Genomic DNA, 57,671 nt, shown 5'->3' with positions numbered 1-57,671 from the left:
CACCGTCACGTCGTGGTCCGGCCGGTGCACGATCTCCACCCGGTCGCCCGCCCGGATCTCGCCCGGCTCGATCACCCGGAGGTAGGCACCCGGCGCACCCTTCCGCGTGAACCGCTTCACCCACCCCCGCTCGCCCAGATGCGCCTGGAAGGTGCGGCAGGGAATGCGTCCGCAGGTCACCTCCAGCACTAGCGCCGGGCCGATCCGCCAGCGCTCGCCGATCAGGGCGCCGGACACGTCCAGGCCCTCGGTCGTGAGGTTCTCCCCGAAGGCGCCGTCGGCGAGCGTGCGCCCCAGCTCCCGCTCCCAGTCGTCGAGGTCCTCGCGCGCGAACGCGTACACCGCCTGGTCGTTGCCGCCGTGGTGGCGCAGGTCGCACACCGAGTCCCCGGCCAGCCCGCTCCCGGCCGTGCCCTTGGGGCCGGGTGCCGTCACCCGCACCGGCCCGTCGACGGGCCGCTTGTCGATGCCGGTCAGGCCCTCGGGCTGGTCCGTGTACTCCACTGCCCGCGCGCGGCCCAGGTTCACCGAGAGAAGCCTCATGTCCCCACGGTAAGGGAGCGGACCTCAAAGCGTCGACGCATTATCGGGCGGCATACCCAAGGGTGACTTATGATCGGAGGGTGATCGAGGCCCGTCATCTCCGCGTCCTGCGCGCCGTCGCCGCCACCGGCTCCTTCTCGGCGGCGGGGCGCGAGCTCGGCTGCACCCAGCCCGCCGTCAGCCAGCAGATGAAGGCCCTGGAGGCCTCGGTCGGCACTCCGCTGCTGGTCCGCAGCGGCCGCGAGATGCGGCTGACCCAGGCGGGCGAGGCACTCGTGCGGCATGCCTCCGGGATCCTCGCCGGGCTCACGGCGGCCGAGGAGGAGGTCGCCGCGATCGCCGGCCTGCGCGCGGGCCGGGTGCGGCTGGTCTCCTTCCCCAGCGGCAGCTCCACCCTCGTACCCACCGCCCTCGCCGCCCTGCGCGCCGCGCACCCCGGCACCCGGGTCTCCCTGGAGGAGGCCGAGCCCCCCAAGTCCGTGGAACTGCTGCGCGAGGGCGACTGCGACGTGGCGCTGGCCTTCCGGTACGAGGGCGCGGCGGGCGCCGAGGAGTGGGACGACCTCGTCGTACGGCCGCTGCTGACTGACCGGCTGGTCGGCCTGGTGCCCGAACGGCACCGCCTCGCGCGCGCGGAGTCCGTCGCGATCGGTGAACTCGCCGGGGAGCCCTGGATCGCCGGCTGTCCGCGCTGCCGCGGTCAGTTGGTGGAGGTCTGCGAGGGCGCGGGCTTCACGCCTCGTATCGACTTCGCCACCGACGACTACCCGGCGGTGGTCGGCCTGGTGGGCGCGGGTCTCGGCGTCGCCGTCCTGCCTCAGCTCGCGATCGAGTCCGTACGTCCCAGGGGCGCGCGCACGGTGGCGCTGGAACCGGCGGTGCGGCGGGAGATCGTCGCCCTCACGCTGCCCGATCTGGCCCAGGTGCCGGCGGTCGCGGCGACGCTGGAGCAGCTGGCGGGGGCGGCCCGCAGACAGTGAAAACGCGGGCACGCGTGCGCGGGCCCCGGTGCGGTGATGTGTCGCTCTATGAAGAAACGTTCCTTCAGTCGTGCGAGGCGGCGTCCCCGTTGGACGTGGAAGCCGACACCAGCCGGTTCCTTGCCCGCCCCATGAGCTCTTCGCGCTCGTCCTCGGTCAGGCCGCCCCACACGCCGTACGGCTCGCGCACGGCCAACGCGTGCGCCGCGCACTCCGCGCGGACCGGGCACCTCATGCAGACCTCCTTCGCCGAGTTCTCTCGAGCGCTCCGAGCCGCCCCGCGCTCACCTTCCGGATGGAAGAAGAGCGAACTGTCGACCCCACGGCAGGCAGCCAGGAGCTGCCAGTCCCACAGGTCCGCGTTCGGTCCGGGAAGGCGGGAGAAATCTGCCATTACGTGACCCCTTGTAGCCGTTCTGGGCGGATACGGTGCCAACGACCGTACATCTCCGGTCTAAGGAGATGAAAATATGACTCATTGCGAATCTAGCCCTAGACACCGTGAAACGGGAAAAAAATGGGCTAAACGGGGCATAGGTTGTGATGAAAAGTTGAGGGTCTGTCGGGCATGTCTGCACCGTGTCCGCCCCCTCACGTAGAGTGCCGAAGATGACAGGCAGCCCCGTAACTCTTTCGAGTGACCGTCGTTGAGAGTGCGGAGGCGGTTGAAAACACAAGAGCTCGGGCAGGCGTCCGAGACGGTCGACCGCACAGGTGACGATTCCGTACCAGCCTGGAGGCACAAGGTGACGCGCATCAGCTGCGGAGGGCGGCCATGACATCCGTCCTCGTCTGCGACGACTCCCCGCTTGCCCGAGAGGCGCTCCGCCGCGCGGTCGCGACCGTGCCCGGCGTCGAGCGCGTGACGACGGCGGCCAACGGCGAGGAAGTCCTCCGCCGCTGGGGCGCCGACCGCTCGGACCTGATTCTGATGGACGTACGCATGCCCGGACTGGGCGGCGTCGAGACCGTGCGCCGGCTGCTGTCCGCCGACCCCGGCGCGCGCATCATCATGCTCACCGTCGCCGAGGACCTCGACGGCGTGGCCCTCGCGGTCGCCGCCGGCGCCCGGGGCTATCTGCACAAGGACGCCTCACGCGCCGAACTGCGCGCCACGGTGACGCAGGCCCTCGCCGACCCGACCTGGCGGCTCGCGCCGCGCCGGCTGCGCTCGGCCGAGATGGGCGCCGCGCCCACCCTCACCGCGCGCGAGATCCAGGTGCTGGAGGGCATGAGCCACGGCCGCTCCAACGCCGAGATCGGCCGGGAGCTGTTCCTCTCCGAGGACACGGTGAAGACCCACGCCCGACGCCTGTTCAAGAAGCTCGGCGCCTCGGACCGTGCGCACGCGGTGGCGCTCGGTTTCCGGTGGGGACTGGTCCGGTAGGAGAGTGAACCGTAGCGGGGGTGCGGACGGTCCGGGGTTCCCCGCCTGCCGTGTGGCGGGCGGGGCCGACCGGGCGCCCGCTGCTCGTTTCGCCGCGGATGCCGCATCCTTGAGGTGTGGAGTCTCTCGGGGACGAGTCGTTCGAGCGGAAGGGGAGGGCGCAGGGGATGAGTTCCGGCGCACCTGCTCATAACGCTTCAGTGCACAACCACGGGCACGATGCGACGGACCGGACGGCCGCAAGGCACCATGGACCGATGCGCGACGACGAGGCGGGCACGGCCCACGGGGTGATCGGTGCCCTGGTGCATCGCGCCGTCGACGGGGACGAGCAGGCCACGCACGACCTGCTCGCCCATGTCCACCCCCTGGCCCTGCGCTACTGCCGCACCCGGCTGTCCCGGCTTCCCGGCGACGCCCGGCACTTCGTCGAGGACCTCGCGCAGGAAGTCTGCGTCGCGGTCCTGCTCGCCCTGCCCCGCTACCGGGACACGGGCCGCCCCTTCGAGGCGTTCGTCTTCGCCATCGCCTCGCACAAGGTCGCCGACCTGCAGCGCGCCGCGATGCGCCACCCCGGTTCCACGGCCATTCCCTCGGACGAGATGCCGGAGCGCCCGGACGACTCGCTGGGTCCCGAGGAGCGCGCGCTGCTCAGCAGCGATGCCGAGTGGGCCAAGAAACTGCTGGCCAACCTTCCGGAGAACCAGCGCGAACTGCTGCTGCTGAGGATCGCCGTGGGGTTGACCGCTGAGGAGACGGGTCAGATGTTGGGAATGTCACCCGGAGCGGTACGGGTGGCCCAGCACCGGGCGCTGAGCAGACTGCGGGCGCTTGCCGAGCAGTAACCCCTGTGCAGTAAGCGCCTTCTTTGAACAGGCGGGCCGTCCGTTCCGTACGAATATACGAAGCCCGAAGTCACTCAGAACCGTGGAATGAGTGAGCCACGCTTCCCGTTAGCATGGACATCCGCACCGATCAAGGCCATTTGGGGAAGGTGTCATGACTGCCAACGTCGACGGAGTGCCCGGAAAATTCGCGACACTCGGGCTGACCTACGACGACGTGCTGCTGCTGCCGGGCCCGTCGGACATGGCACCCGACGAGATCGACACCGCCTCGTACGTCTCCAAGAACGTGCGGGTCAACATCCCGCTCCTGTCCGCCGCCATGGACAAGGTCACCGAGTCGCGCATGGCGATCGCGATGGCCCGCCAGGGCGGCGTCGGCGTACTGCACCGCAACCTGTCCATCGAGGACCAGGCCAACCAGGTCGACCTGGTGAAGCGCTCCGAGTCCGGGATGGTGGCCGACCCGATCACGGTGCACCCCGACGCCACGCTCGCCGAGGCCGACGCCCTGTGCGCGAAGTTCCGCATCAGCGGTGTCCCGGTGACGGACGGCAACAAGAAGCTCCTCGGCATCGTCACCAACCGTGACATGGCCTTCGAGTCGGACCGCAGCCAGAAGGTCCGCGACGTCATGACGCCGATGCCGCTGGTCACCGGCAAGGTCGGCATCTCCGGCGCCGAGGCCATCGAACTGCTGCGCAAGCACAAGATCGAGAAGCTGCCGCTGGTCGACGACGACGGCATCCTCAAGGGCCTGATCACGGTCAAGGACTTCGTCAAGGCCGAGCAGTACCCGAACGCCGCCAAGGACTCCGAGGGCCGCCTGCTGGTCGGCGCCGCGGTCGGTGTCGCCGGTGACTCCTTCGAGCGCGCCCAGGCCCTGATCGAGGTCGGCGTCGACTTCATCGTCGTCGACACCGCGCACGGCCACTCCCGCCTGGTCGGCGACATGATCGCCAAGATCAAGTCCAACTCCTCCGGCGTCGACGTCATCGGCGGCAACGTCGCCACCCGCGACGGCGCCCAGTCCCTGGTCGACGCGGGCGCCGACGGCATCAAGGTCGGCGTCGGACCCGGCTCCATCTGCACGACCCGGGTCGTCGCCGGCATCGGTGTCCCGCAGGTCACCGCGATCTACGAGGCGTCCCTCGCCGCAAAGGAGGCCGGTGTCCCGGTCATCGGCGACGGCGGTCTGCAGTACTCCGGCGACATCGCCAAGGCCCTGGTCGCGGGCGCCGACACGGTGATGCTGGGCTCGCTGCTCGCGGGCTGCGAGGAGTCGCCGGGCGAGCTGCTGTTCATCAACGGCAAGCAGTTCAAGTCGTACCGCGGCATGGGCTCGCTGGGCGCCATGCAGTCCCGTGGCGACCGCAAGTCGTTCTCCAAGGACCGCTACTTCCAGGAGGGCGTCGCCTCCGACGAGCAGCTGATCCCCGAGGGCATCGAGGGCCAGGTGCCCTACCGCGGCCCGCTGTCCTCCGTCGTCCACCAGCTGATCGGCGGTCTGCGCCAGTCGATGTTCTACGTCGGCGGCAGGACCGTGCCGGAGCTCCAGACCAACGGCCGGTTCGTGCGGATCACCTCCGCGGGTCTGAAGGAGAGCCACCCGCACGACATCCAGATGACGGTCGAGGCGCCGAACTACACGCGGAAGTGACGCACGCGCGCGTGGAGCGGATTTTCCACGGCTGAGATGCCGACGAGGGCGGCTCCGGAGCATTCGGGGCCGCCCTCGTCGTACCTGCGCGAGAGCGGTGCCGTACCCGTCGGCGATACTGGAAGACGCTGAAACGCATCAGGGAAAGGCCACAATCGTGACTGAGATCGAGATCGGGCGCGGCAAGCGCGGCCGCCGGGCGTATGCCTTCGACGACATCGCCGTCGTCCCCAGCCGCCGTACGCGGGACCCGAAGGAGGTCTCGATCGCCTGGCAGATCGACGCCTACCGCTTCGAGCTGCCCTTCCTGGCCGCCCCCATGGACTCGGTCGTCTCCCCGGCCACCGCGATCCGCATCGGCGAGCTCGGCGGCCTGGGCGTCCTCAACCTCGAAGGCCTCTGGACCCGGCACGAGGACCCGCAGCCGCTGCTCGACGAGATCACCGAGCTGCCGGCCGAGGCGGCCACCCGACGCCTCCAGGAGATCTACTCCGCCCCCATCAAGGAGGAGCTGATCGGCGCGCGCATCAAGGAGGTGCGCGACTCCGGCGTGGTCACGGCGGCCGCGCTCTCCCCGCAGCGCACGGCGCAGTTCTCCAAGGCGGTCGTGGACGCGGGCGTCGACATCTTCGTCATCCGCGGTACGACGGTCTCCGCGGAGCACGTCTCGTCCTCGCACGAGCCGCTGAACCTGAAGCAGTTCATCTACGAGCTCGACGTCCCGGTGATCGTGGGCGGCTGCGCCACCTACACCGCGGCCCTGCACCTGATGCGCACCGGCGCGGCCGGCGTCCTGGTGGGCTTCGGCGGCGGCGCCGCGCACACCACGCGCAACGTGCTGGGCATCCAGGTCCCGATGGCCACCGCCGTCGCCGATGTGGCCGCGGCCCGCCGCGACTACATGGACGAGTCCGGCGGCCGCTATGTGCATGTGATCGCGGACGGCGGCGTCGGCTGGTCCGGCGACCTCCCGAAGGCGATCGCCTGCGGCGCAGACTCGGTCATGATGGGCTCCCCGCTGGCCCGCGCCACGGACGCGCCCGGCAAGGGCCACCACTGGGGCATGGAGGCGGTCAACGAGGAACTGCCGCGCGGCAAGAAGGTCGACCTGGGCACGGTCGGCACCATCGAGGAGATCCTCACCGGCCCGTCCCACACCCCCGACGGCTCGATGAACTTCTTCGGCGCCCTGCGCCGCGCCATGGCCACCACCGGCTACAGCGAGCTGAAGGAGTTCCAGCGGGTCGAGGTGACGGTGGCGGACTCGCAGCACAAGCGGTAGTCCGTACGACGTGACGGGGGCCGGTCGCCTGGCGAGGCGACCGGCCCTTTCGCATGCCCGAGTGCGCCTGTGGGGGCGCGTGGGGTGGTGCGGGGGCGTGCGGCCTCCTTCGGGGCGAATACGGGCTGGTGAGCAGGGCCGAGGGCGATGACGTCCGTGTCGGCGCCCCAGGTTCCTGGAGCGCCCCCTTCCAAGGACTTGGTTCCGGGCCCCAGCTCCTCGGGGCCCGGCCCGATTTCCGACGGACCGTCCACCGGGCTACTGGGCGGTGTCGTGGAAGGGGGCGCCCATGGGTCGTCACCGCAAGCCCACCCGCTGGGACCGGATCCGTCTGTGGACGGTCAAGTGCCGGAGGAGGTGGATCTTGCGGATTTTCGGATGGTGAGCGGCCGCCCCCACAGAACCTAGGGGCGGACACTCCGCGCTCCATCCCGGAGCCTGCCGCAGTGCCCCCTGCGGTGGGCTCCACTTTGTGCGTTGGACAGTGAGCAACGGCCGCCCCCATGGAGTCTAGGGGCGGACACTCCGCGCTCCATCCCGGAGCCTGCCGCAGTAGCCGCTGCGGTGGGCTCCACCTGCCCCCAAGGTACCGGCGCGTGATCCCCCACGCCAGCAACCCGGTGGCTCCGCACCTCACGCGCCCCGGTGCACAACCCGTGCGCCGGTCAGGCCGCGGCCTTCTTGGCGCCGGAGAACGCGGCCCATGCGGCGATCGCGAAGAACACGAAGGTCAGCGGGTCGGCGTCGGCCTTCCAGGCCTCCTGGACGACGTCGAAGTGCTGGAAGAAGATCTCGTTGAAGCTCCTGTTGACGGCGTCGGCGCCGATCATGGCCTCGCCGACCAACTGGCCGATGTAGACGGAGCCCAGCGCGAGGATGGGGCTGACGACGGCCAGCGCGGGGTTGCGGCCGCCGAGCTTGCCGGCCGCCACGCCGATGACGAAGCCGACACCGACCGCCGCCCAGCCGATCTCGTGCTTGGTGAGACCGATGACGACGCCGTAGATCGCGGCGGCGACCACTGCGGCGCCGAGGGCCCCGACCAGGCCGAGCGCGATGTTGTCCTTGCGCGGCGCGGGCGGCGCCATGGGCGGTGGTACGGCGCCCGGCTGCTGGGCGTACGGGTTGCCGTCGACCGGGCCGGGCTGCGGCTGAGGCGGCGGAGCTGACTGGCTCATGACGGAGATCCCCCCACGGGACACGAAAGACCGACCGGGCGCGCCGGTTGGAAAACTGGATGGCAAAGCGGTAGTGCGCACGCACACGTGTGCGGCGAACGTGGTGGAGATTAACAGGCCCCACCGACAACTCCCCCGGAGTTTTCCCGTTCAGAGCCGGTGCGCGGCCCCCGTAGGCGTGGCCCCCCGGGTGTCCAGGAGTAGCTGGGCCTTTACCGTCAGGCCCTGGAGGTCGTACGTGCGGTGCTGCTGGAGCAGGATCGTCAGGTCGGCGTCGGCCGCGGCCTCGTAGAGGGAGTCCGCGCGCGGGACCGGGCGGTCCAGGACTTTCCAGGACGGCACGAGGGGGTCGTGGTAGCTGACGGACGCGCCCAGTTCCATCAGCCGGACGGCGATCTCATGGGCGGGTGTGCCCTGCTGGTCGGCGAGGTCGGCCTTGTAGGTGATGCCGAGCAGCAGCACGCGCGCGCCGCGGGCCGACTTCCCGTGCTCGTTCAGGAGGGCCGCGGCGCGCTGGACGACGTACCGGGGCATCCGGCTGTTGACCTGCTGGGCCAGCTCCACCATGCGCAGCGTGCGCCCCGCGTGACCCGTCAGGTCCTGCGGGACGCCGTGGCCGCCGACGCCCGGGCCCGGCCGGAAGGCCTGGAAACCGAACGGCTTGGTCTCCGCGCAGCGGATGACGTCCCACAGATCGACACCCAAGTCGTGGCACAGGACGGCCATTTCATTCACGAGCGCGATGTTGACGTGCCGGAAGTTGCTCTCCAGGAGCTGCACCGTCTCCGCCTCACGCGGTCCACGCGCGCGTACGACCTTGTCGGTGAGCCGTGTGTAGAAGGCGGCCGCCGACTCCGTGCAGGCGGGGGTGAGGCCCCCGATGACCTTGGGGGTGTTGGCCGGGGCGAAGTCGCGGTTGCCGGGGTCGACACGGCTCGGCGCGTAGGCGAGGTGGAAGTCCCGGCCCGCGCGCAGCCCCGAGCCCTCCTCCAGCAGGGGCCGCAGGAATTCCTCGGTCGTGCCCGGACACACGGGCGACTCCAGGATCACGGTGGTGTGCGGACGCAGCCGCTCGGCCAGGGTGCGGGCTGCCGCCTCCACCTGGCCCAGGTCGAGCCCGCCGTCCGCACCGCGCGGGGTCGGCGCGCAGATCACCGCGGTGCGCACCCGGCCCAGCCCCGCCGGGTCACTGGCCTGCCGGAAGCCCCCCGCGAGCATCCGGCGCAGTTCGGCGGGGCTGAGCGGGCCGGCCTCGGGCCCGGTGGCGTATCCGAGGGTGGGGATTCCGGCCGCCACCGCGGCCTGGGCGAGGGGCAGGCCGTAGGGACCGAGTCCGATGACGGCGAGGTCTGCGGGCATGGGGGTGGGCCGTCCTTCCCAGTAACCGATGCGGGACAGGTGCGCAAGCCCGGTGGACAGGACGGGCGAGCGCAATGTCAGACTAGGAGTAAATATGACCCTTATGCGGGATTGTTCCCCTGTGTCTTCCGGGGGTTCCGCGTCTGTTGTCCACAGGCTGGGGGCGAGTGGTGGCTGAAGTCGGGCATCCCGGTCAGAATTTGGGCAGGAGGAGACGGGCCGGGCTTCGCCCACCGGGTGCGGCCGACGCGATTCGATGTGATCGACAGCGGGAGGCAGCGGTGAGGACAGCGACACTGGGGCCGGCACAGCGCGCCGAGTCACTGGCGGCCATGGCCGAGCGTGAGCTGGACGTACTGGTCGTGGGTGGTGGAGTCGTAGGCTCCGGCACCGCGCTGGACGCGGTGACCCGCGGTCTGTCCACGGGACTGGTCGAGGCGCGTGACTGGGCGTCGGGCACGTCCAGCAGATCCAGCAAGCTGATCCACGGCGGCCTGCGCTATCTGGAGATGCTCGACTTCGCCCTGGTCCGCGAGGCCCTGAAGGAGCGCGGACTGCTGCTGGAGCGGCTCGCTCCCCACCTGGTCAAGCCCGTGCCGTTCCTGTACCCGCTCCAGCACAAGGGCTGGGAGCGTCTGTACGCCGGGTCGGGTGTCGCGCTCTACGACACCATGTCGATGGCCCGCGGCCACGGCCGCGGCCTGCCGGTGCACCGCCACCTGAGCCGCCGTCACGCCCTGCGCGTCGCCCCCGCCCTGCGCAAGGACGCCCTGGTCGGCGCGCTGCAGTACTACGACGCGCAGATGGACGACGCCCGCTATGTGGCGACACTGGTGCGCACGGCGGTGTCGTACGGCGCGAAGGCCGCCAACCGCGCGCGCGTGACCGGCTTCCTGCGCGAGGGCGAGCGGGTCGTCGGCGCCCGGGTGCAGGACGTGGAGGGCGGCGGCGAGTACGAGGTCCGCGCCAAGCAGGTCGTCAACGCCACCGGTGTGTGGACCGACGACACCCAGGCGATGGTGGGCGAGCGGGGACAGTTCCACGTCCGCGCCTCCAAGGGCATCCACCTGGTCGTGCCCAAGGACCGCATCCACTCCACGTCCGGTCTGATCCTGCGTACCGAGAAGTCCGTCCTGTTCGTCATCCCGTGGGGCCGCCACTGGATCGTCGGTACGACCGACACCGACTGGGACCTCGACAAGGCCCACCCCGCCGCGTCCAGCGCCGACATCGACTACCTGCTGGAGCACGTCAACTCGGTCCTCGCGGTGCCGCTCTCGCGCGACGACGTCCAGGGTGTGTACGCGGGACTGCGCCCGCTGCTGGCCGGCGAGTCCGACGCCACCAGCAAGTTGTCGCGCGAGCACACCGTGGCGCATCCGGCGCCGGGGCTGGTGGTCGTCGCGGGCGGCAAGTACACGACCTACCGGGTCATGGCCAAGGACGCGGTCGACGAGGCGGTGCACGGTCTCGACATGCGGGTCGCCGAATGCGTCACCGAGGACATTCCGCTGCTGGGCGCCGAGGGCTACCGGGCGCTGTGGAACGCGCGGGCGCGGATCGCCGCGCGGACCGGGCTGCACGTCGTACGGGTGGAACACCTGCTGAACCGGTACGGCTCGATGGCGGAGGAGGTCCTCGACCTCATCGCCTCCGACCCCTCCCTGGGCGAACCGCTGCAGGCGGCGGACGACTATCTGCGCGCCGAGGTCGTCTATGCGGCGTCGCACGAGGGCGCCCGGCACCTGGACGACGTGCTGACCCGCCGTACTCGCATCTCCATCGAGACCTTCGACCGGGGCACCCGCAGCGCCCGCGAGGCCGCCGAGCTCATGGCGCCCGTCCTCGGCTGGGACAAGGACCAGATCGGGCGCGAGGTGGAGCACTACGAGAAGCGGGTGGAGGCCGAGCGGGAGTCGCAGCTCCAGCCGGACGACCAGACGGCGGACGCGGCGCGGCTGGGGGCGCCGGACATCGTGCCGCTGTGAGCCGGCCCGGGCGACTATCACCCGAACGAGTGTCATGAGGCGGGATCTTCGTTCGGAACCCGCTCGTTCTACTGGATGCGGGGGCAGAACTCGGCCGCGAGCAGCGCGGGTTCGAGGCTCGGGTCCCCCATCGTGTCCGTGTTCACGCGGAAGGTGAGGACACGGCGTCCGTCGACGGTGGCCGCGGTGCGCACATAGCTGCCGGAGATACGGCCGTTGTGTCCCCACACCGTGGTGCCGCACGGAAGCTTCGTCGGAAATATCCCCAAACCGTACGAGCCGTGTGCGGTGCGGGTGTTGAGCATCTCGCGCAGCAGGCGCGGGGGCAGCAGCTCGCCGTTCAGCAGGGACGCGTAGAAGCGGTCCAGGTCGTCGAGCGTGGTCACCAGCTCGCCCGCCGCGCCGGCCACGCGCGGGTCGAGATCGGTGACGTCGGACCCGTTCGCCGTGTGGGCGCGGCCGTGCGGGGAGGGAAGTGTGGTGCGGGATCCGGGAAAGGAGGTGCCCGTCAGACCCAGGGGAGCGATGATGCGCCGCTCGGCCTCGGCGGCGTAGGAGTGGCCGGTGACCTGTCGGACGACCATGCCGAGCAGGACGTAGTTGGTGCTGGAGTAGGAGAAGTGGCGGGGGCGGGCCGGAGGGAGGGTGAGCGCGATGGACACGGCCTGAAGCGGGGTCAGGGGAGTGGTGCCCCTGGTGACCGCGGTGAAGTCGGCGAGACCGCTGGTGTGGGTGAGCAGGGCACGCAGGGTGATGCGCCGCCCGTCGGCGTGTGCCGCGCGCACCACGCCCGGCAGATACCGCTCCACGGTGTCGGACAGGGACAGCCGGTGCTCGGCCGCGAGTTGCAGGACGACCGTGGCGATGAAGGTCTTGGTGATGCTGCCGGCGCGGAAGTGGTCCGCGCGGGCGATGTCCCGGCCCGCCTGCGCGTAGTGGGAGGCGGGCGTGTCGCCGAAGCCGTCCTCGTCGCGGGTCAGCAGGGCCGCGGCGGGTGCCCTGCCCCGGGTGACGAACAGCGGGAGGATCGCGTCGGTCGCCTCGGCCCGGGTTGCCGTACAGACCACGACCGGGCTGACGAGGAGGGCCAGGGACGCCGATATCGCCGACAGTGTCCGAAGTGGCGGCATCTCGTCTCCTCCCTTGCCGGGGCCATCATCCACCGGAACCGGAATGCTTGCCTCAGCGAGTCACCAGGCGCGCGGGCCCGCCGACGGGGCGACCGGCACCCTGGGGCATTGACCACTTGTCGGGTGAGGGACAATGGAGGCTCTGTCAGGGCGGGTTGCATGAGGGGACGCATGTCGGAGGCGGAGCAGGCGGGGACACCTCGCCAGGACACTCGTCAGGACAAGAGCGAGCGTCTTCTCGCCGGGCGGTACCGGCTGGGAGATGTGCTCGGCCGCGGCGGCATGGGCACGGTGTGGCGCGCCGAGGACGAGACCCTCGGCCGGACGGTCGCAGTCAAGGAGCTGCGGTTCCCGTCGAACATCGACGAGGAGGAGAAGCGGCGCCTGATCACGCGCACCCTGCGCGAGGCCAAGGCGATCGCCCGGATCCGCAACAACAGCGCGGTGACGGTCTTCGACGTGGTCGAGGAGGACGACCGGCCCTGGATCGTGATGGAGCTCGTCGAGGGCAAGTCCCTCGCCGAGGCCATCCGGGAGGACGGCCTCCTGGAGCCCAAGCGTGCGGCCGAGGTCGGGCTCGCGATCCTCGACGTGCTGCGTTCCGCGCACCGCGAGGGCATCCTGCACCGTGACGTGAAGCCGTCCAATGTGCTGATCGCCGAGGACGGCCGGGTCGTGCTCACCGACTTCGGCATCGCGCAGGTCGAGGGCGACCCGTCCATCACCTCCACCGGCATGCTCGTCGGCGCCCCCTCCTACATCTCCCCGGAGCGGGCCCGGGGGCACAAGCCCGGACCCGCGGCCGACCTGTGGTCGCTCGGCGGCCTGCTGTACGCGTCGGTCGAGGGCGTGCCGCCCTATGACAAGGGGTCGGCGATCGCGACGCTGACCGCGGTGATGACCGAGCCGCTGGAGGAGCCCAAGAACGCGGGCCCGCTCAGGGACGTCATCTACGGCCTGCTCACCAAGGACCCGGCCAAGCGTCTCGACGACGCGGGCGCGCGGGCCCTGCTCAACTCGGTGCTCCACACGCCCGAGCCGGAGCCGCTGGACGCGACGAGAGTCGTTCCGCTGCCGGCCCAGGCCTCGGGCTCCGAGGGCAAGCGGGGCGAGGAGGCCGGGGAGAAGCTGCGCGGGGCGCTGCGTTCGGTGCGCAAGGCGGCCGGGGCGGCCACGTCGGCGGCCGCGGCGCGGACGAAGAACAGCGGCGGGGGCGAAAGCGCGAACGCGTCGGGAGCCGCGGGGGCTTCGGCGCCCGGGAAGGCCGGGGGTACCGGTTCCGCGGCGGCGGGCAACAAGGGTGCGGGCGTCGCGGGTTCGGGCTCCGCGGGGTCGGCCTCGACGCCGGCCGCGGGGGCCGATGCCCGGGACCGGGGCGCGCAGGGCGCCAACCCCACTGGCGGTCAGCAGAGTTCGGGCTGGCCCGTGGTGCCGCCGCCGGACCTGCCGCCGCGGCCGGTGCCCAGGGCTCCGCTCACCGACGTGGTGCCGAAGCGCACGCTGGTGATCATCGCGGTGGTGGTCGCGCTCGCGATCATCGGCACCGTGCTGGCGCTCACGTTCCGCGACGGTGACGACGGCAGCGGCTCCAAGGGGGCCAAGAGCGGCGGGGGTTCCAAGGTCACGGCGAGTGCCGGTGCGAGCGCCGACACCAAGAAGGACAAGGACGACGGCACCCGCGCCGACGGCGACAGCTCCAGCTCCGCGACGGCCGGCTCGACGGCGGGGAACGCGACCGCGGCGACGCCGAGCGCCTCCGCCTCCTCCGGTTCCAAGGACGGCGGGAGCGCACCGGCCGTCTCCACCCGCAAGGGCGGCCAGGGGTACTCGATAGGGCTGCCCAAGGGGTGGTCGTACCGGACCACCGACAGCGCCGGTGACCGCTACACGGGGCCGGACGGACAGAAGCTGCTCATCGCTTGGACGACTACGCCCAAGAACGACCCGGTTGCGGACTGGAGGAACCAGGAGGGTGCCATGGTGCGCGCCCAGTACCAGAGGATCCGCATAGAGCAGGTCGACTACCGCGGCTGGAACACGGCCGACTGGGAGTTCACCTACGTCGACGGCGGCACGAAGTTCCGCACCATAGACCGCGGGTTCGTGGTCAACGGACACCTCGGCTATGCGCTGATGTACACCGCGAAGGCCTCGAAGTGGGGCGACGAGACACGCAAGGACACCTGGAAGACGCTGACGGGCTCCTTCCGGCCCAGGTCCTGAGCCGAGCGGCCCCGGGGGTTCGCGGCGGGAGAATCTCTCATCCCTCAATGTGAATTGCCAACGGCACGTATCGTGAGTGGTTGCGGACCGTACGCATTTAGCTGTGTGCGCGGAACGGGCCGCAAGGCGAGCGGATTTGACCAACCGGGCGGCCGGGGGAGGCAATGTGGACGACTATGCGGGTCGGGTGCTCGCCGACCGCTACCGCCTGCCGCTGCCGCCCTCCGACGAGTACGAACTCACCGAGACCCGGGCCTTCGACACCTACAGCGGGCAGGAAGTCCTCGTACGGCAGGTGCCGTTGCCGGAGGTCGTCGAGGCGGAGGTGCTCGACGCGGACGGACTGCCCGACGGATTCACCGCGCGTGACCGCGGGTCACGGCGGCCGCCGACCGCACGGACGGCCACGCGCCGGCCCACCGACCCGGCCGTGCGGCGCGCCCTGGAGGCCGCGCAGGCCGCGGCCGGCATCCCCGACCATCCGCGGCTCGACCAGGTATTCGACGTGTTCGCCGAGGGCGGTTCGCTGTGGATAGTCAGCGAGTTGGTGTCCGCGCGCCCGCTGGCCGCGCTGCTGACCGAGAAGCCGCTGACGCCGTATCGGGCGGCCGAGGTCGCCTCCGACGTCCTGATGGCGCTGCGGGTCCTGCACGCCCATGGCTGGGTGCACCGCAACATCACCGCCCGCACGGTCCTCGTCTGCGACGACGGCCGCGTGATGCTGACCGGCCTCGCGGTCGGCGCGGCGGAGGAGGCGTTGTGCGGGTACGACCCGGTGCCGGTCCAGGAGGGTTTCCCGGAGGGGCCGACGGGCGGCGCGGCGGCCGGAACTGCCGGGGGCGGCGGGCGTGGTGCCAGTGGTCCGGGTGGTTCCGCAGGTGCTCCCGGCCCCGGTGAGGTCGATCCCGAGGCGGCTCGGCGTGCCGCGATCCAGGCGCGGGTGGCCGGAGGGCTGCCCGGTGCCGGAGCGGACGGTTCCGGCGCGGGCGGAGCTTCCGGGGAGCCCGCACGCCGGGCGTTGGAGAGCGGCGGGGACATCCGCGCGGCGCGGGCCGGGGCGATCGCCGCGTATCGCGCGGGCGCGCGCGCTGCCGCCCGGGTGCAGGAGGCCCAGAACGGGCGGGCCGCGCTGCCCGGGGCGCGTCAGCTCGCCGAGGAGAACACCGGCACCGCCTCCCAGGCGGGCGGCCCGGCCCAGCCGCCGTACGCCGCCGGGCCGGGCGAGGAGCAGAACCACCGGACGCACACGACGTCTCCCGGCCAGATCGCCGACCCCTACGGCGTCCACGCCGCCCCCTGGCACGGCGCATCCCCCCGCACCGCCCCCGGCGACACACCCCCGGCGGTGGAGGGAGGCCGCCGGCCATCGGCCCTTCCTCCGGCCGAAACCGGCCCGGGAAGCACATCTGTCCCTGCGGCCGAACAGGGCCCCGCCCCGGCCCTGGACGCCGACGGACTGCTTCCCGCGCCCGCGCTGCCGCCGCAGCAGGGCCGTGTCCCCGGTTCCCGCGTCGGCGCAGGCGGGGGTGTCCCGGCGCCCGCCGCCGACCCGGACGGACCCTCCCTGCCGGCCCCCGCTCTCCCGCCGCACGCCACCGCCAACACCCCCCGCCCCCCTGCCCCCTGGGACGAACCGGCCGGTGCGGCCCCGCCCCGGCGCGGACCGGCCACCGCGCTCGCCGCCGAGCGGGCCCGGCAGGTGCGGATGACCGTCGTGGGGCCGGTCACCGAGCGATGGGCGCCGGAGCAGGCCGGGCCCGTGCACGAGAACTGGCAGCTGGCGGCGCCGATCGGGCCCGCGACCGACCTGTGGGCGCTCGGGGCGCTGCTCTTCCGGGCCGTACAGGGGCATGCGCCGTATCCGGAGGAGTCGACGGCCGAGCTGGTGCAGCTGGTGTGCGCGGAGCCGCCCGCCTTCGCGGAGGAGTGCGGGCCGCTCAGGCCGGTCGTCGAGTCGCTGCTGCGACAGGACCCCACCGAGCGGCTGGACTTCGAAGAACTGCGCGGCTGGCTGCGGTCCCTGGTGCGGTCCGCGCCCGAGCCCGAGGCCGGCGCGCATGTCGTCGCCGCCCCGCCCGTCGACCCGAGCCGGCTGCCCATCGTGCGGCGGCGCGGCGAGCTGGTGCGCAGGCGGCGCGCCGGGCTGCCCGCGACCAGCCCGCACGGGCGGCACAAGCGGGCCAAGCAGGAGTCCGGGTCCCCACGCCGACTGGGCCGCACGCTCCTCCTGCTGATCCTGCTCCTGCTGGCCGGCGCGGTTGCCTACGCCATGCTCTTCATGCCGAAGGCGGACAGCAGCGGCGCGGCGAGCGGCGACCGCACGGGATCCGCGGGCCAGGCGAGCCAGGCGCCCGCGCCCAGCGACAAGCCGACGAACGGGCCGAGCACAGGGGCGCCGAGCAGCCCGTCCGCCTCCGAGTCGGCCCCCTCCACCGAGACCCAGACCACCACCGACCCGGACGTCGCCGACGGCTTCACCCTGCGCAAGGACCCCGAGGGCTTCCAGGTCGCCGTGGCCAAGGGCTGGGACCGCACGCCCAAGAACGGGCTCGGACAGGTGGTGTACGCGCACGGGGACTTCGAGCTCATCGTCGTACCGGGGCGGGACCGGGCGGCCAAGTACGGCAGTGATCCGATGACCTACCAGCGGGACAAGGAGAACGAGCTCCAGCCCTACCGCGACTCCAGCTGGGCCACGGCCACCGGCCTCAGGACCATTCAGGTGGGCGACCGGACCATGGCGGAGGGGCAGTTCACCTGGACCGACGACCAGGGGCGCGACCTGTTCGTCCGCAACATCGCCATTCTCGTCGGCGGCCGCTACCACGTGGTGCAGGTCCGTGGCCCGGAGGCGGAACGGGACGAGGTGACGCGGCTGTACGAGCAGGCTTCGGCGACGTACAAGTACACCGGCTGAACCATCCTGCGCTTTGGTTCCCTCATTTCACCAGAAGCGAAAACCGTCACAGTGCGGTTTCCTTGGGACCCCGCTTGTTCCATGCGGACAGGCCGGTCCTTAGTCTGACCCTGTCAAGAGCATTGCGGGGCAACGTGAATCAGATGCAGGGCCTGCTCATCGCGGGCCGCTACCGGCTTGCCGACTCCATCGGCAGCGGCGGCATGGGCCGGGTGTGGCGCGCCCACGACGAGGTGCTGCACAGGGCGGTCGCCATCAAGGAGTTGACCGCCGCGCTCTACGTCTCGGAGAGTGACCAGGCCGTTCTGCTCGCCCGCACCCGGGCCGAGGCCCGCGCGGCCGCGCGCATCAACCACTCCGCCGTCGTCACCGTGCACGACGTTCTCGAACACGACGGCCGCCCGTGGATCGTGATGGAGCTGGTCGAGGGCAACTCGCTGGCCGACGCGGTCAAGGAGCAGGGGCGGCTGGAGCCGCGCGAGGCCGCGCGCATCGGACTGTGGGTACTGCGGGCGCTGCGCGCCGCGCACTCCGCCGGCGTTCTGCACCGCGACGTCAAGCCCGGCAATGTGCTGCTCGGCCAGGACGGCCGGGTCCTGCTCACCGACTTCGGCATCGCCCAGATCGAGGGCGACACCACGATCACCCGTACGGGAGAGGTCGTCGGCTCGGTCGACTACCTCGCCCCGGAGCGGGTACGCGGCCACGACCCGGGCCCGTCCTCCGACCTGTGGGCGCTGGGCGCCACGCTGTACACGGCGGTGGAGGGCCGCTCGCCGTTCCGTCGCACCTCGCCGCTGAGTACGATGCAGGCGGTCGTCGAGGAGGAGGCCGCCGACCTCCAGTACGGCGGCCCGCTCGGGCCCGTCATCACCGCCCTGCTCCGCAAGGATCCGGCCGAGCGGCCGGGCGCGGCGGAGACGGAGCAGATGCTCGCCGAGGCGGCGGAGGGTCGGCGGCCCAGCTCGGCGCAGGTGTATGTGCCGACGCAGCACGACGGCTCGCGTCCCGGCTCATGGGGCGAGCACGGATCCGGCACGGGGGCCCAACACGCCTCCGGCTCCGGGACCGGACCGCAGTACGCCTCGGGAACCGGGGCGCCGTACGGATCGGGAGCCGGGCAGCCGCAGTACGCACCGGGAGCCGGATCGCGGTACGGGGCGGGCGCGGGATCGCCGTACGGGTCGCCCGGGACCGCCCCCCAGTACGGGCCGGGCGCGACCACTCCCGGCTTTCCGCCGACCGGACCGACGGCTGTCGACTCGGCTGCCACGGCCGCACCGGCCCCCGGCCGCCCCCGGCGCCGCCTGCGTACGCTCGCCCTCGTCGTCGCCTTCGCCGCCGTGCTGGGCGGCGGGGCCGCGGTGGCGTACCAAAAGCTCGGCTCGGGGCGGGACTCAGGTACCCACGCGCCCGAGACCACGCCGGCGCCGGCGGACACGGCCGCCGGCACCCCGGGCCCCGATGGCGCCATCTGGACGACGCGCAAGGACCCGTGGGGATTCGAGCTCTCCCTGCCCAAGAACTGGAAGCGCACGGTGTACCAGGTCCAGGGCGACCTCAGACAGGTCGACTACTCGCCCGACAACGGCCTGCACTTCCTCCGCATCGCCATCGACACCTCACCGGACTTCGCCGACCCGTACCGGCACCAGCAGGACCTGGAACAGCAGCTCCAGCGGCTGGTCGGCTACAAGCGAGTGACCCTGGAGGAGACCACCTACCGCGACCGCAAGGCCTCGCTGTGGGAGTACACCTGGGACGCGCTGAAGAAGGACCCGCCGCACGTCGCCGGGCCGCGCCGCGCGATCGACGAGGCGTACATCTCCCGCGAGGGAGTGGAGTACGCGATCTACATGTCCTCGCCGGCGGAGGGCTGGGACAAGGCGAGCAAGCAGTTCAAGTGGGTGCTGCAGAGCTGGCAGCCCGACGCGTCCTGACGGGCTTGGCCGGACGGCGACCCGGAGCGCAGCCGTCCGGTGCGGCATGATGGGGCCCATGGGGACCGAGGGGGACGACTTCCGTGTGATTGCGGGCCGTTACCGTCTGGAGGCCCGCATCGGGCGCGGCGGGATGGGTGTCGTATGGCGGGCGACCGACCAGCTGCTGGGCCGGCGGGTGGCGGTCAAGGAGCTCGCCCAGGACGACTCCCTCTCGGACGACGACGCCCGACGGCACCGTGACCGCACCCTTCGCGAGGCCCGCGCGGTGGCGCAGCTGCGCCACTCGCACATCATCGTGGTGCACGACGTCGTCGAGGACGACGAGCGGCCGTACATCGTGATGGAGCTGATCGACGGCGGATCGCTCGCCGACCGCGTCTCGGCGCGCGGTCCGGTCGATGCCGCCGAGGCCGCCCGTATCGGCATCGACCTGCTGAGCGCGCTGCGCACCGCGCACGCGGCCGGTGTGCTGCACCGGGACATCAAGCCCGCGAACGTCCTGGTCGAGGCCGGTACCGACCGGGTCGTCCTCACCGACTTCGGTATCGCGCAGGTCGCGGGCGCCACCACGCTCACCGAGACCGGTTCCTTCGTGGGCTCGCCCGAATACACCGCGCCCGAGCGGATGTCCGGGGTCAGGACCGGGCCGGAGTCCGACCTGTGGTCGCTCGGCGCGCTGCTGTGCGCGGTGCTGAGCGGCGAGTCACCGTTCCGGCGCGACTCGCTCGGCGGCATCCTGCACGCCGTCGTCGCCGGCGAGATCCGTCCGCCCGCGCAGGCCGAGCCGCTGCTGCCCGTCGTACGGGGGCTGCTGGAGCGCGATCCGGACCGGCGGCTGGACGCCGCGGAGGCGGAGCGGATGCTGCGGGCGTTCCTGGAGACGGGGCGTACGCCGGTGAGCACGTCCGGCAAGAGCCGTACGCCCGGGCCCGGCTCGGGCCGCACACCGAAACTGCAGGTCCCCTACACGCCGACGCAGCGCGATGTGCCCCGCCCGGAGCCGACGTCGCCCGGGGTGGATCCGCAGGCCAGGCAGTCCACGCGGGGCGTGCTGCTGGCGGCGCTGCTCGTCGCCGCGATGGCAGGGGCGGGCGTGTCTGCTGCGGCCCTGCTGATGAAGGGGGGCGGCGGGGACGGCGGCGGTGTGCCGACGAGTTCGGCGCCGCACACGTCCGCGACCGCCCCGACGCCTTCCGCGGTCACCCCCACGGTCACCGTGACCGGCTCCCCGTCCGGCAACGCCTCCCTGTCCCCCAGCGCGGCCAACACCCGTACGGCACCCTCGGGTTACCGCATCGCCGAGGACCCGGGCGGGTTCTCCGTCGCCGTACCCGAGGGGTTCACGCGCAAGCCGCAGGGCGAGCGCATCTTCTACATGTCGCCGGGGGAGGCCTTCCGCCTCGGCATCAAGGTGTCCGACCCCGAAACGGGCGGCCCGTCGGCCGTGATGCACCGGGCGGCCGCCGAGGGCCCGAGCACGAACCCCGGCTACCACGACGGCCGGGTCACCCGGACCACGCACAACGGACACCCCGCCGCGCTCTGGGAGTTCAGCTGGAACGGCTTCAGCGCGGCGGAGGGGCCCCGGCACACCTACGACGTGTGCTGGGAGGAGGCCGGGCAGTTGTACGACGTGTGGGTGTCGGCGCCGGTCGGCAAGGTGCGGGAGGCGCGGGAGTACTTCGACGTCGCGGTGGACACGTTCGTACGGTCCTGAAACGGCCGGGAACGGGAGATTCCCGGCATCCTGGGTCACGGGTCTGTGACCGGTCGGCGTCAGCTGTGGAAGCGTCGGCGCGTGGCGCGATATGGATGGACCCATGAGAGGCAACGGGGGAGCCCGCCAAGGGGCCGACGAGCCGACGAGTTTCGGTCTGCAACCGCCGAACCCGCCCGCGCACCTGCCCCACCCGGGCAATCCGTACGCGGAGCGGCTGATCGCCGGTCGCTACCGGCTGCTCGCCAAGCTGGGCCACGGCGGAATGGGCACGGTGTGGCGGGCCAAGGACGAGACGGTGGACCGCGAGGTCGCGGTGAAGGAGCCGCGCGTACCGGACCATCTTCCCGAGCGTGAACGTGCCAACGCCTACGAGCGAATGCGCCGCGAGGCCCGTGCGGCGGCCCGGCTCGACCATCCGGCGGTGGTGAACGTCCACGACGTGGCGATCGTGGACGGCAAGCCATGGATCGTCATGGAACTGGTTCACGGGCGGACGCTCGGCGACGCCCTCCAGGAGGGCACCCTCGACGCGCGCGAGGCGGCCCGGATCGGTCTTCAGGTGCTGGGCGCGCTGGAGGCGGCGCACGCGGCGGGCGTTCTGCACCGCGACGTCAAGCCGGACAACGTACTGCTCGGCCGGCACGACCGGGTCGTCCTCACCGACTTCGGCATCGCGCAGATCGAGGGCGAGACGAATCTGACGGACACGGGCGGCTTCGTGGGCTCGCCCGAGTACATCGCGCCGGAGCGGGTGCTGGGGCAGCGGCCCGGCCCGGCGAGCGATCTGTGGTCCCTGGGCGTGGTCCTGTACGCGGCCACGGAGGGGGTCTCGCCCTTCCGGCGCAGCAACACCCCGGCCACCCTCCAGTCGGTCCTCAACGCCACGCCCGCGCCGCCCGCCTCCGCGCGGGGACCGCTGGCCGAGGCCATCAACGGCCTCCTCCAGAAGGACCCGGCACACCGCCCGGACGCGGCCCGGGTCCGCGCCCTGCTGGAGACGGCCGCGAACCCGCCCGCCCCGGAGCCCACCCGGGTCGTGCAGGTCGCCGGGCCCGCCGCGCCTTCCCGCCGGCTCGGCCGCAAGGCATGGCTCGGCGTCGGCGCGCTGGTCGTCGCGGCGGTGGTGGCGGGGTACCTGGTGCTCGCCGACCCCTTCGCGGGGCCGCTCCCCGACGGCTGGAAGAAGGCGCCGAGCCCCCGGCTGGGCGCGACCGTGGCGTTCCCCGACACATACAGGCCGGGTCACCCGGCCAAGAACGACTCCGACAAGAACTGGGTCACCTACACCGACGAGAGCGGCGCCATCTGGATCGCCCTGAAACTGTCCAGGAAGTCCGACGACTCCCTCCACGAGATCAAGAACTCCGCGCCGGCCCAGATGTACGCCGACAACGAGAAGTTCAAGAGCGACGGCGATTACACCGTCGGCATGCCCAAGGGGCCGAGGACGCACGTCGACGGTGACGCCAGGTACCACGGCAGGCAGGCGGCGATGAACACCGTCGTCTACACGACCGACGACAGCCAGAACCCGCGCCTGCGCGAACTGCGGATCTTCTACTACCGGACCAAGGCCGGGGACATGTACAAGCTCACCATCAGCTACCCGGGCAGGGGCGACTTCACCGCCCGGGGCCGGGAGGTGGCGAAGGCGGCGATCGCGAACCTGGGCGTCGACCGGCCCTGACCGCGCCGGGGCCTCGGGGGGTGCTCGAACGGGCAGTGGACGAGCGGGAGTTGGCGAGTGCTCGAACCGGCGGCGGACGAGCGGGAGTTGGCGGTCCCCGTGCCGCCCGCTTCGACAAGAGCCCGGTATGCACGGTACTCATGAGGCATGAGCGAAGACGGCGAACATGCGCCCGACGGACGCGAATCCGGCGGGTTTCTGCTCGGCGGACGCTACCGGCTGACCGAGCGCATCGGCTCCGGCACGACGGGCACCGTGTGGCGGGCGCGCGACGAGGCGGGGGAGCGGGACGTCGCCGTCAAGGAACTCCGGCTCACCGGTGACCCGGAGGACGAGGACCACCGGCGGGGCGTCCACCGGCTGCACCACGAGGCGCGGGCCGCCTCCCGCGTCGACCACCCCGCCGCCCTCGCCATCCACGAGGTCGTGGTCGAGGACGGACTTCCCTGGATCGTCATGGAGTTCGTCCACGGGGAGTCGCTCCGCACGGCCCTCGAACGCGGGCCCCTCGACCCCGCCGAGGCCGCGCGCGTCGGGCTCGCCGTCCTCGGTGCCCTGCGCGCCGCGCACTGCGTCGGCATCGTGCACCGTGACGTCAAGCCGGAGAACGTCCTTCTGGAATCCGGCACCGACCGCGTGGTCCTCACCGACTTCGGCATCGGCCACGGCCCCGTCCCCGGCGAGACCCTCGGCTTCGTCGCCCCGGAGCAGCTGGCGGGGCGTGGCGCCGGGCCCGCCTCCGACCTCTGGTCCCTGGGCGCCCTGCTCCACGCCGCCGTGGACCATGAGCACGAGCAGGCCGGACCGCTCTCGGCGCTGCTCGCGCGGCTCCGGGCGGAGTTGCCGGAGCAGCGGCCGGGAGCGGAGGAGGTGGCGGCCGTACTGGAGGACATCGCCGGGGTGCCCTCGCCGCCGCCGGCACCCGAGCCCGTACCCGGGCCGGAGCCGCTGCGCATACCGGCCCCTGTACCCGCGCTCGAAATGACACCCCCGCCCCGGCGCCCCCTGCTCACCGCCCTCGGCCTGCTCCTCCCGAGAAAACCGGGAGTGGACTGAATCACCGGACGACCGTCGCCGCACAACCCCTGATCAGCGCATTTGCTGCCAGTGGTCACTGGCGGTGTGTGAGCAGTCCGTGAATCCCCGTTACCGGCGGGTACCCAAAGCTTCCGCTCCGGCATACCCTGCGCGTCATGACGGACTCGCAGGCCCCGGAACAGGCCACGGAAATCACTGGCACGAATCCCCTCGCCCCCGCCCCCGCGGGCGCCCGTACCGCCGCCGACGTGGTCACCCCGGAGCTGGTCGCCCAGCTCACCAAGGGCGTGGTCGGCTCCGGCCGTACCGCCAACCACACGCCCTTCACCGGCGAGAAGCTGGCCGATCTGCCCGAGTCCACCCCCGAGGACGTGGCCAAGGCCTTCGAGGCCGCCCGCGCCGCCCAGGCCGTCTGGGCCCAGCGGCCGGTACGCGAGCGCGCCGCCGTCCTCCTGCGCTTCCACGACCTGATCCTGGAGCGCCAGGCCGAGGTGCTCGACCTCATCCAGCTGGAGACCGGCAAGGCCCGCCTGCACGCCCACGAGGAGGTCCAGGCCGTCGTCGTCGCCTCCCGGCACTACGGCCGCAAGGCACCCGCCTACCTGGGGCCGAAGCGGCACGCCGGTGCCATGCCCACCCTGACGAAGGTGACCGAGCTGCGCCACCCGCGCGGTGTCGTCGGCCAGATCGCCCCCTGGAACTACCCCCTCGAACTCTCCGTCGGCGACGCCCTGCCCGCCTTCGTCGCGGGCAACGCCGTCGTCATGAAGCCCGACACCGAGACCTGTCTGACGGCCCTGTGGGCCCGGGACCTGCTGATCGAGGCCGGCCTGCCCGCCGATGTCTTCCAGGTCGTGCTCGGCGAGGGCCCGGTCGTCGGACCGGAGGTCGTCAAGCACGCCGACTACGTCTCCTTCACCGGCTCCACCCGCACCGGGCGCGAGGTCGCGCAAGGTGCGGCGGCCCGCCTGGTCGGCGTCTCCCTCGAACTCGGCGGCAAGAACGCCATGCTGGTCCTGGAGGACGCCGACATCGAGAAGGCGGCCGCCGGCGCGGTCCGCGCCTGCTTCTCCTCCGCGGGCCAGCTCTGCATCTCCATCGAGCGGCTGTACGTCCACGAGTCGATCGCCGACGCCTTCCTGGAGCGCTTCGCCGCCCGTACGAAGGCCATGCGCCTCGGCAGGTCGCTGGCCTACGGCGCCGACATGGGCTCGCTGGTCGGCGAGCGGCAGCTGGAGACCGTCAAGCGGCATGTCGAGGAGGCTGTCGCCAAGGGCGCCAGGCTGGTCGCCGGTGGCGTCGCCCGTCCCGACATCGGCCCGTACTTCTTCGAGCCGACCATCCTCGACGGCGTCGAGACCCCGATGGCCGTGTGCGCGGAGGAGACCTTCGGCCCGGTCGTCTCCCTCTACCGCTTCAAGAGCGACGACGAGGCGGTGGAGGCGGCCAACTCGACGCCGTACGGCCTCAATTCCTCGGTCTGGACGAAGGACGGCCGGCGCGGCCGCGATGTCGCCTCCCGGCTGCGCACCGGCACCGTGAACGTCAACGAGGGCTACGCCCCGGCCTACGGCAGCGTCCAGTCGCCGATGGGCGGCATGAAGGACTCCGGCCTCGGCCGCCGGCACGGCTCCGAGGGCATCCTCAAGTACACCGAGGCCCAGACCGTCGCCCAGCAGCGGCTGCTGCCGATGGCTCCGTCGCTGGGCATGGACGACGAGAAGTACGCGCGGTTCATGAGCCGGAGCCTCCGGCTGATGAAGGCGTTCCGCTTCCGCTAGACAGAACCCCGTTCTCAACGAGGAGAGCAGCACGTGTCGCAGGAGAAGTCTGTCCAGACCCGGGACGAGGACGGGTACGACTACGACGTCATCGTCGTGGGATCGGGGTTCGGCGGGTCCGTGACCGCGCTGCGCCTGACCGAGAAGGGCTACCGCGTCGGCGTCCTGGAGGCCGGCCGCCGCTTCACCCGCGACACCCTCCCGAAGAACTCGTGGGACCTGAAGAACTACCTCTGGGCCCCCAGGCTCGGCATGTACGGCATCCAGCGCATCCATCTGCTGGGCAATGTGATGGTGCTGGCCGGCGCCGGAGTGGGCGGCGGCTCGCTCAACTACGCCAACACCCTCTACGTACCGCCGAAGGCCTTCTTCGACGACCCGCAGTGGCGCGACATCACCGACTGGCAGGAGGAGCTGAAGCCGTACTACGACCAGGCGCGGCGCATGCTCGGCGTACGGCTCAACCCGACCATGACCCCCTCCGACGTGCACCTGAAGGCGGCGGCGCAGCGGATGGGGGTCGGCGACACCTTCCACATGGCGCCGGTCGGGGTGTTCTTCGGGGACGGCGACGACGCCGACGGAAAGTCGAGGACGCGGCCGGGTCAGGAGGTCGCCGACCCGTACTTCGGCGGGGTGGGCCCGTCCCGCAAGGCCTGCACCGAGTGCGGTGAGTGCATGACCGGCTGCCGGCACGGCGCGAAGAACACCCTCAACGAGAACTACCTCCACCTCGCCGAGAAGGCGGGCGCGGTGGTCCACCCCATGACGACGGTCGTGTCCGTCACGGACGACTCCCGGGGCGGATACGCCGTCGCGACCCTGCCGACGGACGAGAAGAAGAAGGGCAAGGGGCGCACCTTCACCGCGCGGCGGGTCGTCATCGCGGCCGGCACCTACGGCACCCAGACGCTGCTGCACCGCATGAAGGCGAACGGCCAGTTGCCCCACCTCTCCGGCCGGCTGGGCGATCTGACCCGCACCAACTCCGAGGCGCTGGTGGGCGCCCAGACCGACGACCGGCGCTACCGCAAGGCGCACGGCACGAAGGCCGACTTCACCCGGGGTGTGGCGATCACCTCCTCGATCCACCCGGACGAGGACACGCACATCGAGCCGGTCCGCTACGGCAAGGGCTCCAACGCGATGGGCGGCATGTCGATCCTCCAGGTCCCGTACGCCGAGGGCTCCTCGCGCGTGCTGGCCTGGCTGGCGAACGCGGCACGCCACCCGCTGCTGGTAGCTCGCTCTCTCTCCAACCGCCGCTGGTCGGAGCGGACCATCATCGGCCTGGTGATGCAGTCGCTGGACAACTCCCTGACGACGTATCTGAAGCCGAACGGCGTCGGCAAGGGCCTGCTCACCGCCCGCCAGGGTCATGGCGCGCCCAACCCGAAGCAGATCAGGGCGGCCTCGGAGGCGGCCTCCGCGCTGGCCTCGGAGATCAACGGCTTCGCGGGCAGCAACGTAGGCGAGCTGATGGGCACCCCGCTGACCGCGCACTTCCTCGGCGGCTGTCCGATCGGAGCCTCACCCGAGACCGGTGTGATCGACCCGTACCACCGGCTGTACGGCCACCCCGGAATATCGGTGGTCGACGGCGCGGCGGTGTCGGCGAACCTGGGCGTCAACCCGTCGCTGACGATCACCGCGCAGGCCGAGCGGGCGATGTCGTACTGGCCCAACAAGGGCGAGGCGGACCCGCGCCCGGCGCAGGGCGTGGCGTACGAACGCCTGAAGCCGGTGGAGCCGGCGAACCCGGTGGTCCCGGCGGACGCGTTCGGCGCACTGCGGCTGCCGTTCCTGGGGATGCCGGCGGTACCGCCGAAGGAGTAGCCCGCGACGGCCGACAGCACGGCAGAGAAAAAGGGACCTGCGCCCCCCCTCCGAGCGCAGGTCCCTCTCTTGTCTGTGCGTACCGGCTACGCGCCGGCCGCGGTCCTCCGGCGGCGCACCACGAACACCGCGCCCGCACCGGCGACGACGGCGACACCGCCGACGAGGCCGAGCACCGGCAGCGCGGAGCTGGAGCCGGTCTCGGCGAGGTTGCCGGTCGGCAGGTCGGAGACGTCACCCTGCGGCTTCTTCGGCGAGTCCTTGCTGCCGTTGTCGCTCGGGGTGGCGTCACCCGGCTCGGGGTTCGAGGAGCCGGCCTTCAGGACCTCGAAGTCGTACTGGGCCCAGCCCTCGGCGATGCAGTCCTGGCCCTTGACGTTGTCGAGGTAGGCGCCGGAGCCGAAGGAGTAGGCGTCGCCGGCGGGGGCCTTGGCGTCGATGCTGACGCGCAGGTCGATCGACTGGCTCGCGCCGGACTTCAGCTTCTCCACGTAGAAGAAGTAGTCGCCGGCCCAGTCGTCGCTGCCGATGCGGTCCCAGGAGCCGTCCTCGGGGTTCTTGAACTCCAGGTCGACGTACGGGCTCAGGTACTTCGACTCGTCGAGCTCGTAGTTCTCGACCTCGGCGTAGAAGGCGACGCCCTTGATGTCGGCCTTGGAGTCGTTGGTGACGACCAGCTTGAAGTTGTGGAAGCCGTCACCCGCGACGATCTTGCCCGGCAGGCCCTTGATGTCGGCGGACACCTTGGCGTCGCCGAAGTTCTCGTCGAGGTCCTCGCAGAACGGCACGTCGGGGTCCGACGGGTCCTCGCTCGGCTCGGCCGTCTCGGAGGGCTCGGGCTCGGTGGACGCGCTCGCGCTGCCGCTCGGGGTCACCGAGGCGGACGCGCTGCTGCCCGGCGTCTCGGTGGTGGGAGGAGGCGTCTCGGTCTCGGGTGCGGACGCGGAGGCCGTGTCGCTCGGAATCTCGGTGGGCGCCTCGGACGTCACGGTCTCGGTGGGAGTGGGCGACGTGGACTCGTCCGCGAAAGCGGCAGGCGCGGACAGGAGAGCGAGCGGGGCTATGACAGCCGTCGCGGCAGCTGCGGCCATGGCACGGCGAAGCTTCATGAAGACCTCGAGGAGTCCGGCGTGCCGCGGCGGGCGGCACGAAGTGGAGGCGGGCTCCGCGTGTGGGGCGCGGGTGTGACCCTTGGTTTCTGCTGTGTGACCGGCTCTTACCGGCTCTTACCGGTTTCTTTGATTCAGCGGGTTTGATCACTGAGGTGGGTGAAAGGTTGCACGCTCACTCACAGGATTCTTATGTGGCCTGGGTCACATGTGAGCTGAGAAAGGGCCGCACGAGATCGCGCGGGCACGAGATCGCGCGGGCACGAGATCGCGCGGGCACGAGAGCATGCGGGCATGCGGGCATGCGAAGGGCCCCGCGGGACGGAACCGCGGGGCCCTTCTCCGTCAGCACCGACGTCAGGGCAGCGTCGGTGCCCGGGGAGCGGCGCCGGGGGGTTGCGCCGCTTGCTCTCTGTTGCCCTATCTGCCCTGTGCGCCTCGGTCGGCGCCCCGGCGCATTCGGGGCGCGCGGATGGTCTCGACCTCTGGCGGTCGGGCAGCGCATTGCAATGCGGTTGTGTGTCCGGGGACTTGGGGGGCTTTCTACGCATCGTGCTGGATGGGCGCGGCCTCCGCAACCGTTTGACCCAGCCCTTGTGCATTTTTGCTTTTTCCGCCGGTCGGCCCCGGGCGTCCCCGGAGCCGACCGTTCTCTTGAATGACCGGGCTGCTGTCCCCTGCCGTCCGGTCACCTTCCTGGAGCGAGGTCCCACGACGCACGGCACGATCCGCACGTCTCATCGCTCCAGCGAGCCACGCGTGGTTCTTTCGGGCCCGCCCCTGGCTGGCACGGACACCGGGACCAACGAAGCGGTGCGCGGGCCGGTCACGCGCCGTACGGGTGAGTGCCGACTCGAACTCAGATACGACCACGGCACAGTTCGAGCAGGGTCATGGCGAGGGACGTACCCGGCTTGCCCAGCGCCTCCCGGTAGTGGCCGAGGACCTCCATCTCGCGGGAGAGGTTCACCCGGCGCCCGCCGGAGGTGATCCGGGCCTCCTGGATCACGGCGGACACCGCCATCCGTTCCTGGATCAGTCCGATGATCCGGTCGTCGAGCGTATCGATGCGTTCCCGCGCACCGGTGATCACATCGGCGGCCTCGGCGGTACGGGCGCCGGTCTTCTCTGCGGGGGTGACGGTCATGTCGGGGGCTCCTCATCGGTTCGGACGCGATGCCCCGGAACGGCAGGACCCGGAAAACGACAGGCGCCCCGGGCCTTGTCGGCCCGGGGCGCCTGGGAAGTCGCTCGGCGTTTCGCTCAAGCAGGACGACCATGGCAGCCGGCGGGCCGGTTGCCATAGGTAAAGAGGAAGGTCATCTGCGTGAGCATGGTGGTCAGTATGCCACGCCGCATTCCTGATCTGTCGGGGGTCCGGGGACGGCAGCCTTGGGACGAGGGCGAGGTCACCCACGCCCGCCCCGTTAGAATCGACAGCACAGACCCCCGCCCAAACCGCCGGAAGGCACCCCGTGTCATCAGCGACTTCCGCTGCCGCCACCCCCGACACCGTTCTGGTCGTCGACTTCGGCGCGCAGTACGCCCAGCTCATCGCCCGTCGCGTCCGCGAGGCGCGGGTCTACAGCGAGATCGTGCCGAGCACCATGCCGGTCGCGGAGATGCTCGCCAAGAAGCCCGCGGCGATCATCCTCTCCGGCGGCCCCTCGTCCGTGTACGAGCAGGGCGCCCCCGGCCTCGACCGCGCGCTCTTCGAGGCCGGCGTCCCCGTCTTCGGTATGTGCTACGGCTTCCAGCTGATGGCGCAGTCCCTCGGCGGCACGGTCGACAACTCCGGCGCCCGTGAGTACGGCCGTACGGACATGTACGTCTCCAGGACGTCCTCCACCCTCTTCGAGGGCACCCCGGCCGAGCAGCACGTGTGGATGTCCCACGGCGACGCCTGCTCCGCCGCCCCCGAGGGCTTCACCGTCACGGCGTCCACGGACGTCGTCCCGGTCGCCGCCTTCGAGAACGACGAGAAGAAGCTGTACGGCGTCCAGTACCACCCCGAGGTCATGCACTCCACGCACGGCCAGCAGGTTCTGGAGCACTTCCTCTACCGCGGCGCGGGTCTGTCCCCGAACTGGACCACGGGCAATGTGATCGACGAGCAGGTCGCCCTGATCCGTGAGCAGGTCGGCGACAAGCGCGCCATCTGCGGCCTGTCCGGCGGTGTGGACTCCGCCGTCGCCGCCGCCCTGGTCCAGAAGGCCATCGGCTCCCAGCTGACCTGCGTGTACGTCGACCACGGCCTGATGCGCAAGGGCGAGACCGAGCAGGTCGAGAAGGACTTCGTGGCCGCGACCGGCGTGCAGCTGAAGGTCGTGGACGCGGAGGAGCGGTTCCTCACCGCCCTCAAGGGGGTCTCGGACCCCGAGGAGAAGCGGAAGATCATCGGCCGCGAGTTCATCCGCGTCTTCGAGCAGGCGCAGGCCGAGATCATCGCCGACGAGGGCCCGGCCGTCGAGTTCCTCGTCCAGGGCACGCTCTACCCCGACGTGGTCGAGTCCGGTGGCGGCACCGGCACCGCCAACATCAAGTCCCACCACAACGTCGGCGGCCTCCCCGAGGACCTGGAGTTCAAGCTCGTCGAGCCGCTCCGCAAGCTCTTCAAGGACGAGGTCCGGATGGTCGGCCAGGAGCTCGGCCTGCCCGAGGAGATCGTCCAGCGCCAGCCCTTCCCGGGCCCCGGCCTCGGCATCCGCATCGTCGGTGAGGTCACCAAGGAGCGCCTGGACCTGCTGCGCGAGGCCGACGCCATCGCCCGCGAGGAGCTGACCGCGGCCGGCCTCGACCGCGACATCTGGCAGTGCCCGGTGGTCCTGCTCGCGGACGTCCGCAGCGTCGGCGTCCAGGGCGACGGCCGCACCTACGGCCACCCGATCGTCCTGCGCCCGGTCTCCTCCGAGGACGCGATGACCGCCGACTGGTCGCGCCTGCCGTACGAGGTCCTCGCGCGCATCTCGACCCGCATCACCAACGAGGTCCGCGACGTCAACCGCGTCGTCCTCGACGTGACCTCGAAGCCGCCGGGCACCATCGAGTGGGAGTAGCCCTCCCGGCTCCGAAGGTCACGTCCGCTTGAGGGTGCGCACCGGCTCTCCGGGCTTCCAGACCTGGGCGACGAGGTACTTGTCGTCCTCGACACAGGTCCGTACGACCTCCGTCAGCTCGGTGCGGAAGAGGTGGAACGGCTGCGGCGGTTCCACCTCTTCCATGTACGCCCCCTTCACCTCCGGGTCCTCGACCTCGACCGCCCGCCCGGCGATCCGGATGTCCCCGCCGCCCATCGCGGTGCCCGGCCCCGGGTTCGCCTGCAGCGCGAACCTCGGGTCCCGGAGCAGGTCGAGGGCCTTGAGCGAGCCCGGCATCATGCCGAGCCACAGCTCACCGTTCAGGAAGCGGACCTCCAGGCCGGTGGTGCGCGGGGAGCCGTCCTTGCGGAGCGTGGCGAGGACGTGATGCGTGAAGGCACCGAAGCGCTCTTCCGCGATCTTCGCGAGTTCGGGTTCCGCCTCGGTGAAAGCCGCCCAGTTCACTGCCGTATTCGCTGTCATACGGCGAGTGTGGCGGTGATACCTGACATCCTCTGTCGGGTATCCGAGGCACCCGAGGCACCCGAGGTGTCCGAGGTGTCCGAGGTCATGCCGCGAACGGCACCGGCCGCACGTACTGCTCCCGCCCCGCCTGGTCCCGCACCTGTGCGCACCCGGCCGCGGTGAGCTGCCGGGCCAGCTTCGCGCGGCGGACGGTGTTGACGCGGAGCGCGCCGAGCAGGCACACCGGCATCAGTACGGCGAGCGGCAGCAGCACGGCGTAGACGCCGGTGATCACCGCCAGCAGCAGGAACAGGGCCCCGAAGCCCCAGGCCATCGTCAGCAGCTGCTTCCGGTTGCCGGCCTCGACCAGGCCGTCGTACCTGATGAGGGCGCAGATCAGATCGACGTCCGCCGCGGCCTCGGGGACCGGGGTGAGCGAGTTCAGATACATGCCCGGCACCGGACCGCCCGCTCCCACCTGCGTGAACGTGGCCGCGTTCGTCGCCGCGCGCTGCTGGGCCCACGGCTCGGGGTCACGCGCGAGATGGATGTGCAGCACCTTGTGGCGGCCGAGGAGGCGGACGCCGGCGTAGCGGAACCCGAAGCACTCGGCGACGTACACGAGCGCGCCCATGGTCTTCAGCTCGGCGAAGGGATGGATCAGTTCGACGTGCTGCTGGGTCGCGAGCTGCCGCATGAGGCTGTTGAGATGGCGTTCGGCTTGGCTCATGGAGGGCTCCGGGTGACTGAGAACTGCTGCTGAACTTCGGGTTCCGCATCACAGACCACCGAGCCCCCGGAACGGTTGCGGCGTCTTCTTTACAGAACGGCTCTGTTCTCCTGCGCTGACCGACGGTAACTTCCGCCACGTAAAGCAAAACCCAGTGCAGGAGGACCTATGCACGGGCCGACCCCGCCCCTGCCGCTGCCCACCGACCAGCTGCAGTTCGCGATGCCGCCGATGCACGACTCGCTCGACGACGAACGCCGGCACCGCAAGGAACGGCTCGCGGGCGCGCTCCGGCTCTTCGGCCGGTCCGGATTCGAGGACGGGGTCTCCGGCCACATCACCGCACGCGACCCGGAGTTCTCCGACTGCTTCTGGGTCAATCCGTTCGGGATGCCGTTCAAGCACGTCACCGTCAGCGACCTGGTCCTCGCCAACCAGGACGGGCAGGTGATCGAGGGCCGCTACCACGTCAACCAGGCGGCGTTCACCGTGCACGCCCAGGTGCACGCCGCCCGCCCGGACGTCGTCGCCGTCGCCCACTGCCACTCGGTGCACGGCCGCGCCCTGTCCGCGCTCGGCGACCTGCTCGACCCCCTCAGCCAGGAGAGCTGCGCCTTCTACGAGGACCACGCCCTGTACGACGCCTACACGGGCGTCGCCGTCGACGTCGAGGAGGGCCGCCGGATCGCGGCCGCGCTCGGCTCCCGCAAGGCCCTCGTCCTGCGCAACCACGGGCTGCTGACGGTCGGCGACTCGGTGGACGCGGCGGCCTGGTGGTTCATGTCGATGGAGAAGTCCTGCCAGGTGCAGCTGATGGCGAAGGCGGCGGGCCGCCCCCTGCTCATCGACCACAAACTGGCGGTGGCGACCCGTGAACAGCTCGGCGGCGACCTGGTGGCCTGGATCAACTACCAGCCGCTGTGGCAGGACATCAGCCGCAGCGAGCCGGATCTGCTCAGCTAGGGCATGTCCGGCGGATCATGCCGCAGACCGCTAGAACCCGCGCAGGACAACCGCCTTCGTCATCGCGAACTCCTCGTCCGTGAGCACCCCTTCCCGGTGCAGCTCGCCCAGTTCCCGCAGCCGGCGCAGCAGTACGTCGTGATGGTCGGCCGGCGGCGGCAGCGCACCCGCGGGCCGGTCCCGGTCGGCGTACGGGACGCCGGTCCGGGTGGACGGATGCGGCAGCCGCGCGGTGACCGCGGCCGCGACCAGCGCGGTGAGCAGATCGCGGCGGACACTGCCCCACAGGTCGAGGGCGTACGGGTCGCGCTCGGGCGGCAGCCTGGAGAACACCGTCTCGCGCAACGCGAACCGCAGGAGGCCGTCCTCGTAGCCGGAGTTGGGCAGCCACTCGACCTGGGCCAGGTCGACGACGTTGATGATCCGGGGTCCGGTGGCCCGTTTGACCCGGTCCGAGGTGTCGGCCCAGTCGATACGGACCTGGGTGCCGTCGAAGGAGACCGTGCCGTCGGAGGAACGCACCGATACCGGCACCGGCGGCCCGGGCAGCAGATAGGCCTTGGTGGGCTCCTTGGGGATCCGGTCGAGGAGGAGCGCGTGCCGGATCTCCTCGGCGATGTACTCGGCGACCCCGGACCGGTCCAGGTCCACCGTCAGCCGATAGGGATCGGCCGGCTCCGGCAGCCGCCCGCCCGTGGCCTGCAACAGCGGATCCGCGCCCTCGCGCAGCCGCACCCGCAGCCGGCCGCGCTTGCGCTCGGGTTCGTAGACCACGCCCGCCACGGCCTCCAGGGGTACGGCGATCTCTCCGTACGTCTGCCGGAACAGCGGCACCGAGCGGTGGAGCCCCGGTGTGATCCGGACCGTGCTGCCGTCGAAGGCCCAGGTCCCGTCCCGCTGGATGATCTCGGCCATACCGAAATTCTCCCAGCCGGGTCAACACGGCGGCCCGCACTTCACCCGCGGTGACCACCTGCCGGACCGGCGCGAGGTGGCGTAGGGCACAATTCGCTTTTGTCACATGGGAGTTGCACGGTCACAGTCGGTCTCCGCGGAGGACGCCGCCGGTCGTGCCCCGGGGGCGTGGGTCGGGTCGTGGGTCGGGTCGTGGGTCATGGGGAAGGCGGGCGTCGGGCGTGGCGGTGCAGGAGGCGAGGCAGGGCGCGCAGGCGGGCGCGCGCGGGGCTGCCCACGGGGGTGGCTGCACCTGCGGGGACTGCCCCCACGGGGCGCGGCAGGGGCATCGGCGGGCCGTCGCCGAATTCCTCCTCAAGCGCGACGAGTTCGCTGCCGGACAGGGGCTGCCCGCAGCGGTGGCCCACTCCGCCTCCGCCTCCCGGCAGTGGGTGTCCGAGGAGTTGACCCAGTCCGCCGAGGTAGTCGCCGAGCGCGGCCGGGAGGCGGGTGACGCCTGGCTGGCGCGGTTGTGGCTGCGCACGCTCTGCGTCCTGTGGGCGGCAGTCGTCCTCCTGCTGCTGGTGGAGTCGCTGACCGCGATCGGCGCGGGCTGGACGAGCGCCCGCACCGCCGCGCTGCTCGCCGCGCTGCTGGTGGCCGGCGCCCTGAGCGGGGCCTCGTGGTTCCACCGGGCGCGCGGCGGGGCGCTGGCGCCGGTGATCGGCGAGGACAACCGGATGTCCACCTCGCGCACCGTGGCGGCGGCCTGGGTGCTGCTCGTGGCGTATGCGGTCCTCGTCCTCGCGGGCCGCCTTGCCGCGGCCTCCGACCACACCGAACGCGACGCGCTCATCTCCGGGCTCGAACTCGCCCGCGGCGCGGGCATGGTGACCGTCCTCGCCGTGGTCTGCGGCATCGCGGTCCTCGTACGGCGCGTGGTCGGCCTGCGGATCCACGGCCAGCGGCTGCAGAAGGTACCCGCACCCCGCCCGCGCGCGGCCGACCTCCTCACCGACGACTCCGGCCGGGGCACCTTCGCCGACATCCAGTACGTCGTGATCAGCGCCGTGGCCCTGCTGTTCGCCGCGGTACGGCTGGCCCGCCGTCCCGACCAGCTGCCCGACCTGCCGTGGGGCCTCGCGGTGCTGGTCCTGGTCTCCGCCCTGACCTACCTGGCCGGCAAGTACGCGGAGGGAGGCCGCCCGGTGATCCTCTCCGTCGTCCGTGCCCGCGAGGCCGGCGATCTGGACGGGCCGATCCGCACGGGCGACGACATCGAGATCCGCGGCGCCTGCTTCGTCCCGCCGGGCGCACAGACCGCGGACCAGCTCTCCCGCCTGGTCGTCCGCATCGGCGCGGTCAACGTCCATGTCCCCCTGATCCCCGTCAGGGGCGGCTTCAGCAACCCCTCGGACACGGTCCTGACGGTGCCGGTGCCCGCGGACGTGGAACCCGGATGTGTGGAGGTGCAGGTGATCACCGCGGCGGGGGTGGCCACGAACCGGTGCACGGTCGAGGTGACGGACTGAGGCCGGCGGATCACCGAACGGGACCACGGGTCGCTTACGTTGGCCGAAGAGACTGAAAAACCTTCGCAACAGGATTGAGCCGGACCCATTCGTCGTACGTAAGGTCTGTTGAGGGGTCTCTGCATGCGGGCGAGAGGCGGCTAGGAACGATGACTCACAGCATCCGTACGGACACGCACACTCCCTATCTCGACGGCGACCGCGACTGGCGGGACACCGCCACCCGCTATGCCCTCCTTCCTCTGCGCATCTTCTTGGGCGTCACCTTCATCTACGCCGGCCTGGACAAGCTGACCAACAGTGCCTTCATGAAGTCGGGCGGTTCCGGATCGATCGGCGACACCATGCGCGCGGTCCGCGGCTCCTCCGCCATCCCGGCCCTGGTCGACCTGGCCCTGAAGAACCCGGTCGGCTTCGGCTACGCCATCGCCTTCGGTGAACTGGCCGTGGGCATCGGCGTCCTGACCGGCCTGTTCGGCCGTCTTGCCGCGCTCGGCGGCGCGCTGATCTCGCTCAGCCTGTGGCTGACGGTGAGCTGGTCCTCCACCCCGTACTACTACGGCAACGACCTCGCCTATCTGATGGCCTGGCTGCCTCTCGTCCTCGCCGGCACCCCGTATCTCTCCCTGGACTCGATGCTGCGCGCACGGCGACGGCAGCGGACGGCGGGCTACCGGTAGCCCGTAGCCCCTCGCGCGATCGTCGGCCCGGGTGGCCGGGCGTGACCGTCAGCCCGGGTGGCCGGGCCCGGTGGTGCCCGTCTCCGGCGCGCTCGTACGGCCCGGCCCTTGCCGTCCGCGTATGAGCCGGGTCAGGGCCGCCGCCGCGCCCGCCAGGCCGAGGCCGCCCACGACGAGGGGGACGGCCGCGAACCAGGGCGTCTCCCACAGACCGCCCGCGTCCCCGGCGTACGCGACGCCCGTGACGGTGAGGAAGAGACCGGCAACCAGCCTTCCGGGCTGGAACTCATGACGTAGCACGGTCCACCTCCGCCTGTCCCACACCGACTTCGAGGTCGATGTCGAGCGTCCCGGCGTTCTTGCCGCCCTTCACGGGTGTCAGTGTCACGTCCTTGTGCTTGCCCGGTGCCACGTCCACGTCCTTCTTGTCCTCACCCGGCAACTGGATGTCGCCGACCCCCACATCGATGCTCATCCGTACGGTCGCGTCCGCCGGCACGATCAGCCGCAGCCGGCCCGCACCCACCGCGGCCTTGGTCTCCACCGTCTCGCCCTTGGCGATGCGCACCCGGGTCAGGTCCAGGGTGCCTTCGCCGGTGCCGAGGTTGTACTTCGGCCGCACCTCCGCCACCGAGGCCGGCTTCCACGACGTACGTATCCAGTGCGTGGTGATGTCCTTGGGCAGGGCCGACGCCCCGGCGAGCAGCGCCGCCGTGACGATCGCCAGGAACACCGACCCCGCGCCCGTACGTCCCAGGACCGCGCTGAGCGCGATGCCGAGACCGAAGACGAGGAGCGCACAGGCAAGGCCGGCCTGCAGGCTGGTGCCCAGCGGATGACCTTCCCAGGTCGCGCCGGTGCCCAGGCCGCCGGCCAGCAGGGCGAGCAGGAAGACCCAGCCGCCGATCCATCGCGGACCGCGCGGCCGCGGGGGCCCGCTGTACGGGGCGCGTACGTCCGCGCGGTTGCTCCAGGAGTTGCCGAGGCCGATGGTGACGGCCGCCGCGATGTCCCGGTCCCGCGAGTCCCCGGGGCCCCACAGATAGCCGGTGCCGCCGACGTGCGTACCGTCCTTGACGATCGGGTCGCGCCACCAGGACGGGTAGGCGGTCGGGACCGGCGGCGCCTGGGCCTCCGGCGGGGCGTCGGCCACGGCCTGCGCCGCCAGGGGGTCGGGGTCGGGCGCGCCGCGCCGCCGCGACCAGTAACCGGCGCCGGCGAGCAGCAGGGAGAGAACGACGGCGAACGTGAGCACTCCGCCGTTCTTCAGCATCGTCAGGAACACTCCGCAGCCGACCAGCGCGAACAGCACGGCCGCGAGGGCCTGCCCGTCGACCCGCCCGGTCAGCAGCTTGCGGACCTCGTTCTCCTCCTCGTCCTCGTACGGCACGAAGAGCCAGGCGAAGCCGTAGAAGATGAGGCCGATCCCGCCCGCCGCGGCGAGCACCGCGAGGGTGATCCGGAAGATCACGGGATCCATGTCGGTGTGCCGCCCGAGCCCGGCGCACACCCCCGAGATCATCTTGTGCCGCCGGTCGCGGCGGAACCTGCGGGGGGATTCGACGGCACCGCCCTCGCCGGGCGCCGTCGCGTCCGCGGCGGGCGCGGCATCCGTCGGCCCGGCGCCCGGGGCGGGGCGCGGGCCGGGGCCGGGTCCCGGACCCGTCGCGGCGTGCTCGTGATCTGTCATGCGTCCATGGTGACGGGCGTGCCGCCGCGACGGCAGCCGGAATGACCCTGGGTGAACCCTGATATCGGCCCTGAGACCGGGCGGGGGAGGCGTTCGACGGCCGGACTTTCGAAGATCAGGGGAGTCTCGGGGGTGGACCCTGATGCTCCGCCACTCGGCCCGTGTGACCATCGATGGCATGCCGGAAGCCGCAGCAGCGCCCATCGACGACCCGCGGCCACCGCGCAAGCTCTACCGCAGCAGCGACGGCCGCTGGCTCGGTGGTGTCGCGCGGGGCCTCGCCGGGCACCTCGGGCTGCCCGTGATCTGGGTGCGGCTGGTGTTCGTCGGCCTGCTCATGGCCGACGGCCTCGGCGCGCTGCTGTACGCCGCGTTCTGGTTCTTCGTGCCGCTCGGCGTCGGCGGCGTCGGCGGCCAGAAGCCGCCGTCCCTGGTCGGCACCGAGACCTCGCCGGACGGCCGGCGCAGACTCATCGCGCGTAAACCGGACAAGGGCCAGATCGTCGCGCTGCTCCTCATGGTCGTCGTGGCCATGGTCTTCGTCAGCAACGTCAACCTGGGCAGCGGAGCCAAGGCGTATCTCCTGCCCGCCGTCCTGGTCGGCGCGGGCGTCGCCCTGGTCTGGCGCCAGGCGGACAACGCCCGCCGGGCCCGCTGGGTCGAGGTCGGCAGCCGCCGCCGCACCCTGACCCTGCTGCGCACCGGCGGAGGCGTCCTGCTGGTCACCGCGGGCGTCTCCGGCATTTTCGTCCTGCAGGGCTCCGCCGCCCACCTCGGCTCGGTCCTCCAGGCCGCCCTCGCGGTCCTCGTCGGCATAACGCTGCTCGCCGGGCCGTACCTCGTGCGGATGACCCAGGACCTCTCCGAGGAGCGTCTGATGCGTATCCGCGCCCAGGAGCGCGCCGAGGTCGCCGCCCATGTCCACGACTCGGTGCTGCACACCCTCACCCTGATCCAGCGCAACGCGGAGAACGCGAACGAGGTGCGCCGCCTCGCCCGCGCCCAGGAGCGCGATCTGCGTACCTGGCTGTACAAACCCGAGGGCACCGGCAAGGACGAGGCCGACGAACCGGACAGCCTCGCCGACGCGGTCCGGCGCAACGCCGCCGAGGTGGAGGACAAGCACGGCGTCCCGATCGAGGTCGTCGTGGTCGGCGACTGCCCCCTCGACGAGCGGATCGCCGCACAGATGCAGGCCGCGCGCGAGGCGATGGTGAACGCCGCCAAGTACGGTGGCGAGGGCGGCGCCGTGCAGGTCTACGCCGAAGTCGAGGGCAGGACGGTCTTCGTGTCCGTCCGCGACCGCGGTCCGGGCTTCGATCTAGATTCGATACCCGCCGACCGCATGGGCGTCAGAGAATCGATCATCGGCCGCATGGAACGCAACGGCGGTACGGCACGGCTGCGGTCGGTGCCGGACGGCGGCACGGAGGTCGAGCTGGAGATGGAGAGGGCGGAGAAGACGTCATGAGCGACGCGACCGAGGCGAACGGCACGGCGGGAGCGGCGGAGGGAGGCGGCGCGACGTCCGGGCGTCGCGTCCGGGTGGTCCTCGTCGACGACCACCGTATGTTCCGTACGGGTGTCCAGGCCGAGATCGGCCAGACCGAGCAGACCGGCGTCGAGGTCGTCGGCGAGGCCGCGGACGTCGACCAGGCCGTCACGGTGATCACCGCGACCCGGCCCGAAGTGGTGCTCCTCGACGTCCACCTCCCGGGCGGCGGCGGTGTCGAAGTGCTGCGCCGCTGCGCCCCGTTGATGGCCGACACCGAGCGGCCGGTCCGCTTCCTCGCGCTGTCCGTGTCGGACGCGGCGGAGGACGTGATCGGTGTGATCCGCGGCGGTGCCCGGGGCTATGTCACCAAGACGATCACCGGCACGGACCTGGTCGACTCCGTCTTCCGTGTCCAGGAGGGCGACGCGGTCTTCTCCCCGCGGCTGGCCGGCTTCGTCCTCGACGCCTTCGCCTCCACCGACGCCCCGCCGGTCGACGAGGACCTCGACCGCCTCACCCAGCGGGAGCGGGAGGTACTGCGGCTGATCGCCCGCGGCTATGCGTACAAGGAGATCGCCAAGCAGTTGTTCATCTCGGTGAAGACGGTCGAGTCCCATGTCTCGGCGGTCCTGAGGAAGCTCCAGCTGTCCAACCGGCACGAACTGACCCGGTGGGCCACGGCACGTCGGCTGGTGTGAACGGGGGCTCGCGCAGCGGACCTCACACCACCCGCGTCGCCCCCGCGAACGGCATCTCGTCGATCGGCGCCAGGCGTACGGGCGCCGAGGGGTTCGGGGCGTGGATCATCTGGCCGTTGCCGACGTAGATGCCGACGTGGCTGATGCCGGAGTAGAAGAAGACCAGGTCGCCGGGCTGGAGTGCGGAGCGGGAGACCCGTCGGCCCGCGTTGATCTGGGCGTAGGTGGTGCGGGGGAGGGAGATGCCGGCGGAGCGGTAGGCGGCCTGGGCGAGGCCCGAGCAGTCGAAGGCGTCCGGGCCCGTTGCGCCCCACACATAGGGGCTGCCGAGCTTCTGGTAGGCGTACGCGACGGCCGCCGCGGCACGGGAGTCGGGGGCCGCGGTGGAGCCGGGGGCGGTCAGGGCGTCCCGCGTGTCCGAGGCCGACCTGGAGGCGTGGCCGGTGGCAGCCGCGGTAGCTGTGCCGCCGTCCGTCGTGACCCGCGCCCGCTCCTGCGGGGTGAGCCCGGACAGCAGCTCTCTCGCCTCGCCGAGCTTCCCGGTGACCGTCTTCTTCTGCCGCTTCAGCTCGGCCTGCCGTGACCTGAGCGACACCAGCTCGACATGGGCGGCGCCGCGCAGCTGTTCGATCTCCCGGAGCTGTCCCCGCACCCGGGCCACGGCCTGGGACTGCCGGTCGCCCGCCCGCTCGGCGAACGCCGTGCCCTCCAGATACCGGTCGGGATCGCCGGAGAGCATCAGCTGCACCGTGGGATCGAGCCCACCGGCGCGGTACTGCGCCGCCGCGACGGAACCCAGCGCGTCCCTCGCCGAGTTGAGCTTCTGCTCCTTGCGGGCCGCCTCGTCCCGCAGCGACTTCAGCCGCTGCTCCGCCGAATCCGCCTTCTCCTTCGCGCCGTTGTACTTCTCGGTGGCGACCTCCGCCTCCTGGTACAGCTTGTCGACCCTCGCCTTGACCTGGGCCGGCGTCAGCTGCGGCTCGGCGTGCCCGGTCCCCTCGAAGCCCGTTGCCGTGGCCGCGCCCGCCAGGGCGATGGTCACGGCCGTGCGGGCGGTGTTGCCGCCCAGCGAGCGCTGTCGGGGCCTTCGGTGCACTGCCACCTGGACCGTCACGTCCTCTCGTACGACCTGGCCGGCTACGCGTCCGGCGGCGGCCCGCACGGGGGGAGCGGGCCGCCGCCGGACCTTTCTCGGCGGAGGTGGCCGGCTGCCGCCCCTGGCCCGGGCGGCGGTGGGGAGCCGGTCACCTGGTGGAGGACGCTAAACCTGACGGTGTCGGCTCGGTAACGTCATGTATGGAAGTGCCCGCATCGGACTTCGCGGTGACCGTATGTGACCGTGATCGGGGTCCGGAGCCGCCGTCTTCACACAGCGCGATGACCGAAGCGGCGGTTCCGCGGTGCACGGGGGCGGTGGGGTGCTATGGGGCGCATATATGCGGGGGATTAGGCTCCCGCCTCATGGACGTACTCATCCATCTCTTCGTCGGCCTGCACATCATCGGCATCGCCGCGCTCCTCGGCGGCTTCCTCACCCAGATGAAGGCGATGGGCCGGGGCACCGCCCGCTTCGTCCCCGCAATGCTGCACGGCGCGCTGACCATGCTGGTCACCGGCGTGATCCTGGTCGGCCTCAACCAGGCCGACGGCCACCACATCAACGCCGTCAAGATCGGCGTGAAGCTGGCCCTGCTGATCGTGATCCTCGGGCTCGTCTATGTGAAGCGGGACGAGGAGACGGTGGACAAGCGCCTGTTCGGGCTGGTGGGCCTGCTGACCACGGCGAACATCTTCATCGCCGTGCTGTGGACGTGACCGGGCTCAGCGCACGGCCCTGAGCCCCGCGCGGGCCGACCGGACCGCACCGGCGGCGACCGCGAGCCAGACAACCACGGAGATCCACACCAGCACCTGTCCGGGCCGTTTTAGCCACGGGATGCCGAGGGCGGCCGCGACGGAGAGCGTCGCCGTCGCCGTCATCCCCATCGGGAACACCGTCGACCAGCGGCGTACGTCGAAGCGCGGCCGAGGGCGCACCACCTCGGCGGTCAGGAGCACGACGTAACAGCTCAGATCGAGGACGAGCAGCGCGAGGGCCGTGTCGCGCAGGACGCCGAGGTTGTCGTCGTCCCACAGGTACAGCCGCGCGCTGTCGGCGGAGATCAGCTTCGCGGCGGCCAGCGCCGAGATCGCGAGCGCGCCGCCCGCGATCCACTGGTCCCCGGGCCCCTCGATCACCTGCCGCACGTCGAACCTGGCCAGGGCGAACCCGTAGAGCACGAGGCCCAGCCAGAACAGCACGAGCGCCGCGTGGGCGAGCCATGCCGTGGCGGCCCAGTGCGGAGAAACGGGTGCCCAGCACGGCGGTCGCGGCGACGGCGGTGAGCGCGCCCGGCGTCCGCGCCTCGGCCACCCAGCGCCTGCGCTGCCACAGCAGCCCCACGGTGAAGTCCACGGCCGACGCCAGCCAGGCGACCGAGGCCATCGCGAGGGCGATCAGGGACAGTGCCTCGTACCCCGCCAGCTGCAGCCCGACCGACACGATGCCGGTCGCCATCACGGCGGCCCCGGCCGCCGGCGGGCGCCGCTTCCACCAGGCGCGAAGGGGTGAGGAGGCGGGCATGGGCCCGATGCTAGGGAGCCGCGCGCGCCTTGCGAGCGGGGCACGCGCGCGCGTGCCGGGAAAAACGCGCGGGTGCGGGACAGGGTCGCGTGCGCCTGCGGTTCACGACGGCCGCGGCGCTCGCATCACCACGGCTGCAGCGCTCGCGCCCCTGCCCCACGGAGGTCTCTCACGCCGGCCGCACCACGCTGTGGATGATCGACGCGCCGCCGTAGTAGATCGACTCCTCGCGGACGTAGGCGCCGGGCTTCGGGGCGTGGATCATCATGCCGTTGCCGATGTAGATGCCGACGTGGCTGATGTCGTCGTAGAAGAAGATCAGGTCGCCGGGCTCGGCATTGGTGAGCGAGACCGTGGTGCCCGCGTTGACCTGGTCCCAGGTGGTGCGCGGAAGGCTGACGCCCGCGGCCCGCCAGGCGGCCGAGGTGAGGCCGGAGCAGTCGTAGGAGTCGGGGCCGGTGGCGCCCCAGACGTACGGCTTGCCGATCTGGGCGCGGGCGAAGGCGATCGCCTTCTCCGCCTTGGTGGCGTACGTGGAGTCCGAGGTCGAGCCGGTCGAGCCCGTCGAACCCGTCGAGGTGGACGAGTCCGAGGAACCCGAGGAGCCCGAAGAACTGGACGAGCTCGAGGAGCTCGCGGCGGCGGCCTTCTTCGCCGCCTCCGCGGCCGCCTGCTTCTTGGCCAGCTCCGCGGCCTGGCGCGCGGCCTCCTCCTGCTTCTGCTTCTCGATCGCGGCGAGCCGGGCCTTCTCCTGCGCCGTCAGCTTGGACAGCAGTTCGCGCGCCGAGGAGAGCTTCTTCTGGACGGTGGCCTTGGCCGTCTTCAGCTCGTTCTGCGACTCGGTCAGCGTCTGGAGGCTCTTGGCGGCTTCCTGCCGCTTCTTCATGGTCGCCGACTGCTGTGTGATGTAGTCGTCGATCGCGCCCTTCTGCCGCGAGGTCATCCGGCCCATCAGCTGGGTCTGGTCGAAGTAGTCCTGCGGGGAGTTCGAGAGCAGGAAGGTGGCGGTGTCGGGCGCGGCGGTCCCGGTGCGGTACTGGGCGGCGGCGAACGTACCCAGTTCCTCACGCGCCTTGTTGAGCTTGTCCGTGCGCCGCGCCACGTCGTCCAGCAGGGTGTCGACGTTCTTGCGCTGCTGGCCGGACTTCTCCTTGGCCGCGTTGTACTTCTCGGTCGCCGACTCCGCCTGGCGGTAGAGGTCGTCGACCTTCTTCTCGACTTCCTCGATGCTCGGCTTGCCGTCGGCGGAGGGCGTGGCGTTGGCGGTCTGGGAGAGCAGGGCCACGGAGGTGAGCGCGGCGGTGGCGATGGCGGGGGTGCGTATTCCTGTTACCAGGGCACTCGCGGGGCGCGACTTGCGGTGCGACGCCAAGGGAGGCGACTCCTTCCATGTTCCGCCTACCGAGTTAGCTGTCGGGTTCGGGCGGGTGGTTCGGAAGGGTTGCCCTACGGCCTTTCTCCGGGTGGAGGTTGGGCCGATTCACCCCAAGGTCGGTTGGGTCCCCGGCTCCGGCTGCCGTGGCGGGCACACCGGACTCGGCGGAGGCCGCGCGGCCCGGCGACGTTCGCCGGTGGGGGTCGTACGGCCCGCCCGAGACGGTAGCCAACTGGTGTGGCCCGTGTGAAGGTTGATGGGCGATATGCCCGATACATTTTTGTGACCTGATGCAGAATTCCGCCCGTGTGACAGCATGCCTCCGGAGCGTGAGACAGTTGTCCGGCTCATGCATCGGGAAGATCCCCCCGCGCGCGGGGCCGGTCCTGTTTCCGGGGCGGCGGCCGTTTGTCGGTGGGGCGCCCTAGACTCGGAGAGCGATGAGCAGCCTCTTTGACGACAGCTTCCTGGCGGACCTCCAGACCCCTCACGGGCGCGAGGAGGAGCCCCCGCCGCCCGAGGACGATCACGCTCCGGAGTCGGTTCCGGACGATCTGTTCGGCGGGAAGTTCGACGTGCCGCCGGACCGGGACGACTACTACCGCGACGGCGCCCCGCGCCCGGTGATCGACGCAGCGGCGCTGCTGGAGGGGCTGAACGAGAACCAGCGCGCGGCCGTCGTGCACGCCGGTTCCCCCCTGCTCATCGTGGCCGGCGCCGGCTCCGGCAAGACCCGTGTGCTCACGCACCGCATCGCCCACCTGCTGGCCGAGCGGAACGTGCACCCGGGGCAGATCCTCGCGATCACCTTCACCAACAAGGCCGCGGGCGAGATGAAGGAGCGCGTCGAGCACCTCGTCGGCCCGCGCGCGAACGCGATGTGGGTGATGACCTTCCACAGCGCGTGTGTGCGCATCCTGCGCCGCGAGAGCAAGAAGCTCGGCTTCACCTCGTCGTTCTCGATCTACGACGCCGCCGACAGCAAGCGCCTGATGGCCCTGGTCTGCCGCGACCTGGAGCTCGATCCCAAGCGCTTCCCGCCGAAGTCCTTCAGCGCCAAGATCTCGAACCTGAAGAACGAGCTGATCGACGAGGAGGACTTCGCCGCCCGAGCCACCGACGGCTTCGAGAAGACCCTCGCCCAGGCCTACGCCATGTACCAGTCGCGGCTGCGCGAGGCGAACGCCCTCGACTTCGACGACCTGATCATGACGACGGTCAACCTGCTGCGCGCCTTCCCGGACGTTGCCGAGCACTACCGCCGCCGCTTCCGCCACGTCCTCGTCGACGAGTACCAGGACACCAACCACGCCCAGTACGCCCTCGTGCGCGAGCTCGTCGGCACCGCCGGGCACCCGGTGGACGTACCGCCGAGCGAGCACGACCTCCAGCCCGCCGAGCTGTGCGTCGTGGGTGACGCCGACCAGTCCATCTACGCCTTCCGCGGCGCGACGATCCGCAACATCCTCCAGTTCGAGGAGGACTACCCGAACGCGACGACGATCCTCCTGGAGCAGAACTACCGCTCCACCCAGACGATCCTCTCCGCCGCAAACGCGGTCATCGAGCGCAACGAGTCCCGCCGCCCCAAGAACCTGTGGACCAACGCGGGCGCGGGTGCGCGGATCACCGGCTATGTCGCCGACACCGAGCACGACGAGGCACAGTTCGTCGCCGACGAGATAGACCGTCTCACGGACGCGGGCGAGGCGAAGGCGGGCGACGTCGCCGTCTTCTACCGCACCAACGCCCAGTCCCGTGTCTTCGAAGAGGTCTTCATCCGCGTCGGCCTGCCCTACAAGGTCGTCGGCGGCGTCCGCTTCTACGAGCGCAAGGAGGTCCGGGACGTCCTGGCCTACCTGCGTGTCCTGGCCAACCCGGAGGACTCCGTGCCGCTGCGCCGGATCCTCAACGTCCCCAAGCGCGGTATCGGCGAGCGTGCCGAGGCGATGATCGACGCCCTCGCCCAGCGCGAGAAGATCAGCTTCCCGCAGGCGCTGCGCCGGGTCGACGAGGCATACGGCATGGCGGCGCGCTCGACGAACGCCGTCAAGCGGTTCAACGTGCTGATGGAGGACCTCCGTACGATCGTCGAGTCCGGCGCGGGGCCGGCCACGGTCCTTGAGGCGATCCTCGAACGCACCGGCTATCTTGCCGAGTTGCAGGCCTCCACCGACCCGCAGGACGAGACCCGCATCGAGAACCTCCAGGAACTCGCCGCCGTGGCCCTGGAGTTCGAGCAGGAGCGCGAGGAGGGTGCGGCGACATCAGGGGCTGCCGCCCCGGGAGGCACGCTGGCCGACTTCCTGGAGCAGGTCGCGCTGGTCGCCGACTCGGACCAGATCCCCGACGAGGACGAGGAGGGCTCGGGCGTCATCACCTTGATGACCCTGCACACCGCCAAGGGCCTGGAGTTCCCGGTCGTCTTCCTCACCGGCATGGAGGACGGCGTCTTCCCGCACATGCGCGCCCTCGGCCAGAACAAGGAGCTGGAGGAGGAGCGGCGCCTGGCGTACGTCGGCATCACCCGCGCGCGGGAGCGGCTGTATCTCACGCGGTCGTCGCTGCGCAGCGCCTGGGGACAGCCGTCGTACAACCCGCCCTCCCGCTTCCTGGAGGAGATCCCGCCCGCCCATGTGCAGTGGAAGCGGACGGGAGCGGCGGCGCCGGTCTCCTCCGGACCGGCTTCCGGTGTGGCGGCCTCGCTGTCCTCGTCCCGCTCCCGCTCGTCGGCGTCGGGCGCGTCCGGGTTCGCCACGAAGCGGGTCTCGTCGAAGCCGGTGGTGTCCCTGGCCGTCGGGGACAGGGTCACCCACGACCAGTTCGGCCTCGGCACGGTCCTCGCGGTGACGGGCGAGGGGGACAACGCCCAGGCGACGATCGACTTCGGTGACGCGAAGCCGAAGCGGCTGGTGCTGCGCTACGCGCCGGTGGAGAAGCTGTAGACGCATGCGACGAGGCCCCGCCGATCGGAAGGTCCGGCGGGGGCTGGGTCACTCGTGGAGAAGGCGCGGACCTACGTCGGGTCCAGGCCATGGCTGCGAAGCCACGGCAGCGGGTCTATGGCCGAACCGCCCGCCGGCCGGACCTCGAAGTGCAGATGCGGGCCGGTCGAGTTGCCCGAGTTGCCCGAGTAGGCGATCGGCTGCCCGGCCTTGACGCTCGTACCGGAGGCGACCCGGTAGCTGGAGAGGTGGCAGTACCAGGTCTCCGTGCCGTCCTTGGCCGTCACGATCATCATGTTGCCGTAGGCGCTGTTCCACTGGGTGCGGGCCGTGCCGTCGGTCGCGGCCATCACGGTCGTGCCGTACGAGACGGGGAAGTCGATGCCCGTGTGCACGGACATCCAGTTCACGCCCGCCTGACCGAAATAGGCGCTGAGCCCTTTCTGCATGACCGGAAGCGCGTACTTCGGGCGCAGCCGCTCCTTGCGGGCCGCTTCGGCCGCGGCCTTCTTCTGCTGGGCCAGCTGCTGTGCCTTGAGGTCGATGCGCTCCTGGGTGCGGCTGGCCCGGTCGGCGAAGTCGTCGGCGCCGGCGGAGAGGCTCTCCAGCTGGGTGTCCAGCTGGTTGTTGACGGCGGACGGTTTCACCGACTTCGTCTCCGCCGCGGACGCGCTGGTGTCCTTGCCGCCGCCGATCAGGTTCAGATTGCCCACGGAGGCGGCGGCGATCCCGGCCACCCCCATCACACAGGCCGAAGGCACGGCCACGGTCAGCAGCGCGGAGCGCTTGGGCGTACGGCGGCGGGAACGCGCACCGCCGCGTGACCCCGCACGGGTGGACGGGAGCGGGGTGAACTCTTCCTGATCGTCCAGCAGTGGCGTTACTGCGGGCAATTCGCCCGTGGCCGTCGACTCGTCCTCGTCCGGGGCGGCCCCCTCGAAGGCGTCGTCCTCGTAATCCGCGTAGTCCTCGTAGGTCTCGTAGCCGAGTTCCTCGTGGGCGGGATTCTCGTACGACACCTGGTCGAAAGTGGTGGTCGCCTGCTGGTCGAAGGGTTCGGCCTGCCGCTCGGGCTCGGTGGCCACGACGCTGCCGTCGGAGTTCCACTGCGTGGCGTCGTACGTACCGGTCTCGTAGGCCTGCGTGCCCCATTCCCACTGCTGGGTCGGGGCGGCGCCGGTGTGCTGCTCGGGCTGGAGCCAGGCGTTCGCGTCCCACTGGCCGCTGATGTCGTTCCCCGTGGCCTGATGGGGGATCGTCCAGGCGGTGCTGTCGTAGGCGCCGCTGTCGTAGGCGGCGTGGTGCTGGGCCGCGTACGGGTCGTAGTTCAGCGTGTGGTGCCCGCTGGTCTGCCACTGCGTGGTGTCGTACGCGCCCGTGGTGTGACCCCCGCCCGGGAGATTCCCGAAGAGCGGGTCGGTCTCGAAGGCCGAGGCGGCGGTGTGGGCACCGGTGGCATAGCCGTCCGTGCCGTATCCGGCGTACGAGGTGAGGTCGCCGTACTGGGCCTCCTGTCCGCCGTACGACGCGTAGGGCGCCGAGGCGGCATCGGAAGCCGGAGCCGGGGAGGTCATGATTCCCGACGGGTGACGGTCGTTCACCAACTTCTCTTTCGCCTCGACAACAGGGGCTGCCAGAGCAGTGCGGCGACTGTACCCGGCGGTATGCGGGCGCGACAATCTTCGGAAGGTTTCGCGCCCGAAGGAAACGGGCATTCGGCCGTGTTTCGGGGGACGATGGACGCGGGTTTGGCTTTGTGTTCGAAGATTGTTCGACATTCGGTTGTCTGCCGGTCCCGCTAAGTCGGCGAGTCCGGGCGGCTGTTGCGCCGCCCGGACTCGCCCCGGTATGACCCTGTTACGACCCTGTTCTCACGCCACGGTCAGCCCGCCGGCCGGCCTGGCGACCTCCACTTCCGGGTGTTCGGAGTCGAGTGCATCCCGTATCCCGGCCGCGACGGCCGGGTGGACGGGAAGGGCGAGATGCCCGATTCCCATCACTTGTATGTTCTGTGCCATAAGGTCGGGATGGTCGATACGGGCGGTTTCCGGCTCGTCCATCAGGGCGTCGAGGTCGCTCCAGAAGCAGAAGAAGCGCGTACGGCAACCGGGCGCCGGCCCGGCCAGCTCCTCCAATACCTGCGAACCGGGACGCAGCTGGCGCACGATCGGGTGCGCGTTCGCCAGCGGGAGCACCCGGGTGCCGGAGTGCGGGGTGCCGAGCGTCACCAGCGTGCGGACCCGGAGGTCACCGGCGAGCCGCTGTACGTAGTAGCGCGCGATCAGTCCGCCCAGGCTGTGCCCCACGATGTCGACCTGCGGGCTCCCCGTGCGCTCGCAGATCTCCTCGATGTGCCGGGCGAGCAGCTCGGCCGCGGTGCGGATGTCCCGGGTCAGCGGTGAGTAGTTGAGCGACTCGACGCGCTGTCTGCCGTGCTGGGCGAGGTTGCGGCGCAGCAGGACGAAGACCGAACGGTTGTCGATGAAGCCGTGCAGCAGGACGACCGGAGGGTCCGGTGTGGCCGGCAGCTGCGCGGTGCCGTCCGGCAGGGGTGTCGCCTGTGTGGGGGAGCGACGCTCCTGGGTGATACCGGTGGGATAGAGAACGATGTGCCCGGCCAGGATCGCGAGCTCCAGGGCGGTCGCCTTGAGAAGGGCCATGGAGAGCCCCGTGAGTCTGCCCGGCAGGAGCCGCTGGCAGAGCGGAACCAGGGGCTCCAGTGCCTTGGTGACCTTCATGGCCGACCTCCTGTCGGCACGCAGGAGGACGGCCCGATCCCCCGTGTGCCCTCATGGGCAGCCGCAGTGGGGGCGGCCGCCGGTGCCTGAGTGGCACGCGCGGGTTGGATGAGGCGTGCGGCGCATGCGGCGCCGATGACTTGACGAGGCGTCCTGCCGGCGTGGTGACGAGGCTCCCCGCTGTCGTGCCTTACCTGCCCTGTGTGCCCTTCGTGCCCGCGCGGACCACGCTGCGGCTCCCGAACGTGTCCCACCGTGTGATTTCCCCCTCTGTCATCACCGTGAAACTGCCGGTTGAGGGATGCTGGAGATAACGTTCGTTCACTTCGCGACGGGTGGCGGAACGCGCGGAATGTGCGGTACTTGTCGGTACGGATGGATGTAGTCGCTTCATGGAGGCAGTGATGGGTGTGGCAGCCGGTCCGATCCGCGTGGTGGTGGCCAAGCCGGGGCTCGACGGCCACGATCGCGGGGCCAAGGTCATCGCGCGTGCGCTGCGCGACGCCGGTATGGAGGTCATCTACACCGGACTCCACCAGACCCCGGAGCAGATCGTCGACACGGCGATCCAGGAGGACGCCGACGCGATCGGTCTGTCCATCCTCTCCGGTGCCCACAACACCCTCTTCGCGGCGGTCATCGACCTCCTCAAGGAGCGGGACGCCGAGGACATCCTGGTCTTCGGCGGCGGCATCATCCCCGAGGCGGACATCCCGCCGCTCAAGGAGAAGGGTGTTGCCGAGATCTTCACGCCCGGGGCCACCACGGCCTCGATCGTGGACTGGGTGCGGCAGAACGTCCGCCAGCCCGCCGGCGCGTAGTCCCTGCGGCGCCGGGTCGACGAGGGTCACCGCGCGGGTGCGGTTCAGCGCACCCGCGGTGCACCCGGCTCCGGCCTCACCCCCAACTCGTCGGCCATCGCGGCGCGCAGCCGCAAGGTGGTCACGAGCCGCTGGAACGCCTCCGCCCAGTAGCCCCCGGCGCCGGGCGACGCGTCCTCCTTCTCGTCCGGCACCGCCAGCAGCCCGTCCAGCCGCGACGCCGCCGCGGGATCCAGGCACCGCTCGGCCAGCCCCATCACCCCACTGAAGCTCCACGGGTAACTCCCCGCTTCCCGGGCGATGTCGAGCGCATCCACCACCGCCCGTCCGAGCGGCGGGGCCCAGGGCACGGCGCACACCCCGAGCAGTTGGAACGCCTCTGACAAACCGTGCGTCGCGATGAAGCCGGCCACCCATTCGGCGCGCTCCCGGGTGTCCAGAGTGCCCAGCAGCTTCGCCCGCTCCGCCAGGGAGACCGCTCCCGGGCCCCCGGCCTCGGGCGCGGAGGGCGCTCCGAGCAGAGCCCGGGCCCACTCCGGGTCCCGCTGCCGAGCCGCGGCCCGGCACCACGCCGCATGCAGCTCGCCCTGCCAGCCGTCCGCAACCGGCAGTGCCACGATCTCCCGCGGCGTACGACCGCCGAGCCGTCCCGGCCATGTTCCGAGCGGCGCCGCCTCCACCAACTGGCCCAACCACCACGATCGCTCCCCTCTACCCGAAGGAGGTTTGGCCACGACACCGTCTCTCTCCATCCTCGTATCGCACTCAAGCGGCGCCTCGACCGCGATCGTCGGAATGTCGCGCGTGTGGTCGACGGCCACGCAGGCTCCGGCCCGCACCGCCATCCGCGCGGCCAGCGCCGAGTTCGGCAGCGCGGACAGCAACTCCGCCGCCGTCGCCCGTACATTGCGGCTGCGATCGCCCAACGCCTGCTCCAGGAACGGCTCGTCGTCGGCGGACAGCCCCGTGCGCAGCGAGTCGAGGAACATCAGGCGGTCCTCCGCCCGCTCCGTCGCCCAGGTCGCGGCCAGCAGGTCGCGTGCGGCCGCGGGCCTGCGTGCCCGTATCGCGGCGAGGAGGGCGACCCGCTCGGCGAACAGCCCTTCCTGCCACAGCCGTTGCACCTCGCCCGCGGCGGAGTCGTCGTCGGGGTCCGGCAGCGACGTCCCACTGCCCGGGGCCGCGCGCAGGGCGAAGCGCCAGTCCGGGTTCAGCCGGGCCAGCCACAGCGCACGCGGTCCCGCGAACGCCAGCGCCGCCGGCCGCAGGTCCGTACGCCCACGGGCCGCGTCCAGCAGTGCGGGCAGGGACTGCGGGGGCGCGGCGAACCCTCGCGCGTTCGCCGCCGCGAGCCACTGGGGCAGCAGCTCCATCAGATCCGGCGAGGTGCCCCGCCTGCCGCCGCCCGTGCCGGGACGGTCGGCCAGCAGCATCACGAGCCTGCGGGCCGCCGCGGCGGGCAGCGGAGGGCGCGGGTCCTCGGCGGCCGGCTCCGGACGCCGGGCGGCTTGCGCCGGACGCAGCCCCGCCCGCCGCCGCACGGTCTCCACGGCCGCCGCGTCCAGCAGCGCGACCGGAGCCTCCCGCCCCGGCGCACCGCCGACGGGCGCGCGCCGGTCCGTGCCGAGCAGTGCCGCGGTGACGAGCTCCTCCCAGGTGCTCGGGGCGCTCGGGGTGCCCGCGGCACCCGCGCCGTTCGCGATGCCCGCCGCACCCGCCGTCCCCACGGAAGCCGGGTTCCCGTTCATACAACGCCCCTCTCCATCGGTCGTCCTGCGGTGCCGGGCCCCCTCAGCACAGCGGCACCGCCTCTCCCGCTCCCTGTGGCCATGCCGTGAGCGGGGTGAAGCCGCGGTGGCCGCACTCGCCGAAGACCTTGACCGGTGCGCCGCCGGAGAGGGCGACGAGCCGCCACAGACCGGGGCGGGAACGGGCGGTCGGGCTGAGCGGCAGCGCCGAGTCCCCGTCGGCGTCGGCCAGTTGCCAGGAGTCGCCGTCCGGGATCGGTAGGACGCGGTCCAGCGTCACCGGGACCGCGTCCAGCCATGGGTCGTCCCGCAGCGCCTCTCCGTACCGTGCGGCCGCCCGGGCCGTCGTCACCCCCGGGGGCCGTATCACGGCCGGCGCGGGCGGGGCGAACTGCTCGCCCAGCGCCGCCCGCAGCTGTCCCGCCCCGGGATAGGCGGACACCTCGGCCTCCAGGGCCAGCCCGACCGGCAGCGCAAGCTCCGGAGCCCGGCCGGCCGCGCCGTAGGAGAGGAGCAGACGGATGCGGTCCGACTCGGCGCCGTACAGCCAGATCCGGCGCGTCGTCAGTTTTGCTTCCGCCGTGTCGTACTGGGCGAGGACCAGCCAGCGGTCGCGCACCGGCGGGCCGTCCGCCGAGGCGGGCAGGCCGACACGGGAACGCACCGTCGACGCGAGGCCGTCCGGGAGCCGCTCACGGCGCAACCAGCCCTGGTCGAGCAGATGCAGCAGCGCACACTCCTCCAGCAGCCGCACCGGCCAGCCCGGCCCCGACCCCGGGATCGCCCCCAACTCCCGCACCCGGGCCGCCAGTCCCGGCGCCTGCGCGTCGACCATGCGGGCCGCGGTCTCCTCCCACAGCCCGTACCCCGCCTGCTCCGCCGAGGCCAGGCCGCCGCGCAGCAGATCCGCCAGGCGCTGCTCCAGCTCGGTCGCCCCCGCCGTGACCCGCTCCGCCCGGCGCTCGGCCCGGCGCCGCGCCGCCTCGGGATCGGCGGACCCGGACCCGGAACCCCCGCCGCCCGACTCCCTTTTCTCCTGCGCTCGTTTCTTCCGGCCCGCGATCCACTGCTCGGCCCAGTCCGGAGCCTCCGTCGTCGGCACCGCACCGTCCCCGCCCGCCCACAGCAGCAGCAGTCCGATCGCGTGCTTGCACGGGAACTTACGGCTGGGACATGAGCACTTGTATGCCGGACCCGCCGCCTCCGCGATGTCGACGACCGTCTGATACGGCTTGCTGCCGCTGCCCTTGCACAGCCCCCACACCGTCCCCTCGTCGGAACTCCCCGCCTCGGACCACGGTCCGGCCGCGCCGAGTTTGCTTCCCGCTTTGCGTGACGCGACGTCAGGCGCCAGTGCCAGCACCTGGTCCGCGGTCCAGCGCACCCCCTGCTGAGTCATGCCATCGAAGGTAGATCCCGCCACTGACAATCGGCCCTGCCGCCGTGTTTTCGCAGGTCGGAACGGATTGTCAGTGGCGTGGTGCACGGTTGGTGACAGACCGAACCGGCCGAGCTGGAGGGGGCCTCAGCCATGACTGTGTCCGTGGAAGCAACGTCCGTACAGGCAGCCGATGCGGCCGAAGCACTCGTGAAGGAACCGGCCGAGGCGCTGCGGCCGCACGCCGAGGACGCGTTCGCCGCCGAACTCGCCGCGCTGGCGGCCCAGGACGACCGCCCGCGCCCGGCCCGCTGGAAGCTGTCGCCGTGGGCGGTGGCGACGTATCTGCTCGGCGGCACACTGCCGGACGGCACGGTGATCACACCGAAGTACGTGGGCCCGCGCCGTATCGTCGAGGTCGCGGTCACCACACTCGCCACCGACCGCGCACTCCTCCTGCTCGGCGTGCCCGGCACCGCCAAGACCTGGGTGTCGGAACACCTGGCCGCCGCCGTCAGCGGCGACTCGACGCTCCTGGTGCAGGGCACGGCCGGCACCCCGGAGGAGGCGATCCGCTACGGCTGGAACTACGCGCAGCTGCTCGCCCACGGCCCCAGCCGTGACGCGCTCGTGCCCAGCCCGGTCATGCGGGCCATGGCCGAGGGCATGACGGCCCGCGTGGAGGAGCTGACCCGCATCCCGGCCGACGTCCAGGACACGCTGATCACGATCCTGTCCGAGAAGACCCTGCCGATCCCGGAGCTGGGCCAGGAGGTGCAGGCGGTCCGCGGCTTCAACCTGATCGCCACGGCCAACGACCGCGACCGCGGGGTCAACGACCTGTCCAGCGCCCTGCGCCGCCGCTTCAACACGGTGGTGCTGCCGTTGCCGGAGAGCGCCGACGCCGAGGTCGACATCGTCTCGCGCCGCGTCGACCAGATCGGCCGCTCCCTCGATCTGCCGGCCGTGCCCGACGGCATGGACGAGATCCGCCGGGTGGTGACCGTCTTCCGGGAGCTGCGCGACGGCCTCACCGCCGACGGCCGTACGAAGCTGAAGTCGCCCAGCGGCACGCTGTCCACGGCCGAGGCGATCTCCGTCGTCACCAACGGCCTTGCGCTGGCCGCCCACTTCGGCGACGGCATACTGCGGCCGGCCGATGTCGCCGCGGGCATCCTCGGCGCCGTCGTCCGCGACCCGGCGGCCGACCGCGTCGTGTGGCAGGAGTACCTGGAGACGGTCGTGCGCGAGCGGGACGGCTGGAAGGACTTCTACCGGGCCTGCCGGGAGGTGAGCGCGTGAGCGGGTCCGAGTGGGAGCGGGCGTTCGACTCCGGGCCGCTGCTGCTCGGGGTGCGGCACCACGGGCCCGGGTCGGCGCGGGCCGTGCGGGCCGCGCTGGACGCGGCCCGCCCGAGGGCGGTGCTCCTCGAAGGGCCGACCGAGGCCGACGCGCTGATCCCGCTGGCCGCCGACGAGGACATGCGCCCTCCGGTCGCGCTCCTTGCGCACGCCGTGGAGGAGCCCGGACGGTCGGCCTTCTGGCCGCTGGCCGAGTTCTCCCCCGAGTGGGTGGCGATCCGCTGGTCCCTGGAACACGGGGTCCCGGCCCGCTTCATCGACCTGCCGGCCGCGCACACGCTCGCCTGGGGGAGTGAGGAGGGGGAGTCTCCCGGGGGCGACGCCGGGGCCGATGCCGATGCCACCGACGAGCCCGGGTCCGGGCCCGACGTGCGCGTCGACCCGATCGCCGTGCTCGCCGAGTCCGGAGGCTACGACGACCCCGAGCGCTGGTGGGAAGACGTGGTCGAACACAGGGGTGAGCATCTGGGCGCGGCGCTCGCGCCGTTCGCCGCACTTGAGGAGGCCATGGGGGCGCTGCGGGAGACGTACGGCGCCGGTGGGCACGCCCGGGACCTTGTGCGCGAGGCCCATATGCGGCTCCAACTGCGAGCGGCGCAGCGCGAGTTCGAAGACGCCGTGGCCGTGGTGTGCGGGGCCTGGCACGTGCCCGCCCTGCGGCAGAAGGTCTCCGTCGCCGCCGACCGGGCCCTGCTGAAGGGGCTGCCCAAGGCCAAGGTGGACATGACCTGGGTGCCGTGGACGCACCGCAGGCTGTCCCGGTCCAGCGGGTACGGGGCGGGCATCGACTCGCCGGGCTGGTACGGGCACCTGTTCGGCGCGCCGGACCGGCCGGTGGAGCGGTGGCTGACCAAGGTGGCCGGGCTGCTGCGCGAGGAGGACCGGATCGTGTCCTCGGCGCATGTCATCGAGGCGGTGCGGCTGGCGGAGACGCTCGCCGCGATGCGGGGCCGCCCGCTGGCCGGGCTGAGCGAGACGACCGATGCCGTCCGTGCGGTGATGTGCGACGGCTCCGACGTACCGCTGGCGCTGGTGCACGACCGGCTGGTGGTGGGGGACCTGCTGGGCGAGGTGCCCGACGCGGCGCCCGCGGTGCCGTTGCAGCGGGACCTGGCCCGGCTGCAGCGTCGGCTGCGACTCAAACCGGAGGCGCTGGAGCGGGAGTTGGAGCTCGACCTGCGCAAGGAGACCGACGCCGGACGCAGCAGGCTGCTGCACCGGCTGCGGCTGCTGGGCGTCGGCTGGGGCGAGCCCAGGGAGTCGCGGGGCAGCACGGGCACGTTCCGGGAGACCTGGCGGCTGCGCTGGGAGCCGGAGCTGTCGGTGCGGGTCGCCGAAGCCGGGGTCTGGGGCACGACGGTGCTCGGCGCCGCGACCGCCAAGGCCGAGGCGGACGCCGTGGCCGCGCAGGCCCTCGCCGAGGTCACCGCGCTCGCCGAACGCTGTCTGCTCGCCGAACTGCCGGACGCGCTCCCCGTGGTGATGCGGGTGCTCGCCGACCGCGCGGCCCTCGACGCCGACGTCGGCCACCTCGCCCAGGCGCTCCCGGCCCTGGTCCGCTCCCTGCGCTACGGCGATGTACGCGGCACCGACACGCGGGCCCTCGCCGAGGTCGCCGCCGGCCTCGCCGAGCGGATCTTCGTCGGCCTGCCCCCGGCCTGCGCCGCCCTGGACGCGGACGCGGCCGAGGAGATGCGGCGTCATGTGGACGAGGTGCACGGGGCGGTGGGCCTGCTGGGGGAGGTCTCCGCCGACGGCCGCGAGGACCCGCCCGCCCCCGGAGCCGGCGGCCTGCGCGCACGCTGGCGCTCGGTGCTGCGCGTCCTGTCCGGGCGTGACACGGTGCCCGGGG

At 71.7% G+C, this 57,671-nt stretch carries 44 protein-coding genes and 1 riboswitch (2 of these 45 cut by a window edge); of the genes, 25 read left to right on the top strand and 19 right to left on the bottom strand.

Translation table 11 applies throughout. The annotated features are described in order from the left end of the window. A protein-coding gene (locus ACFY1J_RS33125; RefSeq protein WP_390710167.1) for an MOSC domain-containing protein crosses the window boundary here: on the bottom strand, positions 1-543 show its 5' portion. The gene continues 150 nt to the left of window position 1, outside the view; only the first 543 of its 693 coding nucleotides appear in the window; it begins with the start codon at positions 541-543; its stop codon lies off the left edge, out of view. A gap of 80 nt (positions 544-623) precedes the next feature. Here ACFY1J_RS33125 and ACFY1J_RS33120 point away from each other — a divergent pair, with 80 nt between their 5' ends. Beyond that, positions 624-1,523 (top strand): LysR family transcriptional regulator, encoded by a 900-nt coding sequence (locus tag ACFY1J_RS33120; RefSeq protein ID WP_390710166.1) that lies wholly within the window; start codon positions 624-626, stop codon positions 1,521-1,523. Between the two features lie 64 nt (positions 1,524-1,587). On the opposite strand, the gene ACFY1J_RS33115 is transcribed toward ACFY1J_RS33120, so the two are convergent. After that, positions 1,588-1,917, bottom strand: a complete 330-nt coding sequence (locus ACFY1J_RS33115; RefSeq protein WP_363293715.1) for a WhiB family transcriptional regulator — start codon at positions 1,915-1,917, stop codon at positions 1,588-1,590. 381 nt (positions 1,918-2,298) lie between these two features. Here ACFY1J_RS33115 and ACFY1J_RS33110 point away from each other — a divergent pair, with 381 nt between their 5' ends. From ACFY1J_RS33110 to ACFY1J_RS33095, 4 genes are all read left to right on the top strand, one after another. After that, positions 2,299-2,910: a response regulator transcription factor gene (locus tag ACFY1J_RS33110; protein ID WP_003948568.1), complete on the top strand. Its 612-nt coding sequence runs from the start codon at positions 2,299-2,301 to the stop codon at positions 2,908-2,910. A 257-nt stretch (positions 2,911-3,167) separates the two neighbouring features. Continuing rightward, the gene (locus tag ACFY1J_RS33105) at positions 3,168-3,755 is read left to right on the top strand and encodes a sigma-70 family RNA polymerase sigma factor (protein WP_263211719.1); all 588 of its coding nucleotides are present in this window, start codon (positions 3,168-3,170) and stop codon (positions 3,753-3,755) included. A gap of 154 nt (positions 3,756-3,909) precedes the next feature. Continuing rightward, positions 3,910-5,415 carry an IMP dehydrogenase gene (gene guaB / locus ACFY1J_RS33100; protein ID WP_390710165.1) on the top strand — a complete coding sequence of 502 codons (1,506 nt, stop codon included), beginning with the start codon at positions 3,910-3,912 and terminating at the stop codon, positions 5,413-5,415. Positions 5,416-5,572: 157 nt separating this feature from the next. After that, positions 5,573-6,697, top strand: a complete 1,125-nt coding sequence (locus ACFY1J_RS33095) for a GuaB3 family IMP dehydrogenase-related protein (RefSeq protein ID WP_363293717.1) — start codon at positions 5,573-5,575, stop codon at positions 6,695-6,697. A 665-nt stretch (positions 6,698-7,362) separates the two neighbouring features. Here ACFY1J_RS33095 and ACFY1J_RS33090 read toward each other — a convergent pair. After that, on the bottom strand, positions 7,363-7,875 hold the full coding sequence (locus ACFY1J_RS33090; RefSeq protein WP_390710164.1) for a hypothetical protein: 513 nt from the start codon (positions 7,873-7,875) through the stop codon (positions 7,363-7,365). 150 nt (positions 7,876-8,025) lie between these two features. Beyond that, positions 8,026-9,234 carry a nucleotide sugar dehydrogenase gene (locus ACFY1J_RS33085; RefSeq protein WP_390710163.1) on the bottom strand — a complete coding sequence of 403 codons (1,209 nt, stop codon included), beginning with the start codon at positions 9,232-9,234 and terminating at the stop codon, positions 8,026-8,028. 281 nt (positions 9,235-9,515) lie between these two features. Between ACFY1J_RS33085 and ACFY1J_RS33080 the strand changes: the two genes are divergently transcribed. Next, positions 9,516-11,222: a glycerol-3-phosphate dehydrogenase/oxidase gene (locus ACFY1J_RS33080; RefSeq protein ID WP_390710162.1), complete on the top strand. Its 1,707-nt coding sequence runs from the start codon at positions 9,516-9,518 to the stop codon at positions 11,220-11,222. Between the two features lie 68 nt (positions 11,223-11,290). Here the strand turns inward: ACFY1J_RS33080 and ACFY1J_RS33075 are convergent, their stop codons facing one another. Then, positions 11,291-12,352: a serine hydrolase domain-containing protein gene (locus ACFY1J_RS33075; protein WP_390710161.1), complete on the bottom strand. Its 1,062-nt coding sequence runs from the start codon at positions 12,350-12,352 to the stop codon at positions 11,291-11,293. A gap of 171 nt (positions 12,353-12,523) precedes the next feature. Here ACFY1J_RS33075 and ACFY1J_RS33070 point away from each other — a divergent pair, with 171 nt between their 5' ends. From ACFY1J_RS33070 to ACFY1J_RS33035, 8 genes are all read left to right on the top strand, one after another. Continuing rightward, positions 12,524-14,575: a serine/threonine-protein kinase gene (locus ACFY1J_RS33070; RefSeq protein ID WP_390710160.1), complete on the top strand. Its 2,052-nt coding sequence runs from the start codon at positions 12,524-12,526 to the stop codon at positions 14,573-14,575. A 166-nt stretch (positions 14,576-14,741) separates the two neighbouring features. Further along, complete coding sequence (locus ACFY1J_RS33065; RefSeq protein WP_390710159.1) at positions 14,742-17,492, top strand: protein kinase; 2,751 nt, start codon at positions 14,742-14,744, stop codon at positions 17,490-17,492. 143 nt (positions 17,493-17,635) lie between these two features. After that, on the top strand, positions 17,636-19,432 hold the full coding sequence (locus tag ACFY1J_RS33060) for a protein kinase (protein ID WP_390710158.1): 1,797 nt from the start codon (positions 17,636-17,638) through the stop codon (positions 19,430-19,432). Positions 19,433-19,490: 58 nt separating this feature from the next. Beyond that, the gene (locus ACFY1J_RS33055) at positions 19,491-21,152 is read left to right on the top strand and encodes a protein kinase (protein ID WP_390732491.1); all 1,662 of its coding nucleotides are present in this window, start codon (positions 19,491-19,493) and stop codon (positions 21,150-21,152) included. A gap of 103 nt (positions 21,153-21,255) precedes the next feature. Next, a complete protein-coding gene (locus tag ACFY1J_RS33050) occupies positions 21,256-22,842 on the top strand; it encodes a serine/threonine-protein kinase (protein WP_390710156.1) in 1,587 nt (528 codons plus the stop codon). Between the two features lie 147 nt (positions 22,843-22,989). Next, positions 22,990-23,898 carry a serine/threonine-protein kinase gene (locus tag ACFY1J_RS33045; protein ID WP_390732490.1) on the top strand — a complete coding sequence of 303 codons (909 nt, stop codon included), beginning with the start codon at positions 22,990-22,992 and terminating at the stop codon, positions 23,896-23,898. 137 nt (positions 23,899-24,035) lie between these two features. Further along, complete coding sequence (locus tag ACFY1J_RS33040) at positions 24,036-25,661, top strand: succinic semialdehyde dehydrogenase (protein ID WP_390710154.1); 1,626 nt, start codon at positions 24,036-24,038, stop codon at positions 25,659-25,661. Positions 25,662-25,694: 33 nt separating this feature from the next. After that, the gene (locus ACFY1J_RS33035; protein WP_390710153.1) at positions 25,695-27,497 is read left to right on the top strand and encodes a GMC family oxidoreductase N-terminal domain-containing protein; all 1,803 of its coding nucleotides are present in this window, start codon (positions 25,695-25,697) and stop codon (positions 27,495-27,497) included. A gap of 86 nt (positions 27,498-27,583) precedes the next feature. Here the strand turns inward: ACFY1J_RS33035 and ACFY1J_RS33030 are convergent, their stop codons facing one another. Together ACFY1J_RS33030 and ACFY1J_RS33025 are read right to left on the bottom strand one after the other, a co-directional pair. After that, on the bottom strand, positions 27,584-28,606 hold the full coding sequence (locus tag ACFY1J_RS33030; RefSeq protein ID WP_390710152.1) for an LAETG motif-containing sortase-dependent surface protein: 1,023 nt from the start codon (positions 28,604-28,606) through the stop codon (positions 27,584-27,586). 859 nt (positions 28,607-29,465) lie between these two features. Next, on the bottom strand, positions 29,466-29,753 hold the full coding sequence (locus ACFY1J_RS33025) for a chorismate mutase (RefSeq protein ID WP_390710151.1): 288 nt from the start codon (positions 29,751-29,753) through the stop codon (positions 29,466-29,468). Positions 29,754-30,081: 328 nt separating this feature from the next. On the opposite strand from ACFY1J_RS33025, the gene guaA reads away from it, so the two are divergent. Then, positions 30,082-31,662, top strand: coding sequence for a glutamine-hydrolyzing GMP synthase (gene guaA, locus ACFY1J_RS33020; RefSeq protein ID WP_363293732.1), 1,581 nt, complete (start codon positions 30,082-30,084; stop codon positions 31,660-31,662). An 18-nt stretch (positions 31,663-31,680) separates the two neighbouring features. On the opposite strand, the gene ACFY1J_RS33015 is transcribed toward guaA, so the two are convergent. Further along, positions 31,681-32,166, bottom strand: a complete 486-nt coding sequence (locus ACFY1J_RS33015; protein ID WP_390710150.1) for a pyridoxamine 5'-phosphate oxidase family protein — start codon at positions 32,164-32,166, stop codon at positions 31,681-31,683. An 85-nt stretch (positions 32,167-32,251) separates the two neighbouring features. Continuing rightward, entirely contained in the window at positions 32,252-32,878 is a 627-nt protein-coding gene (locus ACFY1J_RS33010; RefSeq protein ID WP_390732489.1) for a hypothetical protein, read from the bottom strand. A gap of 168 nt (positions 32,879-33,046) precedes the next feature. Here ACFY1J_RS33010 and ACFY1J_RS33005 point away from each other — a divergent pair, with 168 nt between their 5' ends. Beyond that, complete coding sequence (locus ACFY1J_RS33005) at positions 33,047-33,841, top strand: class II aldolase/adducin family protein (protein WP_390710148.1); 795 nt, start codon at positions 33,047-33,049, stop codon at positions 33,839-33,841. A 30-nt stretch (positions 33,842-33,871) separates the two neighbouring features. Here the strand turns inward: ACFY1J_RS33005 and ACFY1J_RS33000 are convergent, their stop codons facing one another. Next, entirely contained in the window at positions 33,872-34,756 is an 885-nt protein-coding gene (locus ACFY1J_RS33000; RefSeq protein ID WP_390710147.1) for a DUF4429 domain-containing protein, read from the bottom strand. A 221-nt stretch (positions 34,757-34,977) separates the two neighbouring features. On the opposite strand from ACFY1J_RS33000, the gene ACFY1J_RS32995 reads away from it, so the two are divergent. Both ACFY1J_RS32995 and ACFY1J_RS32990 read left to right on the top strand, forming a co-directional pair. Beyond that, the gene (locus ACFY1J_RS32995) at positions 34,978-36,267 is read left to right on the top strand and encodes a hypothetical protein (RefSeq protein WP_390710146.1); all 1,290 of its coding nucleotides are present in this window, start codon (positions 34,978-34,980) and stop codon (positions 36,265-36,267) included. A gap of 149 nt (positions 36,268-36,416) precedes the next feature. Then, positions 36,417-36,947, top strand: a complete 531-nt coding sequence (locus tag ACFY1J_RS32990) for a DoxX family protein (protein ID WP_390710145.1) — start codon at positions 36,417-36,419, stop codon at positions 36,945-36,947. 48 nt (positions 36,948-36,995) lie between these two features. Here the strand turns inward: ACFY1J_RS32990 and ACFY1J_RS32985 are convergent, their stop codons facing one another. Further along, positions 36,996-37,247: a hypothetical protein gene (locus tag ACFY1J_RS32985; RefSeq protein WP_390710144.1), complete on the bottom strand. Its 252-nt coding sequence runs from the start codon at positions 37,245-37,247 to the stop codon at positions 36,996-36,998. Next, entirely contained in the window at positions 37,234-38,637 is a 1,404-nt protein-coding gene (locus tag ACFY1J_RS32980; RefSeq protein ID WP_390710143.1) for a PspC domain-containing protein, read from the bottom strand. The genes ACFY1J_RS32985 and ACFY1J_RS32980 overlap by 14 nt, the downstream gene beginning before the upstream one ends. A gap of 142 nt (positions 38,638-38,779) precedes the next feature. On the opposite strand from ACFY1J_RS32980, the gene ACFY1J_RS32975 reads away from it, so the two are divergent. After that, positions 38,780-40,108 (top strand): PspC domain-containing protein, encoded by a 1,329-nt coding sequence (locus ACFY1J_RS32975; protein ID WP_390710142.1) that lies wholly within the window; start codon positions 38,780-38,782, stop codon positions 40,106-40,108. Then, positions 40,105-40,830, top strand: coding sequence for a LuxR C-terminal-related transcriptional regulator (locus ACFY1J_RS32970; RefSeq protein ID WP_390710141.1), 726 nt, complete (start codon positions 40,105-40,107; stop codon positions 40,828-40,830). The genes ACFY1J_RS32975 and ACFY1J_RS32970 overlap by 4 nt, the downstream gene beginning before the upstream one ends. A gap of 22 nt (positions 40,831-40,852) precedes the next feature. On the opposite strand, the gene ACFY1J_RS32965 is transcribed toward ACFY1J_RS32970, so the two are convergent. Then, entirely contained in the window at positions 40,853-41,932 is a 1,080-nt protein-coding gene (locus ACFY1J_RS32965; RefSeq protein ID WP_390710140.1) for an NlpC/P60 family protein, read from the bottom strand. A gap of 359 nt (positions 41,933-42,291) precedes the next feature. Between ACFY1J_RS32965 and ACFY1J_RS32960 the strand changes: the two genes are divergently transcribed. Further along, a complete protein-coding gene (locus ACFY1J_RS32960) occupies positions 42,292-42,645 on the top strand; it encodes a hypothetical protein (RefSeq protein ID WP_390710139.1) in 354 nt (117 codons plus the stop codon). A 6-nt stretch (positions 42,646-42,651) separates the two neighbouring features. On the opposite strand, the gene ACFY1J_RS32955 is transcribed toward ACFY1J_RS32960, so the two are convergent. Both ACFY1J_RS32955 and ACFY1J_RS32950 read right to left on the bottom strand, forming a co-directional pair. After that, complete coding sequence (locus ACFY1J_RS32955) at positions 42,652-43,131, bottom strand: hypothetical protein (RefSeq protein WP_390710138.1); 480 nt, start codon at positions 43,129-43,131, stop codon at positions 42,652-42,654. A gap of 491 nt (positions 43,132-43,622) precedes the next feature. Next, positions 43,623-44,825, bottom strand: a complete 1,203-nt coding sequence (locus ACFY1J_RS32950; RefSeq protein WP_390710137.1) for an NlpC/P60 family protein — start codon at positions 44,823-44,825, stop codon at positions 43,623-43,625. A gap of 8 nt (positions 44,826-44,833) precedes the next feature. After that, positions 44,834-45,005: riboswitch (cyclic di-AMP (ydaO/yuaA leader) on the bottom strand. A gap of 263 nt (positions 45,006-45,268) precedes the next feature. Between ACFY1J_RS32950 and pcrA the strand changes: the two genes are divergently transcribed. Then, positions 45,269-47,773, top strand: coding sequence for a DNA helicase PcrA (gene pcrA, locus ACFY1J_RS32945; RefSeq protein WP_390732488.1), 2,505 nt, complete (start codon positions 45,269-45,271; stop codon positions 47,771-47,773). Between the two features lie 71 nt (positions 47,774-47,844). Here the strand turns inward: pcrA and ACFY1J_RS32940 are convergent, their stop codons facing one another. Together ACFY1J_RS32940 and ACFY1J_RS32935 are read right to left on the bottom strand one after the other, a co-directional pair. Further along, positions 47,845-49,374: a M23 family metallopeptidase gene (locus ACFY1J_RS32940; RefSeq protein ID WP_390732487.1), complete on the bottom strand. Its 1,530-nt coding sequence runs from the start codon at positions 49,372-49,374 to the stop codon at positions 47,845-47,847. A gap of 270 nt (positions 49,375-49,644) precedes the next feature. Beyond that, a complete protein-coding gene (locus tag ACFY1J_RS32935; RefSeq protein WP_390710134.1) occupies positions 49,645-50,511 on the bottom strand; it encodes an esterase/lipase family protein in 867 nt (288 codons plus the stop codon). A gap of 404 nt (positions 50,512-50,915) precedes the next feature. On the opposite strand from ACFY1J_RS32935, the gene ACFY1J_RS32930 reads away from it, so the two are divergent. Beyond that, positions 50,916-51,332, top strand: coding sequence for a cobalamin B12-binding domain-containing protein (locus tag ACFY1J_RS32930; RefSeq protein WP_316747512.1), 417 nt, complete (start codon positions 50,916-50,918; stop codon positions 51,330-51,332). Positions 51,333-51,376: 44 nt separating this feature from the next. On the opposite strand, the gene ACFY1J_RS32925 is transcribed toward ACFY1J_RS32930, so the two are convergent. After that, positions 51,377-53,080 (bottom strand): DUF5691 domain-containing protein, encoded by a 1,704-nt coding sequence (locus ACFY1J_RS32925; RefSeq protein ID WP_390710133.1) that lies wholly within the window; start codon positions 53,078-53,080, stop codon positions 51,377-51,379. 43 nt (positions 53,081-53,123) lie between these two features. Further along, the gene (locus ACFY1J_RS32920; protein ID WP_390710132.1) at positions 53,124-54,479 is read right to left on the bottom strand and encodes an SWIM zinc finger domain-containing protein; all 1,356 of its coding nucleotides are present in this window, start codon (positions 54,477-54,479) and stop codon (positions 53,124-53,126) included. A 132-nt stretch (positions 54,480-54,611) separates the two neighbouring features. Here ACFY1J_RS32920 and ACFY1J_RS32915 point away from each other — a divergent pair, with 132 nt between their 5' ends. Both ACFY1J_RS32915 and ACFY1J_RS32910 read left to right on the top strand, forming a co-directional pair. Further along, positions 54,612-55,760, top strand: coding sequence for an AAA family ATPase (locus ACFY1J_RS32915; RefSeq protein WP_390710131.1), 1,149 nt, complete (start codon positions 54,612-54,614; stop codon positions 55,758-55,760). Then, a protein-coding gene (locus ACFY1J_RS32910) for a DUF5682 family protein (RefSeq protein ID WP_390732486.1) crosses the window boundary here: on the top strand, positions 55,757-57,671 show its 5' portion. It continues 545 nt past the right edge of the window; 1,915 of the gene's 2,460 nt are visible here — the first part of the coding sequence; its start codon is at positions 55,757-55,759; its stop codon lies beyond the right edge, outside the window. The genes ACFY1J_RS32915 and ACFY1J_RS32910 overlap by 4 nt, the downstream gene beginning before the upstream one ends.

The sequence above is a fragment of the Streptomyces sp. NPDC001406 genome (assembly GCF_042895285.1).
Lineage (GTDB): Bacteria > Actinomycetota > Actinomycetes > Streptomycetales > Streptomycetaceae > Streptomyces.
This window is presented reverse-complemented; position numbering and strand designations above follow the sequence as displayed.

Excerpts from the sequence above, each read along its gene's own strand:
- ACFY1J_RS33050 (WP_390710156.1), top strand. The coding sequence starts at position 21,256 with ATGAGAGGCAACGGGGGAGCCCGCCAAGGGGCCGACGAGCCGACGAGT.
- ACFY1J_RS33090 (WP_390710164.1), bottom strand. The coding sequence starts at position 7,875 with ATGAGCCAGTCAGCTCCGCCGCCTCAGCCGCAGCCCGGCCCGGTCGAC.
- ACFY1J_RS33005 (WP_390710148.1), top strand. The coding sequence starts at position 33,047 with ATGCACGGGCCGACCCCGCCCCTGCCGCTGCCCACCGACCAGCTGCAG.
- ACFY1J_RS32935 (WP_390710134.1), bottom strand. The coding sequence starts at position 50,511 with ATGAAGGTCACCAAGGCACTGGAGCCCCTGGTTCCGCTCTGCCAGCGG.
- ACFY1J_RS32920 (WP_390710132.1), bottom strand. The coding sequence starts at position 54,479 with ATGACTCAGCAGGGGGTGCGCTGGACCGCGGACCAGGTGCTGGCACTG.
- ACFY1J_RS32990 (WP_390710145.1), top strand. The coding sequence starts at position 36,417 with ATGACTCACAGCATCCGTACGGACACGCACACTCCCTATCTCGACGGC.
- ACFY1J_RS32925 (WP_390710133.1), bottom strand. The coding sequence starts at position 53,080 with ATGAACGGGAACCCGGCTTCCGTGGGGACGGCGGGTGCGGCGGGCATC.
- ACFY1J_RS33110 (WP_003948568.1), top strand. The coding sequence starts at position 2,299 with ATGACATCCGTCCTCGTCTGCGACGACTCCCCGCTTGCCCGAGAGGCG.
- ACFY1J_RS32960 (WP_390710139.1), top strand. The coding sequence starts at position 42,292 with ATGGACGTACTCATCCATCTCTTCGTCGGCCTGCACATCATCGGCATC.
- ACFY1J_RS32975 (WP_390710142.1), top strand. The coding sequence starts at position 38,780 with ATGCTCCGCCACTCGGCCCGTGTGACCATCGATGGCATGCCGGAAGCC.
- pcrA (WP_390732488.1), top strand. The coding sequence starts at position 45,269 with ATGAGCAGCCTCTTTGACGACAGCTTCCTGGCGGACCTCCAGACCCCT.
- ACFY1J_RS32930 (WP_316747512.1), top strand. The coding sequence starts at position 50,916 with ATGGGTGTGGCAGCCGGTCCGATCCGCGTGGTGGTGGCCAAGCCGGGG.
- ACFY1J_RS32970 (WP_390710141.1), top strand. The coding sequence starts at position 40,105 with ATGAGCGACGCGACCGAGGCGAACGGCACGGCGGGAGCGGCGGAGGGA.
- ACFY1J_RS33115 (WP_363293715.1), bottom strand. The coding sequence starts at position 1,917 with ATGGCAGATTTCTCCCGCCTTCCCGGACCGAACGCGGACCTGTGGGAC.
- ACFY1J_RS33040 (WP_390710154.1), top strand. The coding sequence starts at position 24,036 with ATGACGGACTCGCAGGCCCCGGAACAGGCCACGGAAATCACTGGCACG.
- ACFY1J_RS32980 (WP_390710143.1), bottom strand. The coding sequence starts at position 38,637 with ATGACAGATCACGAGCACGCCGCGACGGGTCCGGGACCCGGCCCCGGC.
- ACFY1J_RS33075 (WP_390710161.1), bottom strand. The coding sequence starts at position 12,352 with ATGCCGCCACTTCGGACACTGTCGGCGATATCGGCGTCCCTGGCCCTC.
- ACFY1J_RS33055 (WP_390732491.1), top strand. The coding sequence starts at position 19,491 with ATGGGGACCGAGGGGGACGACTTCCGTGTGATTGCGGGCCGTTACCGT.
- ACFY1J_RS33030 (WP_390710152.1), bottom strand. The coding sequence starts at position 28,606 with ATGAAGCTTCGCCGTGCCATGGCCGCAGCTGCCGCGACGGCTGTCATA.
- ACFY1J_RS33045 (WP_390732490.1), top strand. The coding sequence starts at position 22,990 with ATGAGCGAAGACGGCGAACATGCGCCCGACGGACGCGAATCCGGCGGG.
- ACFY1J_RS33015 (WP_390710150.1), bottom strand. The coding sequence starts at position 32,166 with ATGACAGCGAATACGGCAGTGAACTGGGCGGCTTTCACCGAGGCGGAA.
- ACFY1J_RS33105 (WP_263211719.1), top strand. The coding sequence starts at position 3,168 with ATGCGCGACGACGAGGCGGGCACGGCCCACGGGGTGATCGGTGCCCTG.
- ACFY1J_RS33000 (WP_390710147.1), bottom strand. The coding sequence starts at position 34,756 with ATGGCCGAGATCATCCAGCGGGACGGGACCTGGGCCTTCGACGGCAGC.
- ACFY1J_RS33060 (WP_390710158.1), top strand. The coding sequence starts at position 17,636 with ATGCAGGGCCTGCTCATCGCGGGCCGCTACCGGCTTGCCGACTCCATC.
- guaB (WP_390710165.1), top strand. The coding sequence starts at position 3,910 with ATGACTGCCAACGTCGACGGAGTGCCCGGAAAATTCGCGACACTCGGG.
- ACFY1J_RS33070 (WP_390710160.1), top strand. The coding sequence starts at position 12,524 with ATGTCGGAGGCGGAGCAGGCGGGGACACCTCGCCAGGACACTCGTCAG.
- ACFY1J_RS32915 (WP_390710131.1), top strand. The coding sequence starts at position 54,612 with ATGACTGTGTCCGTGGAAGCAACGTCCGTACAGGCAGCCGATGCGGCC.
- ACFY1J_RS33010 (WP_390732489.1), bottom strand. The coding sequence starts at position 32,878 with ATGAGCCAAGCCGAACGCCATCTCAACAGCCTCATGCGGCAGCTCGCG.
- ACFY1J_RS33025 (WP_390710151.1), bottom strand. The coding sequence starts at position 29,753 with ATGACCGTCACCCCCGCAGAGAAGACCGGCGCCCGTACCGCCGAGGCC.
- ACFY1J_RS33085 (WP_390710163.1), bottom strand. The coding sequence starts at position 9,234 with ATGCCCGCAGACCTCGCCGTCATCGGACTCGGTCCCTACGGCCTGCCC.